Here is a 57,671-nt window from a genome sequence, read left to right as displayed (position 1 = left end):
TAATTTAGAACATTTAGTGTAAAAAACACGAAATGTATCAGAGTTTACATAGAAAAGGAAAATAAAGGAGAAAAATTCTATTATTAGAATTTTTTAATAATAAATCAAATAAAATATAATGAGATTATGTATAAAATAAAGTATTTTAAAGTAAAATAAGATTAAACTAAGCTAATATCAAATAATACCGAAAATAAGACTTGACCTATCCTTAGAACTTTATTATAATAATTATTGCTTGATTGAAAAACGCCTCTTCTTAGGGGAGTAGCTCAACTGGCAGAGTAGTGGACTCCAAATCCATTGGTTGCAGGTTCAATTCCTGTCTCCCCTGCCATTTTAAATTTATAATATGCTGATGTAGCTCAATTGGTAGAGCAGCTCACTTGTAATGAGCAGGTTACCAGTTCAAGTCTGGTCATCAGCTCCATTGAATTTAAGAAAGTCACTTTTGGCTTTCTTTTTTTTTGCCAAATAAATTTAAACTCAAATAAAGGTGATAGGCTAAATTAAGAGAAGTTATCGCCTGTATTTGCAGCATTAATCTATCAATGTTATAATTAACTGAGGATGTGATCAAATGGCTAATAAGTACAGGCATAATAAGATCAAACAGGAACATACAATTATTGAAGATATATTACCTTTATTAGAGGATATTGCACTTTCTAAATTGATTAAAAGTATAATACCTGGTCGAATTAGTAGAAGAAAGGGTAGTGGAACACCCGCTTATATTAGATTAAAGTATAATACTCAGAGTGGGATTAAATTAATTGCTAAAAACAGTTCCTCCCTGCAGGAGATCTTTGTGGTAACTGATTATCCTGATAAAACAATGGAATATTTAAAAAAGCTGGATTATATTAAATAAAGAAGTTTAAAGTTATTTGACAAAAAGACTTAATTTATATATAATATTTCTTGTTGATAACGGGCTATGGCGCAGCTTGGTAGCGCGCTACACTGGGGGTGTAGAGGTCTCCGGTTCAAATCCGGATAGCCCGACCATTTTGTAATAAAGCCCTGAAAGGGCTTTTTTGTAGTTATAGAGAAAAAAATTGGAATTTAATGATTTTGTTTTTAAATTATGACAATATAAAGGAGTAAAAATGATAAAATATTCTTTAATGACCTTAGGCTGTCCTAAAAACGAAGTAGACAGTCAGCATATGAACGGTTTTTTAAGAGGAGAAAAAGATTTTAAATATATTGATGATTTCAAAGAAGCAGAAGTTATTATAATTAACACCTGTGGTTTTATTCAGGACGCTAAAGAGGAATCAATTGAAACAATTTTAACAGCACTTTCATATAAGGAAAGGTATAACTGCAAATCAGTAATTGTTACTGGTTGTTTAACCCAACGCTATAGCGAAGAATTAAAAAAAGATATTCCAGAAATTGATGCAATATTAGGAATTTCAAACTTTGATGAGATAGCATCTGTTATCAAAGAAAGTCTAGAGGGAAAAGAAACTGGTGGGATAGAAGAAGCTGGATTTAATTATAGTTCAACCCTACCCAGAGAACTTGATAATGAGGTTTATGCTTATCTAAAAATTGCTGAAGGCTGTAATAATAACTGCACTTACTGCAGTATCCCTCAAATCAGGGGTAGAGTTAAAAGTAGGTCAATCGCAGATGTTAAAGCTGAAGCAGAAAAAATTGCTGAATCGGGGATTAAGGAGCTAATTATTATTGCTCAGGACACAACTCAATATGGAGTTGATATTTATGGTCGTTCTGCTCTGGCACCACTTTTAAAACAGCTGGCAGAGATTGAAGATATTAAATGGATAAGGGTTTTATATAGTTATCCTGAATTTATCACAGAAGAATTAATTGAAGTTTTTGCTAAAAAAGATAAAATATGTAATTATTTTGATTTACCGATCCAGCATTCTTCAGAAAAAATAAGAAAATTAATGAATCGTAAAGGAAATGAAAAAGATATCGCTAATATTATAAATAAGATTAGAAATAAAATTCCTGATGCTAAACTTAGAACTTCTTTAATCACAGGTTTTCCTGGAGAGAGTGAAGAGGATTTTGAACAGCTCAAATCATTTGTAAAAAAACATAAATTTGACAGACTCGGTGTATTCGAATTTTCTAGAGAAGAAGGAACAGCAGCCTACAATTTTGAGCCGAGGGTACTGGAAAATATTAAATCCGAAAGAAAAGAAGAGATTATGCAGCTGCAGCAAGAAATTTCCTTAGCTAAAAACAAAGAGCTGGTTGGTAAAACAATTGAAGTGATCATAGAAGATCAGGATCAGGATAATTATTTAGCTCGGTCTCGTTATGATTCACCAGAGATAGATAATCAAATTTATATTCCAATTGAAGGTAAGGAACTTCAGATTGGAGAGATTTATCAGGCTGTAATAAAAGAGGCCTTCCATTATGATTTAATAGGAGAGATTAAAGATGAACATGCCTAATAAATTATCGACTTTAAGAATTTTACTGGTTCCAATAATCATTTATCTGCTGCTGCTTAATAATTTGACATCAAGCATTGCAGCTCTGGTTGTATTTGTTCTAGCAGCTTTGACCGATAAATATGACGGCTATTATGCTAGAAAATATGACTTAATAACTACTTTAGGAAAAATTCTTGACCCCCTGGCAGACAAAATGTTAATTATCGGTGTTTTTACTGCTTTTGTTGAAATTGGAGTTCTTTCAACCTGGCCTTTATTGATTATCGTGGCAAGAGAACTAGCAGTTACAGGTTTAAGAGTAGTTGCGGCTGATCAGGGTTCAGTTATTCCAGCAAATATCTGGGGTAAAACTAAAACCACTATTCAGATGATAACAGCTATTGCTTTAATTATTAATCCTAAAATATTTAATTTACCCTTTATTTTAACTGAAGGATTAGTTTGGTTAACAGTATTAATTACAATCTATTCTGGTTACACTTATTTTGCCGGAGCCAAGGTTGATTATTCTTAAGGGAGGAATTTATGCTAAAAAAAATAAATCATTTTCTAGCAACCGGTTTTTATAGCGGTCATCTTCCTTATGCACCTGGGACCTGGGGTTCACTTTTAATGGTTGTGCTTGTTTTTGCTTTTCCAATTTTGAATAACATCTATTTAATATCTGCTCTTTCACTCGGGGGAGTTGCAGTTGCTAATTTTGAAGAAAGACAGACAGGAATCAAAGATGACAGTAAAATTGTAATTGATGAAATGGCCGGACAATTATTAGCTTATTACACTTTGCCCTTAACCACACCAGTTTTAATTGGAGCTTTTGTTTTATTTAGAATTTTCGATATAACTAAACCCTGGTTAATAGATAAAGTCCAGACTCTGCCGTCAGGTTGGGGTGTCATGTTGGATGATATATTAGCCGGTTTAACTACATTAATCATTTTGAAAATAATTTTGTTTTTAATTTAATTATTTTAATCTGATTCTAATTCAATCGATCTTTAGAGGGTCGATTTTTTTTGTCTAAAATGGTATAATTAATAAGAGGTGGAAATATTGAGAACAGCAATAGTAGCAACTGGATCAGAATTGATTAGTGGACTTGTACAAGACAGCAACTCAAAATTCTTAGCTAAAAATTTAAATGATTTAGGTTTTAAAATAGAAAATATTTGTGTTTGTGGTGATGAAAAAGAAAAAATTAAGCAGACTATTGAAAAGGCTGCAAAAAATGCAGATTTGATTTTTATTACAGGTGGGCTGGGACCTACTAAAGATGATCAAACTAAAGAAGCTTTTGCAGAAGCAATGAATTTAGAACTTCATTATTCTGAAGAAATTGAAAACCGGTTGAAAGATATTTTTTGTAATTATCAATCTGATATGACTTCAAATAATCTATCTCAGGCATATTTTCCAACCGGGGCGGAGATTATTGAAAATAACAGGGGTACAGCTCCTGCCTTAAAAATAGAAATTGATAATAAAAGATTTTATTTATTACCAGGAGTTCCATCTGAACTAAAGTATTTATTTAAAAATAAAATTAAATCTCAGCTGGTAAATCTGACCAAAAACAGTTTATTAATTAAAGAATTCAATTTTATTGGCATTGGAGAATCAACACTTGCAGCAGAAATAGAAAAATTAGAACTTAATTCAGCTTTAGAAATTAGTTATCAGGCCGGCAGAGCAGAGGTTAAGCTGAGACTTAAAATTGACAGCAGCAAAATAAATGATCAAAACTTAAAAAGAGAAATCATCAACGAAGCTTCCAAAAAAATCAAAAGTAATTTTGAAAATCATATTTATGGAGAAGATGGAGAAGATATTTTATCTAAAGTTCATAAAATATTAATTTCTAAAAATTTAAGTATTGCTACTGCTGAATCTTTTACTGGAGGTTTGATTGCTGAGCGGTTAACAGAAAAAGGAGGCAGTTCCCAATATTTTTGGGGCTCTATAGTTGCCTATAATAAAAAAATAAAAGAGAACTTATTAAATATTGATTCCGAATTTTTAAAGAAATATGGTGTTGTTAGTGAAGAATGTGCAATCAAAATGGCAGAAAATGCAGCAGAAATCTTTAAAACTGATTTTGTTCTTGCCTCAACAGGAGCAGCTGGTCCCTCAGATCATAATGGCAAAAATGCCGGAACAATGTATTTAGCTCTTTATTATCAAGGTGAAATAAAAACTTTTAAAATTTTAAAGAATTATGGTAGAAAAATGAATCGTTTTTATACATCTCAAATTGCCCTTTTGGAAATTTATAAACTCATTAGAGAAAGAGAGGAAAATAATGTTTAAAAAACTTATTAATATAACATTAATTCTAGTACTGCTAATTTCATTTGCAGGTCCTATTTTAGCTCAGGAGGAAGCAGTAGAAGCAGAGCCGACAGCTTCAGAAATTTTTACAGAAGCTTTAAATGATTACAATCAGGGTAATTATGCTCTGGCAGAAGAAAAATTTAATAATTTAATTGAGAACAAAAAGCTGGATGAAGGTTTAAAATTTAGTGTCTTATATTATTCAACGATGACAGCTGTTAATAGGAATCAGTCTGTTAAAGCTGTTAACTATTTAAAAAGAATGAATGAGCTGGGTTATCAAAGTGGAAAATTAAATTGGCGGGTTGGAGAACTTTATTTAAATAAGAACAATCAATTTGATAGTGCAGATTTTGAGGAAGCTTTAAAGTATTTAAAAACTGCAGAAGAACTTGGAGTTCAAGATATTCAGTTTAAACGTGATTTAGCTTATGTTTATCTGGAAAATAATGATTTGAATAAAGCCAAAGAATTATACCAGAAAATAATTAATAATAAACCAACTGCAGTTGATTATTTAAATCTTGCTAGAATTGAAGAAGAAAATGAGAACTTAAATCAAGCTGTAAAATATTATGAATCTGCCTTAGAATTAAACGGATCTCAATCTTCATTATATTTGAATCTGGGTAATTTATATCAAAAAATTGAGAATTATAATTCAGCAGTATCTATTTTTAAACAGGGAATTAAAATGAGAGATGATTTTGCACCATATTATATTGGTTTAGGTGAGAGTTATCTAAAATTAGGAAACTATGATGAGGCAGAATCTGCTTTAAAAAAGGCTGTTAAAATTAATTCTAATTCTTATTATGGTTATTATTTGTTAGGACAGATTGAAAAAAAACGAGGCAATTTTGATCAGGCTCTAAATTATTACAGTCAATCACTTAAATATAATAATAATTATGTTCAGGCCTATTTAGCAGAAGGTAGAATTCATCTTGAAAGAGAAGAAAATTATAGAGCCATTTCTCGATTTTCACTTGCAGTTGAAAAAAATCTTGAGTATACAGAAAGTCGTTATTATTTAGGCTTAGCTTATTATCGAGCAGATATGTTAGAAGCTGCCAGGGCTGAGTTAAGAAAAGCTCTGCATATTAATGATAATTATCAGGATGCAAGGAAATTATTAGATGAGGTTGAAACTGAATTGGGTATTAATAATTAAAGGGTGTCAGATATGCGACTTTTTATAGCGGTTGATATCAACAGTAGAAGTAAAAATTTAATTGATAAAAAACTTGATTTAATAAAAACTGACTTAAAATCTCATTTTAAATGGGTTAATAAAGATCAATGGCATTTAACTCTGAAATTTATTGGTGAGAGCTCAGAAGCTGAAAAAAATAAGCTAATTGAAGCCTTAAAAAACATTGAATTTATAAGCAAAAATAGATATATTAATTTTAATAAAATTGATGCTTTTCCAGATTTGGAAAGAGCAAAGGTTCTATATTTAGCTGTTGATGAAGGTGAAGATTTTTTAAAAAATCTTCATCAAAATTTAGAAGCTGAATTAAAAAAGTATGGTTTTGCTAAAAGTGATAGAAATTTCATTCCCCATTTAACTTTGGGTAGATCAAAAAATGGACCTTTAAAAATCAATGATAAATTTAGAGACCCTAATTTTATTAATATTTTTGCAGAAATTAAGGCTGTTACCCTTTACCAGAGCAACTTGAAGCCAGAGGGTTCGGAATATATTAAATTAATTTCCATTTAATAGAAATTAAAGCTTGCATTCATTAAACATTTGTTCTATAATATATTTAAAGACAAAAATTGCAGTTAAAATAAATTTGGGGAGGAAGATAAACTTGGCAACTAGTGATAAAGAAAAAGCGCTTGATAAGGCGATTAATCGAATAGAAAAACAATTTGGTAAAGGCTCAATTATGAGATTGGGAGATTCACAGAAATTAAATGTAGAAGCGATTCCTACAGGAGCTTTACCGCTAGACTTAGCGCTAGGCATAGGTGGTATTCCAAAAGGAAGAATAATTGAATTATATGGTAACGAATCATCAGGTAAAACAACTTTAGCTTTGCATATTATAGCCGAAGCTCAGAAACTGGATGGGATAGCTGCTTTTATTGATGCCGAACATGCCCTTGATCCAAAATATGCAAAAAATTTGGGAGTTAATATTGATAATCTTTTAATTTCACAGCCCGATAGTGGGGAAGAAGCTTTAGAAATTGGAGAAGCCCTTGTCCGCAGTAATGCAGTTGATTTGGTTGTTATTGACTCAGTTGCTGCTCTAGTGCCAAAAGCAGAATTAGAAGGTGATATGGGAGATTCTCATATGGGTCTACAGGCAAGATTAATGTCACAGGCTATGCGTAAATTATCAGGGGCTATCAGTAAGTCAAAAGCAGCTGTAGTTTTTATTAATCAGATTCGAGAAAAAATTGGAGTAATGTTTGGTAATCCAGAAACAACTCCAGGTGGTCGTGCACTTAAATTTTATTCTTCTGTTAGAATAGAAATGAGAAGGTCACAGACTATTAAAGATGGAGATAAATTGATTGGTAGTACAGCTAAGGTTAAGGTTGTAAAAAATAAGGTTGCTGCTCCTTTCAGAAATTGTCAGTTTGATATTATGTATGGTACAGGTATTTCTCAATCGGGATGTATTCTTGATATGGCTGAAGAGACAGGTATTGTAGATAGAGCGGGCTCCTGGTATTCATATGGAGATGTCCGACTTGGTCAGGGTAGAGAAAATTCAAAAGAGTTTCTGCGTGATAATCCCGAAGTCATGGAAGAAATAGATAATAAGATCAGGGTTAAAGTTGGCCTGGTTGAAGGCGAAGATGTAGAAGAAAGTGAAGATAAGAAAGAAAAGGAAGAGGAATAATTTTAAATGGATCAAATAGACAAAGAAAAATTTTCTCAGGCCCGAAATAAAGCATTCAAACTGCTGAGCTATCGTGAAAGAACAATCAAAGAAATTGAAGATCGATTAAGGAAAAAAGATTTTGAAGAAGAAATTATAAAAGCAGTAGTTGATTTTCTTTTAGAAAAAGACTATCTAAATGAAGAACGCTTTGCTGAAATGTGGATTCGATCCCGCAAAAAACATCATCCACGCGGCCGCAAGTTGATCTATAAAGAATTAAAAAATAAAGGTTTAAACCAGAGAATTATAAATAATGCACTGAATCAATATCTCAGCAATCAGGAAGAATTAGAGATGGCTGAATATCTTAAAGATAAATGGCTGCGGCGGAGAACTGAAGAAGATAGCTCCAGCTATAAATTAAAAAATTATTTGGCAAATAAAGGATTTAGCTATGATTTAATTTACCAAGTAACAGATAAATAAATTTTTAACAGAAGCCTGTATCTGCAGGCTTTTTCCTTTTTATTCCAGAATGCACTATTTTCTTGACATAAGCCAATAAAAAAGTTAAAATATTATTAGAAAATGTAAATAAAAAATTAAAAAAACTGAATATAGACAGGGGGTGAATATTATTAATGGAGGTGTGTTTTATTTTATAATTGCCCTACCTCTCGGGATTGTAATTGGGTATTTAATTCGAAAATATATTGCGAAAGCACGTATGCAGTCTGCAGAACAAGAAGCAGAGAAGATTATCCAAGATGCAGAAAGAGATGCAAAGGCGAAAAAGAAGGAAATTACTCTTGAAGCTAAAGAAGAAGCTCATCAAATTCGAGAAGAAGCAAATAAAGAAAGTCAAAAAAGAAGAGATGAACTGCAGAAGTTAGAAAATAGACTGATGCACAAAGAAGAAAATCTTGATCGCAAATCTGAAAATTTAGAACGAAAAGAACAGAGTATTAAAGATCGAGATAAGAATTTGACTAAGGCTGAAGGGGAAATTGAAGAAATAAAGAAGGAACAGAAAGAGAAATTAGAAAGAATATCTAGCTTCTCAGAAAATGAGGCCAGAGAATATCTTTTAAATAAAGTAGAATCTGAACTTGATCATGAATATGCTAAGCTGATTAAAGAAAAAGAAGCTCAGGCTAAAGAAGAATCTGAGAAAAAAGCTAGAGAGATAATATCTCTTGCAATACAGAGATCTGCGGCTGATCATGTAACAGAATCAACTGTGTCTGTTGTTAATCTTCCAAATGATGATATGAAAGGTAGAATCATAGGTCGTGAAGGAAGAAACATCAGGACTTTAGAAAGCTTAACAGGGATTGATTTAATTATCGATGATACCCCTGAAGCAGTTGTTATTTCTGGTTTTGATCCTATCAGACGCGAAATTGCAAGAATTGCTTTAGAAAAGCTAATTGTTGATGGTCGAATTCATCCAGCTCGTATAGAGGAAATGGTTGAAAAAGCTGAGAAAGAATTAGATCAGCATATTAAAGAAATTGGTGAACAGGCAACCTTCGATACAGGAGTTCATGGTTTAAATCCTGAATTAGTTAAGTTATTAGGAAGATTGAAGTTTAGAACAAGTTATGGACAAAATGTATTACAACACGCAATTGAAGTGTCCTATTTGGCAAGCATTATGGCTGCTGAGTTAGGAGCTGATGTTGCACTTGCAAGACGTGGAGGTTTACTCCATGACATCGGTAAAGCAATAGATCATGATATGGAAGGTACTCATGTTGAACTTGGTGTAGAAACTGCAAGGAAACATGGTGAAAGTGAAAAGGTAATTCATACAATTGAAGCTCATCATAATGATGTTGAGTTCAAATCAGTAGAAGCTGTTTTAGTAGCTGCTGCTGACGCGATTTCAGCTGCAAGACCTGGAGCTAGAAAAGAAACATTAGAGTCTTATATTAAGAGACTTGAAGAGTTAGAAGAAATTGGTGAGTCCTTTGAAGGTGTAGAAAAAGCATATGCAATACAGGCAGGACGTGAAATTAGAGTAATTGTTGAGCCTGATAAGATCAATGATATTGCAAGCACAAAAATGGTTAGAGATATTACTAAAAAGATTGAAAAAAATCTCGACTACCCTGGACAGATCAAAGTTGTTATAATTCGTGAAACCAGAGTGGTAGATTATGCTAAATAAAAATAACTAATTCTGAAATTAATAGGCTCCTCTTTGAGGAGCCTTTTATAAATTTTACAATAAATTTAAGTGGGAGAGTTAAAATGAATATTTTATTTGTTGGAGATATAGTTGGAAGAGCTGGAAGACGTGCTGTTAGATTTTTTTTAGAAAAATTAAAAAAAGAACATAAACTAGACTTTATAATTGCAAATGGTGAAAATTCAGCCGGTGGTTTTGGAATGACTAAAAAGGTAGCTGAAGAACTGTATGGCTATGGGATAGATTTTTTTACTATGGGAAATCATACCTGGGATAATAGAGATATCTTTAAATTTATTGATCAGGATCCTAATTTAATTAGACCTTTAAATTTTCCTGATAATAATCCTGGCAGAGGTTGGCAGACAGTAGAAATTAATAATAAAAAAATTACTGTTGTAAATTTAATCGGACAGGTATATATGGGTAACAATGATTCTCCCTATCATAAATTTATTGAGCTGTATCCCAAAATCAAAGATTCTGATATCATTTTAGTTGATTTTCATGCAGAAGCCACGGGAGAAAAAATGGCATTTGCCCGGGCTGTAGATGGAATGGCTTCGGCTGTAATTGGAACTCATACCCATGTTCAGACAAATGATGCTCAAATTTTTCCTGAAGGGACTGCTTATATCACTGATGCAGGTTTAACTGGAGCTGTAGATTCAATCTTAGGTATGAAGCCGGACAAAATGGTTGAGAAAATGAAGACATCGCTGCCGGTTAGCTATGAGGTAGGCAAAGGCAAGGTGAAAATAGAAGCAGTTTTATTAAAAATAGATGATCAAAATAATCAGATGAAGCAAATCATGGAAATAAAGAAAAATAATTTATAATTTTTTATAAAAAAGCAGGAATTTATTTAATTTATGGATAATATATTATATAGAAGGAGATAATATATTAGCAAATCAAGGAGGTAATAGACGAAGATGGAAATATTAAAAGTATCATCTAATTCTAGTCCTAACAAAGTTGCTGGAGCTCTAGCCGGTGTTTTAAGAGAACAAGGGAATGCCGAACTACAGGCTATTGGTGCGGGAGCTCTTAATCAAGGTGTAAAGGCAGTAGCAATTGCAAGAGGCTTTGTAGCTCCAAGTGGTATTGATTTGATCTGTATTCCTGCTTTCACAGATATAGAAATTGACGGAGAAGAAAGAACAGCGATAAAATTAATTGTAGAACCAAGATAAATCAATTATCTGTCTGCCATTTTGGTGGGCAGATTTTTCTTTTTTAATCTTATTTTAACTTGTATTCTATGGGGTTTAAGTTATATAATAGATAATAGCTAGGGATTTTCATTTGTTTTAAATATCAAGAATCTTTTGGGGTGTCAAAATGGAAAAAATATTAGTTGTAGAAGATGAAGCTAAAATCAGAAAAATTATAAAAAGCTATCTTAAAGATGATTATTCTATTTTAGAAGCAGAAGATGGCGAAAAAGCCCTGAATATTTTTAAAAATAATGAAATTGATTTAATTATTTTAGATCTAATGCTGCCTAAAGTCAGTGGGGAGGAAGTCTGTCAGAAAATTAGACAAATTTCTGATGTTGCAATAATTATGCTGACAGCTAAAAGCAGTGAAGAAGATAAAATTGATGGATTCAATTATGGAGCAGACGATTATTTAAGTAAACCATTTAGCCCCCGCGAACTATTAATGAGAGTTAAAGCCATTTTAAGGCGCAGCCAGAATAAAGAGAGGGCAGATATAATCAGCTTAAATAATGGGGAATATAAAATTTATCCAGAAGAAATGATAGTCAGAAAAAATAATAATGATTGCGAGTTAACAAATACAGAGTTTAAAATATTAATGACTTTGATTAACAATTCCGAGCAGGTTTTAAGCAGAGAACAGCTGGCAGATAAAGTTATGGGGCTAGAATTCAGTGGTTTTGATAGAACCATTGATGTTCACATTAAAAATATTAGAAAAAAATTAGATCTTGAAAAAGATCAATATATTGTCACTGTTTATGGAGCCGGATATAAATTTATAGGTGATATTTAATGTCAAAGCTTGGGAAAAAGTTATTTATAATATTTTTGATTCTGGTAATTTTTTCTCTTTTATTAGTTGGTATTTTTATAAATTTTTCTATCGGAGAAAGATTTGATAATTTTATTAATCTGCAGCGGGAAGAAAACATCAGTGAACTTGCAGAAATGATTGGGGAAAATTTTAATAACAATAATTTCAGCAGTATTAGATCTTTAGTTGAAAATTTCAGCCGTACAAATAGAATTCCAATTTGGGTTGAGGATAGTAAGGGAGAATTTATATATTTTCCAGCTCAGAATAATCAGATGTTTAATATGATGAGAAGAATGGGCATGAACAATGAAAGCCGAATGCATCATATGAATATGATGCGGCAGCTTCCGGATGATTTTCCCGGCCAAAACAAAGAAAAGGATATTATTGTAGATGGAGAAAAAGTATTAACCCTACACTGGAAAGAAGTCAGTGGAGAAAATCAGCTTGATTCAGAGTTATACAGTTATTTTAAAAACAATATTTATCGAGCAATAATTTTTAGTGCGTTTTTTGTTACTATTTTAATAATAGGTCTTTCTTTTATTTTATCAAAAAAGATTACAAGTCCCTTAATCAAAGTTAAAAATGCAGCTCTGGCAGTTGCGCAAGGGAATTATCAGCAGAATATTGAAGGCAAAGGAGATGACGAATTAGCAGAACTAATAGATGCTTTTAATTTAATGAGCAGAAAACTGCATAAATTAGAAAAAATAAGAAAAGAATCTACTTCTGATTTAGCTCACGAATTAAGAACTCCTTTAACAACGATTAAGGGTTATCTTGAAGCAATAGAAGATGGAAAAATGGAAGCTGATCAGGAAACCATCAAAGAAATGCAGGAAGAAAGTCAGCGAATGACTATTTTAATTGAAAAATTAAATGAATTTGCTAATGCTCAGAATAAAATATTTAATTTGACTGAGGAAAAAGTAAATTTAAATACAATTATCAAAAAGGTAATTAAACAGCACCATAATTTTTTAAATAAAAAAAATATTAAACTGAAATTGAAATTGGATGCAAACTTGTATATTAAAGGTGATAAAGATAGTTTATTTCAAATTTTTAATAATATTATAGAAAATGCAATTAAATATAATGTTGTTAACGGAAAAATTGAAGTTGAAAGTTCAGCTGATCAAGAGAAATTAACTATAGCTATTAGAGACAGTGGAGTTGGAATTAGCGACAAGGATCTACCTTATATTTTCGAAAGATTTTACAGGGCAGATAAATCAAGAAATTCGAGTAATCAGGGTACCGGTATTGGACTCGCAGTAGTCAAAGAGTTAATGGATGCTCATCAAGGAAAAATTGTAGTTGAAAATGAAGCTGGCGGAACAGTCTTTAAACTCATTTTTCCAGCTGCCTAGATTAAATTAAAGGAAAAATATTATTTATATTGAATAAAAAAATTAGCAGAGAATTAATCATAAGATTAATTATTATATTATTGATTTAAGAGGAGTGATAGGATTGGATTTTAACCGTATTTGGAATTTATTAACACTTGGTGGACCAATGACTATACCGCTTTTGATTGCATCGGTATTCAGTCTAGCTGTAATAATTGAAAAAGCAATTTTCTTTTATAGAAACAATGATAATAATGTGAGGTTAATTAAAAGAATAGAGATTTTAGTTGAAGAAGGGGATATTTTAAGTGCTTTAAATGAATTAAAAGGTAAAAAAGGAACAAACGCTAAATTGTTGTCAGCTGCTTTGGCTCATAACAGTGAAAACCCCTCTCGTTTAAGAGAAGTTTTACAAGCTGTTGGAGAAGATGAAATCAAAAAAATGGAAAGACATCTACCTATTTTAGATGTTATTGCAATGATTTCACCACTGCTTGGTCTGTTAGGTACAGTTATAGGAATAATAAGCAGTTTCAATATTCTTGGTACAGCAGCAGGAGCAGCAAATCCAGCTCAGATTAGTTCTGGTATTGCTGCAGCTTTAATAAGTACTGCTCTTGGATTAATTATTGCCATTCCGACTGCTATATTCTACTCTTATTTTGCCCATAAGGTAGAAAGAAGAGCCCATCAAATGAACTTAAACATGGTAGAAATTGTTGATGTGGTAGGCAGTAATAGAGGTGAAAGTGATGTTCAAAACTACTCTTAAGAAAAAAAGTTCAATTAATATAATTCCAATGATTGATGTTATATTTTTTCTTTTAGTATTTTTTATGCTTTTCACTACTTTTAGAACTACTCCTGAAGGTATTGAAATGCAGCTGCCAAAAGCTGTGACTGCTACTGAACAAAGCAGTCAAAACTTTATAGTTCAAATTGATGAAGAAGGTAATTATTATTATGAAGATCAATCTTTAGCCTTAAATCAAATTATTTCGGAAGCAGAAGTTGCAAATAATGAAAACAATAACTTAACTATTGTAATTAGTGCTGATAAAAATACTCGTTATGAAAATGTAGTTTCGCTGATGGATGGTATGCGGAATGTTGGCATAACAAGATTGGCATTAGCAGCAGAAAAAGAAGGTAGTTAATGGGATGGTGAATTTATGCCTAATAATAATGACGACAGAAAATTACTGCTTTATATAAGTATTTCAATTGTTTTACATCTTTTAGTTATCTATTTTCTCCCTATTGGTTTTCTGCACGGTAGTGCTCAAAGTGAGAGCGAATTAAATGATTACGGTTATGTTCAGATGGTTGATTATCAACCCTCTCCTATTGAAACAGAAAATGCAGTGGAAGAGGCAGAATTAACTGAAGATCCAGATGAAGAAGAGTTGGAAGAGATTGAAGAAGTTGAAGAACCAGAAAAAGAGCCAATTCCAGAAGAACCAGTAGAAGAAATTACTGAACCAGAACCAGAACCTGAGCCAGAAATTGTTGAAGAGAAAATAGAAGAAATTGAAGCAGCTGAAGAATCTGAGCCAAAACCAGAAGTTATCGAAGAACCTGAGCCAGCTTCTGAGCCAGAACCTGAAGTAAAAAAACCTGAGGAAGAAGTTATAGCCAGTGAGGAAAGCGAAAGTGAAGTTGAGGTAGTTCAGCAAGAAATTTCAGAATCAGAATCAGAATCAGAAAATGAAGCTGTAGAAGAAAATATTGATTCTGCTGCAGTACAAGAGGAAGAATCTGCACCTCCACCACCACCCCCACCAACCTCAGGTGACTTAATTGGACTGATAGAACCTCCAACATTTCCTAAGGATTTAGTTGGTAGTCGTTCTGAAGGTACTGTTAGTTTAATGGTTAGAATCTCACCAGGAGGTAATGTGGAAGATATTGAAATTGTAGAATCTTCAGGTTATGATTCTATGGATAGAGTAGCCCAGCTGACCTTAGAACACGGCTGGAAGTTCAAGGAATACCAACAAGCTTATAAGATTCCTGTTTCAGTAAGATATTATATTGACCAATCTGATAACAGTCAGGTAGAAGTAGATATTGGTCAGGTTGATTTTATTGCCGGAGGTGAGTAATTGTTAATGAAAAAATATAGATATATAAATATAGCTTTTATTTCACTGCTGTTAATTTTAACTCTAAGCTTTAATGCAGCAGCACAGAATAATTTTTTTAAAAATGAAGATGAGCATAATAATCTTCGTTTTGGTAATGAATATATAGTAATTGTTGTTAATCAAAACAAAAATTCTCAGGGGAGATTTGCCGTTGAAACTACTGGCGGTGCTCCTGCTAGAGAAAATGATGATAATAAACCCTTAATTTATGGTCGTCCTAATCCCTGGACTTCCTATACATCTCTCTGGATTAATGATCAAAAATATGTATTTGGCGGCTCAACTGAAAGAAGGGCCGGTAAAAATGCTAGATACGGTGAAGTCATTCAGGAGCCAACAGTTGAGGGTAATCGAATAGTTACTAAGACCAGATTTAATAACATTGTTGTTGAACAAATTTTAACTATAGTCAAAAGTTCAACAACCGGCCTTGCCGATAGTGCTCAAATACAATATAGGGTTATTAATGAGGGGGAAGAATCTGAAAAAGTTGGTTTAAGAATAATGCTCGATACAATGTTAGGTGAAAATGATGGTGCTCCATTTAGATTGGGTGAAGCCACAATTTCACAAGATAAATTATATTATGATAAACAGCTGGATGATTTTTGGCAGGCATTTGATAGTGTATCAAATCCACAGGTAACTTCTCAGGGATCATTTATTGGCGCTGATGTCAGTACACCTGATCGAGTTTATTTTTCAGATTGGGGAAGTTTAGCAGATGGTGTCTGGGATTTTGATTTTAATCCCGGTCAGGAATTTATACGTAAAGGTGAGTATGAGATTGATAGTGCAATTGCTATGTATTGGGTCCCAGAAATAATCGAGCCAGGAGACAGTAAAACATATATTACTAAATATGGACTTGGTGGAATTACTATAGTGCCTGGTATTTTATCTTTAGGTGTAACCTCACCGGCTGAAGTCACTTTAGACAACAATAATCAGAGCTTCCCGGTAGTAGCTTATTTGGAAAATACATCTGAAATTAATGCCCGCAATGTTTCTTTGAAAATTGAATTACCTAATAATTTTAAGGCTGATGAGGTAAGCAGAAACCTTGGCGATATGGAACCAGGTGATATCTCACAAACAACTTGGAATATTAGTGTAGATAATATAAATAATTTACCTGAAAATATGACTTATAGAGTAATAGTTGGTGCAGATAATACTGATTCAAATGAAGTTGAAAGAAGAGTAAGATTTTTAGGACCACCTGAGTTGAATGCAAGTATTACTTTAATGGAAGATGTTCAATCTGTTGACGGTAGACTGGAGCCTAATCCATTTAGAATTCAGGCTGAAATTAATAATTCTGGAGAAACATCTCTGTATGGTGTTGAAGCAGAACTGATCTTACCTCCTGGCTTAGTGACAGCCAGTCAGGAAAAAAGCAAAAAACATCTAGGCATGTTAAGAGATGGAGAAAATATTAATATTAATTGGGCTATTGAGGCTTTAAGAGTAGATGGTACCTTACCATTTGCTTTAAAAGTGACTGGTATCAATAACTATCAAAAAACAATAGTTGAAGAAATTAGTTTACCAGAATTAAAACCCTTGATTTTACTTAAAGAAACTATGGGCCAGCAGGATAAAGATTATTATGCTGTTGATATTTTGGCTGCAAATATTTCAGAAGTAGAAAATTTGTCATTTGAGCTTAATTATAACAGCAACAATCTGCTGCTAACTCATATTTCTAGAGGTGATTTCTTTGTTAGAGACAATAACTTATTACCATTTAACAGACCTGATAAATCAGAGCCTGGTAAGGTTATCTTTGACCAAGAATTTCCTTTTAACAAAGCTAATGGGGTAATTGCGACTCTTCACTTTAAATTGAAAAATGAGAATCCTGGCAGTATTAGTATTAATAATTTAGAAGCAGTAACTGGAACTGGAGAACAATTTCAAATTGAACAGCGAAATATTATTGAGGAGGAAAATTAAATGTTTAACTACAAAAAAGTAATTTCTTTAACAGTGTTGTTTGTTTTAATTTTTAGTATTGGTGTTTATGCACAGCAATTTGATGATGTTCCTCGTGATCACTGGGCTTATGATAGTGTTCAGACTTTAGCCGAACGGGGATATTTAAGCCTTTACTCTGGCGAAGATTTTAATGGTGAGAAACCACTAACCAGATATGAAATGGCAGAGATAATAGCAAATATTTTAGAAAACACAGTTGGAGGAGCAGCAGGCTCTCAAGACTTAAGCGAAGAAGATGTTGATGTTATTAGAGAGTTATCTCTAGAGTTTAGAGATGAGCTGGTTACTGTTGCTGAAAGACAGAAAAACTTTGAAGAAAGATTAAATAATTTAGAAGATACAAATCAGATTCAGAATGAGGATATTGCTAATTTAAATGTAGAAATAGCAGAAATGAACGAAGATGTGCAAAAAGTACCTAATTTAGAAGCAAGTGTTAAAAAAATAGACGGTCAAATTGCAGCTTTAGAAAAAGAATTAGCCGCTTTAAAAGCCGAAGGCCTTTCTGGTCAAAAACTGCAGGAGCTTGAAGACAATCAGAGTGTAAATATGACTAGAATTGAAGAGCTTGAAAATAGAATAGCAGTTTTAGAAGGAGAAAAAGCAGCTAAAGCAGAAGCTGATGGTGGTTCTCTTAATACTGGTTATATTATTGGTGGTTTAGCATTATTAGCACTGCTGCTGTAAAGACATAAAAAATATAATTAGTTAAAATCAATTCTTAAATATACAAGTTAAATTAGATAAAGGAGAATGTATATGGAGAAGCGTCATTTAAAAAAGGTTATAGTTTTGTTAACTTTAATTATAATATTGAATACAATATTTATACCATTTATAATGCCTTCTGCTGCTGAAGTTAAAGCTTCTTCAATTGAGAAAGAAGATATCTATACCGGTCTAGGTATTATGTTTTTAATGGTTGTTTTGGGAAGTGGTAATGATAACAAGCAGGCAGCTGCTCAGGATAACTTTTATGGTTATAAGAGCTTCAGTGCTGATGAAATGGAGATACTGGCTAGTATAATTAATGCAGAGGCAAGAGGAGAAAGCTATGAGGGGAAGGTTGCAGTAGGAGCTGTAATAATCAATAGAGTCTACCATCCTTCATTTCCAAATTCAATTGAGGGGGTTGTTTATCAGTCAGGACAATTTACTCCTGTAGAAAATGGGATGATCAATCTATCTCCAAGCAGTGATGCTTTTAAAGCTGCTTATGATGCAGCTGGTGGTATGGATCCAAGTCAGGGAAGTTTATATTTCTATAATCCTAAAAAATCCAGAAATCCCGATTTTTTTGCCGGCAGAACAAAGATGGTTACAATTGATAATCATGTCTTTTTAAAATAAAAGAGATTTTTTTCATAAAAAGAAACCTTCAGCCTGGTAATATTAAACTAAGCTGAAGGTTTCTTTTTTTATTTATTTTATTTCAATGATTTTTTCAACAGCCATAATTTTTTCAAACTCTAAATTTTGAGTTACTTGATACATATTTCCACCTGGAGAAGTTTCTGGTATATCCTTAACATTTATTTCATTGATTTCTCCGTTTTTGGCAGCTATTAATATTTTATCAGTTTGAGCTGCTTTTACAGCACCTGCTAACTTATATTTTGTATTGGAAAAAATTCTGATTCCCTTACCGTTCCTTTTCTGGGCTCTAAAATTACTTAATTTAATTTTATTAGCTCGACCATCTTCAGAAATAGATACCAAATAATGATCGGCAGCAAAGGTATTAAAGTAGATAACTTTATCATTCTTAGCTAAATTAATTGCCCTGCTTCCAAGAGTATTACGTCCAGTAGTTGAGAAACTGTCACCACTAAAGCGAATAATATATCCATTTTTACTAACCACAAATAGGTCCTGCTGCTCATCTGTTTTTTCAACATTTAAAACCTGATCATCATCCAATTTAATCGCTCTTATATGACTATAATTAGTTCTATATTCATCTACAATACTCCTTTTAATCAAACCTTTTTCGGTAACAAAAGTGTAAAACTCATCGCTGCTTTCTAGCTCCTCTTTAGCCAAAATACTGAATGAAATTATATTTTCTTTAATCGGTATTTGAACATATTTACTTAGATTATCTCCGGTAGCCAGGCCGTGATGTTCCTCAATGTCATGGACCTGTAAATTGTAGACTTCTCCATGATCACTGAAAAAGAGGAGCTGATCAAGTGAAGATCCTTCAATAGTTGAAATCAAATAGTCATTTTTAGCTGCCCGCAGGTTCTTATATTCTTCATTTCTTTTAATAATACCTCGATAGGAAAGAGATAGAACAGCATTTTTTTCTTTTATCAAATCATCTTTGGTAATTTCTGCTTTACTGTCATCACTTATAATTTCTGTTCTTCTTGCATCACCAAAACGCTTTTTGATATCTTTTAATTCATCTCTGAGAACAGTATTTAAAACATCTTGATTATTTAAGATATTTTTATAATACTTAATTTTTTCAGCTAAGTCTTTACGCTCAGCCTCTAATTTTTCAAATTCCATTCCTACCAAACGCTGCAGCTGCATTTCTAAAATAGATTGTGCCTGCTTTTCAGAGATATCAAGCTCCTGCATCAATTTTTCTTTTGCTTCTTGTTTGGATTCAGAATTTCGAATAACCTGAATTACTACATCAAGTTCATCAATTGCTCTTTTAAGGCCTTCTAAAATATGGTAACGATTTTCTGATTTATCTAAATTATATTTAGTATGTTTTCTAATTACCTCTTTTCGGAAGTTTAAAAAGTGATCTAAAATTTCTAAAAGACCCATAACTACTGGTTTTTTGTTATTTAAAGCCAGCAAATTAATTCTAAAATTATTCTGTAGTGAAGTATATTTATATAACCTATTTAAAATTAATTCGGTATCAGCATTACTTTTCAATTCAATTACTATTCTAATTCCTTCTTTATCAGATTCATCTCTTAAATCAGAGACTTCACTTATTTTACCCTTATTAACCAGTTCTGCTATTTCTTCAATAAGTTTAGCTTTATTGACCTGATAAGGAATTTCAGTGATAATTAATTTTTTATATCGACTTTCTTTTTCAATTTTACTTTTAGCTCTTAAAGTTATTTTCCCTTTACCAGTTTCATAAGCTGATTTGATTCCATCATCACCGACAATCATTGCTCCGGTTGGAAAATCAGGACCTGGGAGATGATTTTTTATTATTGTATCCAGTTTGGCATTAGGATAGTCCAGAAGGTGGATTAAAGCATCTATAACTTCATTTAAATTGTGGGGAGGAATAGATGTGCTCATCCCAACTGCAATCCCACTGGAGCCATTTACTAAGAGATTAGGTATTTTCGAAGGTAAAACCTCAGGCTCCTGCAGACTCCCGTCAAAATTATCAATAAAATTAACGGTTTTTTCGTCTATATTATCTAAGAGAGCTTCTGCAATTTCTGTCAGTTTAGTTTCTGTATAACGCATTGCAGCAGCACTATCACCATCAATTGAGCCATAGTTACCCTGGCCATCAATTAGCTGATAACGCTGATTGAAATCCTGAGCCATCCTCACCATTGCCTCATAAACAGCACTATCTCCATGGGGGTGAAATTTACCTAAAACCTCACCAACCAAACGAGCTGATTTTTTATGGGGTCTATTGTGAAGCAAACCTAATTCTCTGGCTGCAAAAAGTATACGTCTATGGACAGGTTTTAAACCATCCCTAACATCTGGTAAAGCTCTACCAATGATTACACTTAGTGAATAATTCAAATATGCATCTTTCATTTTATCTTCTATTGCGATTGGATAAATTTCTTCTTTCATTATCTATCTCCTCTCAAATTTAATCTTATTCTGCTAATTTATAATATCATTCTTATCATAGAATTTGCAAATTTAAAAGCCTAAAGACTGGCATTCTCAAGATCTCTTTGTTATAATAAGGAAATGGAGGATGGTGAAGAATCATGGATACACTTTTTAATAATGTAGATTATAACGCTGATCAGATACAGGTATTAAAAGGTCTTGAAGCAGTTCGTAAAAGACCGGGGATGTATATTGGTAGTACAGGAATTAGAGGTTTACATCATCTTGTCTGGGAAGTAGTAGATAACAGTATAGATGAATTTTTGGCTGGAAATGGTGACCAAATCAAGGTTACTATTCATGAAGGTGAAGAAATTAGTGTTGAGGACTTTGGCCGGGGTATTCCAGCTGATATTCACAAAGATACTGGTTTACCTGCAGTAGAAGTTGTTTTAACTACTCTTCATGCTGGTGGTAAGTTTAATAATAATAGTTATAAAGTTTCTGGAGGACTTCATGGTGTTGGTGTCTCAGTAGTAAATGCACTTTCTTCAAAATTAACTATCACCACCCACTGGAAGGGAAATAAATATCAGCAGCATTATCAAAAAGGAAAACCTGTTGATAAATTAAAGAAAATTGGAAGTAGTGACCGTACTGGTACGATAATTCGTTTTAAACCAGATCCCGAGATTTTTACAGCTGAGGAGTTTAAATATGAAAATCTAGCTCACCGGCTGCAGGAATCTGCTTATTTAAATAAAGAGCTAACTCTTATTTTAAGAGATGAGCGGGGAAAAGAGGTTGTAGAAGAAGAATTTCAATATGATGGTGGAATTAAAGCTTTTGTTGAATTTTTAAATAAAGATCGAAATGTACTCAACGATGATATTATTTATTTTGACTCAAAACATGATGATTATGAAGTGGAAATTGCAGTTCAATATAATGATGGGTATAATGAACGTATTTTCTCTTATGCCAATAATATTAATACTATTGATGGTGGTTATCACCTAACAGGTTTTAAAACTGCTTTGACCAGAGCAATAAATACTTTTGCTAAAAATAATAACCAGCTTCCTGCTAAAATTTCTTCTTTAAATGGCAAAGATGTTCGCGAAGGAATTACCGCAATCATTAATGTAAAACTACCTGAGCCTCAGTTTGAAGGCCAGACTAAAACTAAACTGGGTAATAGTGAGATACGCAGTATAGTAGAAAGCGAAGTCTATGAATATTTAAGTTTGTATTTTGATACAAATCCTGAACTTGCTAAGAAAATCATCGATAAAGCAGTCCAGGCTGTGAGGGCACGTAAAGCTTCCAAAAAAGCGAGAGAACTTACTAAAAGAAAAACTGCTCTTTCTTCTAATTCACTGCCTGGTAAACTAGCTGACTGCAGCAGTAAAGAGGCTGAAAAAAGTGAATTGTTCATAGTTGAAGGGGATTCTGCTGGTGGTTCAGCTAAACAGGGAAGAGAAAGAAAATTTCAAGCTATTTTACCCCTAAAGGGTAAGATTTTAAATGTAGAACGGGCCAGACTTGATAAAATTTTAAATAATAATGAGGTCGCTTCAATTATAACAGCTTTAGGAGCTGGAATTGGAGAAGATTTTGATTTAAAAAGGTTGCGTTATCATAAAATAATTATTATGACTGATGCCGATGTTGATGGTGCTCATATTGCAACCTTAATCTTAACCTTGTTTTATCGCTACATGCCGAAATTAATTGAAAATGGTCATATCTATCTGGCTAAACCGCCTTTATATAAGGTGACTAAAAGAGGTAAAAGTCATTATTTATACAGTGATCAGGAATTAGAAAATTTTAGAGCAGAAAATAAGGGCAGCAGTTTTTCACTGCAGAGATATAAGGGACTTGGGGAGATGAATCCAGATCAGCTCTGGAAAACAACCATGGACCCTGAAAATAGAGTCCTGCAGAAAGTAGAAATTGATGACGATATTGAGGCAGACGATATTTTTACCCGCTTAATGGGTTCCAATGCTTCTCTCAGAAAAGAATTTATCTTTAATAATGCAGAACTTGCTCAAACTATCGATGTTTAAGAATCAACCGGTTGAATAAGGTGGTGGTAAATTGTCAGTTAAGAGAATTTTTAATAACCGATACATAAAGTTATTTTTAGCTTTTTTAATTGGTATTATTGTCGGTTTAATAGCATTATTGTATAATAATATTTTAGACTATTTTACTTTTTCTTTGATTGACATTGGAATGGAGCTGACAATTTTTCACCGTTTAAGTCTTGTCTTCGTGCCAGCCCTGGGAGGTCTAATTGTAGGCTTTATCATTAAATATGGGAGTATGTCAGCAAAGGGGCATGGAATTCCAGCTATTTTAAGTTCAATTGAAACTAAAGAACGGCATCTTACTTACCGAGATCTGCTAACAGAGGGTTTTGCTTCTGCAATTACTATCTCTTCCGGTGGTTCTGGAGGGCGTATTGGTCCAATTGTTGAAATTGGAGCTGGAATAGGAGATTTAATTGCTTATAAGTTAGATTTAGACCTTTTTGACTACCAAACTTTTTTAGGTTGTGGTGCTGCAGCTGGTATTGCCGGTTTATTTCATGCACCTTTGGGTGGGATAATGTTTGTCACTGAAATTTTATTTAATAAAGTCGACAAAAACCGTTTAATAATGGTAGCAGTTAGTGCGATTTCAGCTGATATGGTTATCCGCTGGAGTGGGCAAGAATTATTTTTAGCCCATCTTAATTTAGGTCAGGTGGAAAATGTCTATAATTTCATTACTGCAGCTTTGATTGGAATTTTTGCAGCCGTTTTTGCAGTGGCTTTTGTTTATACACTGCGTAAATTATCAGATATATTTGATAATTTAAAGCTGAATATTGTTTTAAAACCTGCTCTAGGTGGACTGTTATTAGGAATGATAGCATTTAAACTACCTGAAATTATGGGTTCAGGTAATCGAATAATTGTTGAGCTATTTAATCAAAGTGAGTATGATCTCAAATTTTTATTTATACTTTTAGTTTTAAAAATTATAGCAACAGCTTTAACCTTAGGTTCTGGTGGCTCAGGAGGTATTTTTTCACCTTCACTTTTAATTGGCAGTTTAACCGGGATTATTATAGGGGGATTATCACATCAAATTTTACCTTTTTTAACTGGTTCTTCTTCTTTATATGCTTTAATTGGGATGGCTGCGGTAATCAGTGCTGTTATTCGTGCACCTTTAACGGCAACCTTTATAATTTTAGAATTTACCCATAATTACAGCCTGACTGTTCCACTGCTAATATCTTCTTTAATTGCCGAGAGAGCAGCCAGCAAAAGCGGTTTGAAGTCTGCTTATTCACCTGATTATTTCGAGCGGCTGTAAATAGTAAAAACTTGACATTTCAGCTATATATGTTTTATAATTAAGTAGATAAATTTATTATTTTATTAATATTTAAATGAGAAAGGAGAGACTTAATATGCAGAAGTATCAGTGCACAGTTTGTATGTACATTTATGATCCAGAAGAAGGAGATCCTGTAGGTGGAATTGAGCCAGGAACATCTTTTGAAGATCTTCCAGATGACTGGACCTGTCCAGAATGTGGTGTGGGTAAAGATATGTTCGAACCATATGATGGCTAATATTACTTATATTTAAATATTTTTCAAAAGCTGGGGGCTTATCCCCAGTTTTTATTTTACAATCAATTTTAATTATAGTATAATTACTTCGAATAGAAATAAGGACGGTTAATTATGAATTTAAAGAAAAAGAATTTAACACCAGCTCAATATTTAGTGAGCGGCTATTTTGTAATTATTATGCTAGGATCGCTGCTTTTAATGCTGCCAGCTGCAACAAATGACGGTCAGGGTTTAGGGGCTATAGATGCGGTTTTTACTGCTACTTCAGCTACCTGTGTAACCGGTCTAATTGTAGTAAATACAAAGGAAGCCTTTACTATTTTCGGCTCAACTGTAATTATGCTTTTAATCCAGATTGGTGGACTCGGGATTATGTCGATGTGATGGCTATAAAAAGGGGAGAAAATTTAAATGTTTCTCCTGGAGCTGGTGACAAAGTTCTTGAAGGAGATAGATTAGTAGTAATAGGTAAAAACGAGAGTTTAGAGTCTTTAAAAGATTATGATGATAAAAAACAATAAAGCTAATTATTTTTAAGTATATTTAGGAGTGAAATAATGAGTGAAAATAAGTATTATAATATAATAACTTACGGCTGCCAAATGAACGAACATGATTCAGAAAGGCTGGCCGGTATGCTGGAGGAAATGGGATATCAGCATACAGATGAACTAGAAAAGGCAGATATAATTTTGTTAAACACCTGTATTATAAGAGAGAATGCAGAGCTTAAAGTATTTGGGAAATTAGGTGAATTAAAAAGATATAAAAGAGAAAATCCTGATCTAATAATCGGTATTGGCGGCTGTATGATGCAGCAGGATGAACCAGTTGATGAAGTTTATAAAAAGTACAGACATGTTGATTTAATTTTTGGTACCCATAATATTCATCATTTACCTAATTTGATAGAAAAAATTGAAGAGACCAAAGATAGAGTTGTTGAAGTTTGGGATGAAGAGGAAGGCTTAATTCCTGATCTCCCATCACAGCGTGAATCAGAACATTCAGCCTGGATTTCAATTATTCAGGGTTGTGATAATTTCTGTACTTATTGTATAGTTCCCTATGTAAGAGGTAGAGAGCGCAGTCGACCTGTCACTTCTATTGTAGAAGAAGCCGCAAGACTGGCAGCAGATGGGGTTAAAGAAATAACACTTTTAGGACAGAATGTTAATTCATACGGTAATGATTTGGAAAAAAAGAGTACCTTTTCAAGACTGTTGGAAGAATTAAACGAAGTTGATAATCTTAAAAGAATTCGATTTATGACCTCACATCCAAGAGATTTTTCTGATGAGCTATTAGAAAAAATTAAAAATCTAGATAAAGTAGCAAACCATATTCACTTACCTGTACAATCAGGGAGCAACAAAGTATTAAAAGAAATGAACCGTGGTTATACCCGTGAATATTATATTGATCGAGTTAAAAATATACAGGCAGAAATCCCTGGAGCTTCAGTTTCAACAGATTTTATAGTGGGTTTTCCCGGTGAAAGCGAAGAAGATTTTAAAAAAACCATTGAGCTGGTTAAAGAACTTAAATTCGATATGGCTTATACATTTATTTATTCTCCCCGCAGTGGTACACCGGCTGCCCGCAGAGATGATAAGATAGAGGATAAAGTTAAAAAAGAGCGTTTAAATCGATTAATGGAATTACAGAACAGAATTAGTTATGAAAAAAATCAAAAACTAATCGGAACTACTCAAGAAATATTAGTCATCGGCCCCAGCAATAATGACCCTGAAGTTTATGAAGGTAGAACCTCAACAAATAAAATTTGTTTTATCGATAAGCGTGAGGATTTGGTGGGAAAATTAGTAGAAGTTAAAGTGAAATCTGCTAAAAGTTGGACTTTAGAAGGTAGTTTAATTGAATAAAATTTATTGACAGTTGAGATAAAATTTATTCTTAACAGCTGTAGAAGAAATAATTTTGATAGAAACCTGGAGGATAATTAAATAGATCTTTCAGGTTTTATCTTATTTATTTCAGTTTAAATAGATGAAAATTAATACTTAAAAATCATTAGATTTGGAGGGATAAATTTGGCAGAGTTGACACCAATGATGAGGCAGTATCATGATTTAAAAAACAAATATCAGGATGCAGTGCTATTTTTTAGGCTTGGAGATTTTTATGAAATGTTTGGTGAAGATGCAAAAAGAGCTGCTAAAATACTGGATATTGCATTAACTTCTCGGAATAAAGGTGGAGGAGAAAAGATTCCAATGGCAGGAGTTCCCTATCATTCTGCCGCTTCATATATAGAAAAATTAATTAAAAAGGGAATCAAAGTTGCAATTTGTGAACAACTAGAAGATCCATCAGAAAGCAGTGGAATTGTAGAAAGGGATGTTATTCGTGTTGTAACTCCCGGAACTGTCATTGAAAATGAAATTTTATCAGAAAATGAAAACAATTATTTAGCAGCAGTTTTTAAATACGGTGATTATTATGGTTTCTCTTATACAGATATTTCAACCGGAGAATTTTATTTAACAGAATTTTCGGCTGAAAAGACAAATAAATTAAAAGATGAGATCAATAGAATTTCACCTCGCGAGCTGCTTTTAGATGAACAGACAGCTTCTTCAAAATTAATAAATGAACTGCACAATCAATATAATTTCACTTTAAATATTTTAGGCCAGAAAAAATTTGAGCGTCTATATCAGGGCTTGTTAGACCATTTTAAGCTAAAATCTCTTGAAGGTTTTGGCTGTGAAGAAATGAAAGCTGCAGTCTATGCAGCCGGACAGGTTTTAAGCTATTTGTCTGAAACTCAAAAAAGGACTATAAATCAAATAACAAACTTAAAAGCATATCATTTAGAAGATTACATGGTCTTAGACTCAGCCAGCAGAAGAAATTTAGAACTTTCTTCTACTATTAGAGATAATCAGCGATCTGGCTCTTTACTTTCGATTTTAGATCAGACCGTTACTTCTATGGGAGCTAGAGAAATTAAAAAATGGATTAATCAGCCTTTAGTTCAAAAAAATGAGATTACAAAAAGACATGATGCTCTTGCAGAAATAATAGATAATTATATGATTCTAGAAAAATTAAGAGCTGAACTATCAGAAATTTATGATTTAGAAAGAATAATGAGTAAAATCACCTACCAATCAGCTAATGCCAGGGATTTGGTTGCTTTAAGAAATTCACTGGCTAAACTGCCGGCTGTTAAGAAACTAATGGTGGAACTTCAAAGTGATTTATTATCCGAAATGCAGGCAGATTTCGATCTTTTAGAGGATATTTATAATTTAATAGATAATTCAATAAAAAATGAACCACCTACAACAATAACTGAAGGTGGTATTATTAAAGATGGTTATGATTCTAAGTTAGATGAATTAAGAAGCTTAGTCAGCAGTGGTAAAGATTGGATCTCAGCTCTGCAGAAAGAAGAAAGAGAAAAAACAGGGATCAATACTCTAAAAGTAGGTTTTAATAAAGTATTTGGTTATTATTTAGAAGTTACTAATTCGCATACTGATAAAGTTCCGGAGCGCTATGAGAGAAAGCAAACCTTAAGCAACAGTGAGCGCTATATTATTCAAGAGTTAAAAGAAAAGGAATCTGAAGTTTTAGGAGCAGAAGAAAAAATAAATGATCTAGAATATAAATTATTTGTAGAAATTAGAGATGAAATAGCAGCTGAGGTAGAAAGAATTAATAAAACTGCTGCAGTTATAGCTAAAATAGATGTCTTATTGTCATTTTCATACTTAGCAATAGAAAATAATTATAATCGACCAAAGATTAATAATGGGGCAGAAATAAAGATTAAAGATGGACGCCATCCTGTTGTCGAAAAAATGTTTGAAGAACAATTTGTGCCAAATGACTGTTATTTAAATCAGAGCGACCAGAGATTTATTATTATCACAGGACCAAATATGTCAGGTAAATCGACTTATATGAGGCAGGTAGCCTTAATAGTTTTAATGGCTCAAATAGGCTCCTATGTTCCTGCAGCTGAAGCGGTAATTGGTTTAACAGATAGAATTTTTACTCGAGTTGGAGCAAGTGATGATTTAACAACAGGTCAGAGTACTTTTATGGTGGAAATGAATGAAGTTGCTAATATAGTTAATAACAGTACTGAAAAAAGCTTAATTATATTGGATGAGGTTGGCCGAGGTACCAGCACTTATGATGGTGTCTCTATTGCCTGGTCTGTCAGTGAATATTTAAACAATCCAGAACGTATTGGTGCTAGAACATTGTTTGCAACACACTATCATGAATTAACCCGCTTAGAAGATGAGTATCAAGGTATAAAAAATTATAATGTATTGGTTGAAGAAGATAGTGATGGGGTACATTTTCTGCACCGTATTGTTCCAGGTAGAGCAAATGATAGCTATGGTATTGAAGTTGCTAGATTGGCAGGCCTGCCTGAGGAAATTATTATCAGTGCTCAAAAAATATTAGAGCGGCTTGAAGAAAATAATAAGATGCCGGTTCGAAAATTGGAAAAAACAATTGCTGATGATAAACATCAACAACTGCCCTTATTTAATACGGAAAAAAGTCCAATTTTAAAAAAAATAGATGAGCAGGATATTTTAGAGATGACACCAATGGATGCTATGAACTTTTTATACAATTTAAAAAAGGACTTAAAAGAAAAGGAGAATTAAAATGGGTGTTATAAAACAGCTTCCTCAAAATGTTGCTAATCAGATTTCAGCAGGAGAGGTTATAGAAAGACCAGCCTCAATTGTTAAGGAATTAATTGAAAATTCTATAGATGCTGGTGCCAAAAATATTGAAATACGAATTGAAGATGGTGGAAGAGAATTAATTAAAGTTAAAGATGACGGACATGGTATTTTAGCAGATGATATCGAATCAGCTTTTAACCGTTATGCTACAAGTAAAATTGAAGATATTGATGATTTATATTCCCTCTATAGTTTAGGCTTTAGAGGCGAGGCTTTAGCCAGTATTGTTTCTGTGGCTGAAATTGAGATGATCAGTCGTCATCAGGATAGTGATCAGGCAGTTAAAATTAAACTCAAGGGTGGAGAAATTATTGACAAAAAGCCTGTTGGCTCAACAATAGGAACAGAAATAACAGTCAGAGATTTATTTTACAACACTCCTGCCCGTTATAAATATTTAAAGACTACAACTACCGAATTTTCTCATATCAGCAAGATTGTAAGTGCTGAAGCAACCGCTAATAGTGATTTGAGCTTTAAACTTTTTCATGATAGCCGGCAAATTCTTTCAACCCCTGGCAATGGTAAGCTTAAGGATACAATATACGCTGTTTTTGGTGGAGATATAGCTGAAAATCTAATTCCAATCGATATTGAAGATAGATACATTAAACTAAGCGGTTATCTCTGCCGACCGGAATTAACCCGCTCCAGCAGAAGCCATGAACTATTTTTTGTTAACGGCAGACCTATTTATAATAATCTAACTGCTAAGGCTGTTGAAACTGCCTATAGCAAATTAATCAACCCAGGTAGAAAACCAATTGTATTTCTATTTATAAAAGTTAATCCAATTTTGGTAGATGTTAATGTCCATCCTGCCAAAAAAGAGGTTAAATTTTCACGCAGTCAAATTATTTTTGATGTTATTAAAAAAGCTGTTAGAAATACTCTCAAAGAAAATGATCCAACAACCAGAATAAAAATAAAAAAAGATCACAGTTTGGAGGCTGATAGAGATCAGACTGAAGAAAATATTGAAAGAGATCAGCTGTTTAATCAAAATAAAAAAAGCAGCTATAATTCAGCTAAGCAAAACAATTATTCTAAAACTGGTTCGTATAAGCAGAGTAAAGATAATTATCAAAAAAATATTAATTATGAAGACGATAAAAGTTATAATCCAGATCTCAAAAGCTCGGAAAACAAAAAAGATTTTAGACAGCTTATTCGAGAAAACGAAAATCAAGAATATTCACTGGAGAATGTTGAAGCAGAAGAAAGCTATTTTAAATTTCTAGGCCAGATTTTTAATAGTTATCTGCTGATTGAAACTGATCAGGGTTTAAAGATTGTTGATCAGCACAATGCTCAAGAGAGAATCTTATATGAGAGATTTTATGCTGAATACAATAAAAAGGACAAAGCTTCACAATCACTGCTGATGCCGGTTAAAATAGAACTTTCAGCTGAAGAAAGAGAAATTGTGCATCAATATGAGGCTGAGATTAAAAAAATTGGAATTGATTTTAGTGATTTTGGTAATAATACTATTTTAATTCAGGAAGTTCCTGTTTTACTGAAAAATATGTCTACTAGAAATATTATTGAAGAGCTGATAGCAGAATTGGCTGAGGCAGGCAAAGCAAAATCTGCAGCTGAAGTTCAAGCAAATATGCTGGAATATTTAGCCTGTCGCTCATCCATTAAGGCTGGTCAACCTCTTACTAAAAATGAGAGCATCCAGCTGATTAAAGATTTATATAAGACTGAAAACCCTTATCGCTGTCCTCACAGCAGACCGGTTATGATTAATATCAGCCGTGAAGAAATAGAAAAAGGACTTGGTAGAAAATGAAAGATATAATTGTTTTGACAGGTGCTACAGCAGTTGGGAAAACTGAGTTATCACTTGATTTAGCTGCACAAATTAATGCAGAGATTATTTCAGTTGATTCTATGCAGATTTATCAGGAAATGAATATTGGTACCGCCAAAGCTTCTGAATCAGAGAGAGCAAAAATAAACCACCATTTAATTGATTTTGTAAGTCCGGAAGCAGATTATTCTGTATCACAATTTCAGGAAGAGTGTGATCGATTAATTTTTGAAATTAAAGCAGAGGGGAAAATGCCTTTGCTTGTAGGTGGTACTCACCTTTATTTGAGAGCTGTTTTAGAGGGTTTTATGCTGCCTGAAATTGAACCAGATTATGAACTGCGTCATAGATTAGAAAAATTAGCTGAGTCTAAAGGAACAGAAGCAGTTCATAAGATTCTAGCCGCAAAAGATGCAGCAGCTGCTAAAAAACTTCATCCTAATGATCTACGTCGGGTAATTAGAGCAATCGAAATTTATAAGCAAACCGGAAAAAGCAAAAGTTTTTATAAAAAGAAACAAAAAGAACGTTCTCCACGCTATTCTGCCTTTAAATTTGCTTTAATTAGAAGTAGAGAAAATTTATATCAAAGAATTAATAAACGGGTTGATTTGATGATGGAGCAGGGACTATTAGATGAAGTTGAAAGTCTTTTAGATAAATATGAATCTCTAAGTGACACTGCTCATCAGGCATTAGGTTATAAAGAATTAATATCACATTTAAAAGGTAAGATTAGTTTAGAAGAAGCAGTGCATGAAATAAAAAAGCGGAGCAGACATTTTGCCAAAAGACAGCTTACCTGGTTAAGAAAAGAAGATGATTTAATAGTTTTTAATATTGAAAAGGAAGATAAAAGTGAAATTTTAAATACAATGATTCAGTTAATAAAAGGAGAAAAAAATTATGAACAAGAATACCAAAAAAGAAAAGAAATTGATTTCTAGTGGAGATGAGTTTGATAAGTTATTAGAAGAAAAAGATGCATTTTTTGTTCTTTTTTCTAACGATGATTGTGGTTACTGTCAGTTAGCAGAGAAAAACATAAATCAGGTTATCGATTCTTTTCCTGAATTAAAGCTCTATCAATTAAAATTAACTGATGCTCCTGAAATATTTAAACGCTATGATATTAATTCTGTTCCAGTCTCTAAAGTTTTTAAAGAGGGTAAAGCTGTTTATACAGGTTTTGGAGTCCGCTCTCCTAATGATATATATTATCAACTTAAATCATATTTTGGTAGTAGTAATTCATATTTTCAAGAATTAGATGAAGAAAATAATTAATAATTTTATTATTTGTACTTCTTTGCAGGAATTTTCTAAATAATATTGAATTTATAAATAGAGAGCTTTAAAAATATAAAAGGGGGCTGCAGAAGAGATGAATAATAATAACATTAATTATCAGGACCACATTTTAAAACATGTTCATGAGAAAGATATTGAAGTCATTGTCTATTTTGTTAATGGTTATCAATTAAAGGGAAAAATTACAGCCTATGATAACTTCACAGTTATTTTGAGAAGTGATGAGCGAGATCAGATGATTTATAAGCATGCTATTTCTACTATTGCTCCGGTTGAAAAAATTAGCGGTCTTCTTGATTTAGGTGAATAACAAAATTATTTTAATTAAGGTATAACAATTTAGTCAAAGAAAGTTGGTTTATTCTTGAAAAATAAGTTTTTGATTTTCTTTACAATTATAATTATTATAACAGTTTTTCCCATCAATACAGCAGCTGAATCAAAGTATAATTGGGAAGAATTAATTGAAACTACTAGAGTTCAGCTTCAACAGGATAAAAGTAACATTATTTTAAATTATACTCTGGCAGTAGCATATGCTAATATAGGAGATATTGAGAATGCATATAAAATTATAGATGTTTTCGGCAGCAGTGTGAGTCGAAAGGAATTTAACGCTGCTGTTTCTCCGTATTTAGAAGATTGGCAAAATTATAGTGATCATGATAATTTGTTGCTGTTAAATTATGCTGCTTTTAAAGAGGTAATAAATAAAAACTATCAATCTGCTGTTTCATTATTTGAATATATTTTTGAAATAGATAGTAATAATTTCTGGGCTTTAAACCATGCAGCTGCTGCTTTGGTAGAAATAAAAGAATATGATAAGGCGCTAGATTATGCTAATCAGGCGCTGTCAATGCAGGAGAATGAGTATTCTCATTTAATTAAAGGCTATGCATTTTACGAAAATGGGAATTATGTTAGAGCAGTTTTAGAAGCAGCTAGTGCTAGAAATTTATTCAAGGCATTGGCAGATGATGAATATCAAGATTTTATAGAATAAAAATCCAGAATATTGTGCTTTGTTCTAAGTGGGAGGAATTTAATGCTATTTGATCAGGATGGTAATTTTAAAATTCAGCAGTTATTTTCTTATCCCAATGATAATTACGAGAGATTAAAAAAAGAAGCCTTAAAATGTAGGCGATGTCAGCTTCGTGAAAATGCTAATGGAGTTGTGATGGGAGAAGGAAATTTAAAAAATAAAATTATGCTAATTGGTGAAGGACCAGGTGCTAACGAAGATCGTTTGGGAAGGCCTTTTGTAGGACGCGCTGGTAAATTGATGGATAAGATTCTTGCCTCTGTCAATTTAAAAAGAAAAGAACTGTATATTACAAATGTTATTAAGTGTAGGCCGTCTGGAAATCGGGCTCCGCGCCAGAATGAGTTTGAAGCCTGTGTATCAATTTTGAGCTCAGAAATTGAATTAATTCAGCCCAAAGTAATTGTTACCCTTGGTTCGACAGCCACTAAATATTTAATTAACCCTGAAGAATCAATTACTAATGTTCGTGGTAAATGGTTTAAAAGGGGAGATTTATACATTCTGCCAACTTTTCATCCTGCTTATTTATTGAGAAACGAAAAGATGAAAAAATACAGCTGGCATGATTTTAAATTAATAAAAAAAGCCGCTGATCGAATAAAAGAATTATCCAACAGCGGAGAATTTTAATTTAAAGATTTGATTATGTTTTTGAAAATAAAAATATAATAAAATATCATTTTATTTAGCTAAGCATTAATTTGCTTAGCTTTTTTTGGTTTTTAGTATAGTTTGGTTTTTATCAAGATAAATGTAGTCAAGCAAATATTATTTTATTTTAATCAAATTTTCTAAAAAGACCAATGACTTTACCGAGAATCATAACATTTTTAGAAATAATTGGTTCATAGGCAGAATTTTGTGGCTGTAATCTAATATGATCTTCTTCTTTAAAAAAGAGCTTTACAGTTGCTTCATCATCTAGAAGAGCAATAACAATATCATTGTTTTGAGCATAACTCTGTTTTTCTGCGATTACATAATCACCATCGTGTATACCGGCTTCAATCATGCTATCACCACTTACTTTAAGCATAAATAAGTCATTATTACCTACCTTTAAATAGCTTAAAGGAAGAGGGAAATAATCCTCAATATTTTCTTCTGCAAGAATAGGAGCTCCTGCAGTTACCTTGCCAACTATCGGAATATTAATTATTTCTTTATCAGTTTTATTTTCTTGATCATTATTATATATAACCTCAATAGCCCTTGGTTTAGAAGGATCCCTGCGTAAGTAATCAAGTTTTTCTAGAGTTTTTAAATGACTGTGAACAGAAGCAGGAGACTTTAATCCAACTGCTTTTCCAATTTCACGCACAGAAGGTGGATATCCTTTAGATTTTATTTCATCTATAATAAATTGTAAAATACTTTGTTGTCTTTTAGATAGATCTTCCATAATGATTCCTCCATTCTTATTTTCTTCTATTATAACATAAATTTTAATAATAGACAAACAATCGTTCAAATAATCCTTGACAATGAACATACGTACTGCTATAATATAAATACAAACAGTTGTTTAGTACAGGTGTTTCATTAAAAATAAATGGGAGGGATTATTTATGAATGGTTTAAATTCTTATATTATAAATTATCAGGGAGTTAAGACAAAAGATAGAGTTGGAAAATCGGTCTTTTTTAAAATTCTAGCAGTTTTAATTGCTATTTTAGTTTTAATCATTATTTTAATATCAGTGTTTTCACTAATTAGTTCTGGTGAAAACAGCAGTAATTTTATTAATCATGAGATAAAAAATGGAGAATCTCTCTGGTCAATCGCCTCACAATATTATAATAAAAGTGATGTTGATTTAAGAAAAGTAATTTATAAAATCAAAAAAATTAATAACATAGATTCAGCTGTAATTAATCCAGGGCGAGAATTAATTATCCCTTTAAATTACTAAATATAAAAATTTATATATTAATGATTGTGAGACAGAAATTTTTTTACTGTTTTGCAATCATTTTTGCTTTTGTTATAATTAAATAATGCTGCAAAATATTTAATACACCAGCCAAACAGAAAGGTTGATAATTATGAAAAAAACTATTATTTATACTCGAGTCAGCACTCAAAAGGAAAGTCAGAGTACAAGTTTAAAAAGACAAAAAGAAGAACTTTTAAGTTATGCTTTGGAAAATGAACTAAAAGTAATAAAGACTGTAGAAGAAAAAGAAAGCGGCTTCAATGAGAGCAGGCCGGGAATTATAGAAGTTTTAAACTTAATTAAAAAGAAAAAAGTTGGAATACTATTGGTTCAGGACAGCAGCCGTTTAGGTCGGGGTAATGCTAAAATGGCTTTAATTCATCAGGTAGAAAAAATGGGAGCTGAAATACATACCTTAGCTGATCAAGGTGCTATTGCCTTAAATGATTTAGAAAAGATGATTTTAGAGATATTGGGAGTAGTTGAAAATTATCAGCAAGAATTAAGAAATCAAAACATAAGTCGGGCCATGAAGAAAAAAATAGCTGAAGATAAATTTAATCCTGCCGCTAATTTAAGTAATATTGATCAGGGAGGCAGAGATCGGAAGGAAGTTCCTTTGGAGGAAATTATTCGATTAAGAAAATTAGATTTAACTTTTAAGGATATAGCTGCAACTCTCAGAGGTTTGGGGTATGATGTTTCTAAATCAACCGTCCATAGAAGATATCAAGAATATAAAAAGAATAATGAAATCGTACTATAATTCTGGATATGTCTATAAGGAAAGGTACTAATAAATTTTTCTTGGCTTAATCATAAATCCTTTTTAATGTAAAGTATTTTACTTTTATTCTTGATAAAAATGCTATACTTAATATTGAGAAATAAAGAATTTTATATAAATGAGTTAGACTATACTTTAATGAGGTGATATAAGATGAATAATAAGATAAATCCTAATAAGATCGCCGTCATTGGAGCTGGAGGAGTTGGTGCAACAACTGCTTATGCTTTAATGGTTCAGGGTGTAGGTTCAGAAATAGTTTTAATTGATCTTGATCAGGATAAGGCTGAGGGAGAAGCAATGGATTTAAGGCATGGTGCTTCCTTTGTAAATCCAGTTGATATTTATGCAGGTGATTATAAGGACTTAGCAGATGCTAAGTTAATAATAATTACAGCTGGTGCAGCGCAAAAACCAGGAGAAACTAGGTTGGACTTAATTAAGAAAAATACTGGTATTTTCAAGAATATTATACCTTCAATTACTAAGTATAATCAGGAAGGAATACTGTTAGTTGTCACTAATCCGGTTGATATTTTAACTTATTTAACTTATAAAATATCAAGATTTCCAGCTAACAGAGTTCTGGGATCAGGAACAGTATTAGACAGTTCTCGCTTTAGATCATTGTTAAGCAAAAACTGTGGAGTTGCTGCAAGTAATGTTCACGGTTATATTATTGGTGAACATGGTGATAGTGAAGTTCCGGTCTGGAGTTTAACCAATATTGCAGGAACTCAAATAGATAATTATTGTCCTATTTGTAAAAAGGGATGTGCAGATAATGATCTTAAAGAAATAAGTGATCAGGTAAAAAATGCTGGTTATGAAATTATTGAGAAAAAGGGATCTACATTTTATGCAGTTGCTTTAGCAGTTTCTAGAATAGCCAGAGCTATTTTAAGAGATGAGAATGCAGTCTTAACAGTTTCATCATTAATGGAAGGTTATTATGGAGTTGAAGATATGAGTTTAAGTTTACCAACTTTAATAAATTCTAATGGAATTAAAAAAGTTTTAGAACTGCCGCTGTCCGAAGATGAAGAAAAAGCTTTTAAAGAATCAGCAGAGCATTTGAAAGAAAACATTAAAGAAATCAACATTTAAATTTTAGCACAGATAAATTTTTAGTACCGAGTACTTATTAAAAATTATAAGTACTCGGTATTTAATTTTTTGAAATCCCAATATCTTAAGTTAACTTAAGATATGAGATATAAAAAGAATAAATTTAGGATAGCTAATTTAAAGTAAATAAGATAAATATAATTAGACACTTAATAACACTTAATAAAACTTCGTAAAATAATAATTTTACGAAGTTTTTACTTAAAAAGTTAGTTTTCACTGAAATGAGTTAAAATCAGCAAATTTTATCTTTTAGGAGCACTTTTGATAAAGCCTCATAAATTAAAAAGCTGATCAAATCCCCATCTTAGCGAAAACTTTTTACTTCTAGAGCCTCTGCTTTTATTTCATTTTATTTAAAATTGCAGCTGAGCTAACTTTTAACTCTTCTAATAAATATACTTAAATTATTATTCTCTATAAACTGCAGCGACTTCTCCGTAATAAAATGTGTGCATGTCTTTATCAGGATACATCTTTTCTAAAACATCTTGATCCAAGTTTTCTTTTAACATATCCTGCTGATATTTAATTTTACAGATAAAGTGCAGATCGTTTCCTTTGATGATTGGAACTTCAGATTCTTCAACCTCTGCTAGTTCTAGATTCAACTCTTCAATTTTATTATAGTCTCTGCCGGACTTAGTTCCACAAAACTGAAGTTCTTTTTTCAGCTGACCATTTAGTGGTACACTGACTGTGAAATATTTGCTGTTTTCGATTAGCTTATGTGTATGGCGTGATTTTCTAACAGGTGCCATTAAAATATTTTTGTTCCAGATAAAACCAGCAGTTCCCCAGCCCATTGTCATTGTATTTATTTCTCCATTATTTTTAGTTGTTAAAAATACTCCTTTGGGCAGTACTTCATTATAATTATTTAAAACTTGATTAAAATCTACTTTTTCCATTTATTAACACCTCTATTTAAATTTTTATTTTATTAAATTTAATATAAAAAAGCTGAATATCACTATCAAGAAATATTCAGCCTTATTAAAATTCATTATTGTTTTATAGTTTCAATGATTCATCATAAATAGTATAATGAAATTCATATTTTAGTTATTTTAAATTGCCATTCTCGTGTAAATCTTTGATTTGAACTACATCTTTATCTCCGCGTCCAGAAAGATTAATAATTACAATTTGATCTTTATCTAATTCGGCAGCTACTTTCATTCCACCTGCTACAGCATGAGCACTTTCTAAGGCGGGAATAATTCCTTCTTTTTCTGATAATAAATGGAAAGCATCCAGAGCTTCCTGGTCATTTGCTGTTGTGTAATTAGCTCTACCTGAATTTTTAAGATAACTATGTTCTGGACCAACTCCAGGATAATCTAGACCGGCAGCTATAGAATGAGTATGAGAAACAACATCACCATCATCATATAAGACATAACTTTTAAAACCGTGAAGTTCGCCTGGTTTACCATAGGTTAATGGTGCTGCATTTTCTCCAGGCTTAGCACCTTTACCGCCCGGCTCAATACCTAGAATATTTACTTCTTCATCATCAACAAAAGGAGCAAATAGCCCAATTGCATTACTTCCTCCACCTACACAGGCAACTATATAATCAGGTAACTTATCTTCTTTTTCAAGAATTTGTTTTCTAGCTTCTTTACCTATAATTGACTGAAATTCTTTGACCATAGTTGGATAAGGATCTGGTCCAACTGCAGAACCCAGCATATAGAAAGTATCATCAGCGTTTTCAACAAAATCTTTTAATGCTTCATCAACTGCATCTTTCAATGTTGCATCTCCAGCTGTTACTGGACGTACTTCAGCTCCTAAAAGTTTCATTCTAAAGACATTTAATTCCTGGCGTTTAATGTCAACTTCTCCCATATAGACAATACAATCCATATCAAACAAAGCACAGGCTGTTGCAGTTGCTACACCATGCTGTCCGGCACCAGTTTCGGCAATAATTCTTTTTTTACCCATCTTACGAGCGAGTAAAGCCTGACCAATACAGTTGTTAATTTTATGAGCCCCAGTGTGGTTTAAATCCTCTCTTTTTAAATATATTTTTGCACCTCCAACTTCTTCAGTTAGACTCTTAGCAAAATATAAGGGACTGGGTCTACCAACATAGTCTTTAAATAGATAAGCTAGTTCATCTCTAAATTCTTTTTCATCTTTAATTTCAAAAAAAGCTTCTTTTAAATCTTTTAAAACCTCTGATAACTCAGGTGGAACTATACTACCTCCAAAATCACCAAAAAACCCATCTCTCTTCTCATCTCGACTCTTCTTATTCATTCTCTCAGCCTCCATCTCAAATTTTTAGAATTTAATAAAAGTTTAGCAGAAATACTGCCGGCTGTCAACTTAAGAAAAGATTTTAAATTCAAAAAGCTACCTCTCTAGTCTCATTGATAGTTAACATTCGATCCCAGATCATAAGTTCATCCATACTGATGAGATCCCTGATCAATCAAATTTCCATCTAAAGGGTAATAAGCATAAATTTTTTTCTTCAGTTCACGATCTTGAAATATATTTATTATTTTTGATAAAAAAGCGCCATTTTTTATCTTTATATTCTTCAGCATAGTCAATATTTATTCTGGGAGAGTTTTCAATCTCAAATTCTTCTGTTTCAGTATCAATTATATATAGGAAATCACTTTCAATTAAATTACAGCCATTTAAATTCTTATTAATTTTGAGGGCTTGAGATAATTTTCCCGGTCCATTTGTTAAATTTTCAATTTTGCTGCTTTTAATCTGCCGATTTTCTTTAATATAATTTAGTCCTTTTAGAGGCTCAACTGCTCTGATTAAAACCGCATGAGGGTTATTTTCAGCTGCTGTTACCACATTTAAACAGTAATACATTCCGTAAATCAAATAAATATAGGAATGGCCCCCTTTTTTAAACATAGGAGCTGTGCGTTTGGTTTTCTTATTATTGTGAGCATGAGAAGCTTTGTCCTCTGCTCCACAGTAGGCTTCAGTTTCCACAATTTTAACCTTTATAGTTTTATCATTATATTTTCTAACAATTACTTTGCCCAGCAGATCTTTTGCTGCCTGTACTGCATCTTTTTGATAAAATCCCTGTTTTAAACGCAAAATATCACCCCTATTTCTGTATAAATAATTTTATTAAGCAATTATTTATAGAAATGAAGTTAAAATTTTTATTATATTTTATAACTCTTAAACTGAAACTTTCCCCTTAATTGTGGGATGAGGATCATAACCAATCAGTTCTATATCTTCAAAGTCAATCTCAAAAATATCATCAGTATCTTTATTAATTTTAATCTTTGGTAAAGGTCTTGGTTCCCGACTCAGCTGTTTTTTAATTTGATCAAAATGGTTTTGATAAATATGTACATCACCACCAGTCCAGACAAAATCACCTAGTTCTAGATCGACAACATGTGCAATCATATGAGTTAATAAGCTGTAGCTGGCAATATTGAAAGGAACTCCTAAAAAGGTATCACAGGACCTCTGATATAATTGACAGGATAACTTACCCTCTGCTACATAAAATTGAAATAAGAGATGACAGGGAGGGAGGGCCATCTTATCTAGATCACCAACATTCCAGGCATTTACTATTAATCTTCTGGAATAAGGATTTTCTTTAATCTGTTCAATTACCTCAGAAATTTGATCTATTGTGCCATCTCTGCCTTCCCAACTGCGCCACTGATGACCGTATACATTACCTAAATCACCATTTTCATCAGCCCATTCATCCCAGATATGAACATCATTATCATTCAAATATTGAATATTAGTATCTCCCTTTAAAAACCAAAGCAGTTCGTGGACAACAGCTTTCCAGTAAATTTTTTTAGTTGTCATTAAAGGAAAACCCTGCTGCAGATCAAACCTTAACTGATGACCGAAAATACTTCTTGTACCTGTACCTGTCCGATCTGGTTTATCTACTCCATTATCTAAAATATGCTGACACATTTCAAGATATTGTTTCATTTAAATCACTCCTGGAAATTTTATTTTTTCGCTTATAAATCTGATATGAATATAAATATGGATTATTTTTATCTGTCTTACCTTTTTCCTCTGATACTTTTTCCCAATTTTGCCAATTAATATCTGGAAAATAAGTGTCTCCAAAAAATTCATTCTCGATCATTGTTAAATATAACTTATTACTATAGGGTAAAAAGAGTTTGTAAATTTCTTCTCCGCCTATAATAAACGCCTCTTTTTCTTTTTTGTTTAAAAATTTCTTTAATATTTCTATTGCTGAATGAACGATTAAACATCCCTCAGCAGAATAATCTTTATTTTTTGTCATAATTATATTGGTTCGACCAGGTAATGGTTGGGCCAGAGACTCGAACGTTTTTCTGCCCATTATTATTGGTGATCCCATAGTAATCTGTTTAAAATGCTGTAAATCTGACGGTAACCTCCAGGGCATATCTCCCTGATTACCAATTAATTGATTTTCATCCATTGCTGCGATAATTGATAAACTCATTCCTACACCTCATTTAGCTTAATTAAAAATAACTCTATTTATACTTTATCATAAGTTTTCTCATTTTAAAATATTAAACCTAATTTAGAGTGATATTCATTTAATCAGCCCAGTCTTGAACCAAGTTTAACTTCCTGTTCAGGCTCAATTAAAACTACTCCTTTTTCACTGTAAATACCTAAAACCAATACCTCTGACATAAAATCAGCAATTTGTTTAGGTGGAAAGTTAATAACTGCAAGAACCTGTTTTCCAATTAAATCTTTTGTTCTATATAAATCAGTAATTTGAGCACTTGATTTTTTTTGGCCAATATCCTCACCGAAATCAAGCCTAAGTTTGTAAGCGGAGTCATTAGCTTTTTCAAAGTTTTCTGCTTCAATAATTTTTCCCACTCTAATATCTAATTTCATAAAATCTTTAAATTCTGCCATTAAAATAAACCCTCCCTTAATCTTAATAGAATAGTTAGAAGTCATTTAAGGGCTGTATATATACAGCCCTTAAGTAGATAATATTATTGAATTTTATTAATTTAGATTGTGTGTTTGCCTCTATCCCAATCCATATGTGTCTTAATTAATCTAAATTCTCGATTATCTTTATTGTAGCTTAAAAAATAATCATTATTTAATTTAATTCCTAATAAGCCTTTGTACCGATGGCCGTCAAGGTTGTTATCTACTTTAGCTTGTTTTATAGAATCACAACCAGTTACAACACCGATCGGATAACCGTCTTCTTCAATTAAAGCGTCAATTCCTAATGGACATTCTTGATCAGTATCATAATCAACCATATACTCTTCTTCTACATATTTTTCTGGTAATTGAATCCAGGTGATTTGTTTTTTCTCATTTTTAATATAATTTAGATACTGGTTTTTTATCTCTATTAGTTCATCTATGACCAACCATTCTCCAGCAGCATCAAAATCTCTTTCAGTTTTTTTAAAATAATTATCGGAAGGTACTTCAATTTTCTTTTGAGAATTTTCTTCTAGATCTTTTTTGTTTAATACCTGACAATTGTTATCCAACTCAAAGAAACTAATAATATTCATAAAAACACTCCTTTCATTTAATTGTCTTAGTATATATATTAGATGAATAATGAAAATATCCTGCATGCTTCTTTATTATAAATATCACAGTATTTAATTATCTTTTAATTAATATACCCTTTTAAGATATTCCATTCTGGAACTCATATTTTTAAGCAGCAGATCGACTAATGTTAAGGCAGCCATGGCTTCTACCACAACAACAGCTCTGGGTACAATGACTGGATCATGCCTCCCCTTAATACTAAGTTCAATATTTTCTCCTGATTTGTTAACTGCCTGCTGTGTCTTTTCTATAGAGGGAGTTGGCTTAACTGCAGCTTTTAATAAAATATCACTGCCTTCGGTAATCCCACCTAAAGTTCCACCAGCATTATTTGTTAGTTTATTAATTCCCCCTGCTTGATACCTATAAAAATCATTATGCTCATAACCTGTCATTTCAGCAGCATCAAAGCCGCTGCCTATTTCTACTCCCTTAACCGCTCCGATAGACATAACCGCTCTTGCTAATAGGGCATCACATTTATCAAATACCGGATCACCCAAGCCGCTGGGTATGTTTTTAACAATACACTCAATTGTTCCACCTGAGGAATTATTTTTTTCAATCAGCTCATTTAAATAGTCTTCAGCTTTCTTAACTGCATCAGAATCAGGCATATATAGAAAGTTATCCATAATATAATCTTCATTAAAATTTTTAGGATCAGCTTTAACCGGGCCGATTGAAGCAGTATAAGCTAATATTTTAACATCTAAAGCTGCTAATACTTTCTTTGCAACAGCACCGGCAGCTGCTCTAGCAGCAGTTTCTCTGCCGGAAGCACGTCCACTACCTCTGTGATCTCTAAAGCCGTATTTTAAGTCGTAACTCAAATCAGATTGGGCAGGGCGATAAATATCTTTAAGGGCTGAGTAATCCTTAGATTTTTGATTTTTATTAAAAATAATTAAAGAAATAGGTGTTCCTGTTGTTTTTCCTTCAAATATTCCTGATAAAATTTCAACTTTATCTCCCTCTTTTCTGGGAGTTGCAAAGGGAGACTGGCCCGGTTTCCTTCTATCTAAATCTCTTTGAATATCCGCTGCAGAAATTTCAAGTCCGGCTGGACAACCATCTATTACAACTCCCAGAGCTTTACCATGTGACTCACCCCAGGTTGAAATTTTAAACATATCTCCTAATATTGAACCAGACATTTTTAACCACCTCATTTTTCCTCTTTTCTGGAATATATTCTAAATAAAATAGTTGCATTAAGTTACTTTAAACCCATGCTCTTTTTGACTTCATTCATTGTATTTTCTGCAGTTTCGGCTGCCCTTTCTTTTCCATCATTTAATATCTGATCTAAATAAGAATTATCATTGATTATTCTATTATATTTTTGCTGAATAGGTTTTAAAGTTTCAATAACAACTTCTGCTAGTTCTTTTTTTAATTTTCCATATTTACCATCAGAAAAATGTTCTTCAATTTCTTTACGGCTTTGTTTGGTTAATGCTTGATAAAGAGTTAACATATTTTTAATACCGGGAGATGCATGTTCAAATCTAGTTTCACGGTTGGAGTCAGTAGTTGCACTCATTATAGTATCTCTGATCTCATCAGGTGAATCAAGTAGACCAACAGCATGTTTATTTTTCATTTCATCAGCACTCTTACTCATTTTAGCTTCTGGATCATCAAAGCCCATTATTCTGGCTCCGCTTTTTCGAATTAATTCTTCTGGTATTTTAAGAACATTACCGTATAAATTATTAAATCGTTGGGCAATATCCCTTGTAATTTCTATATGCTGTTTTTGATCTTCACCTACAGGGACTAAATCTGTTTTATAAAGCAAAATATCTGAGGCCATCAATACTGGATAATCAAATAAGCCGGTTCCAACTGAATTAAGTTTTTTAGATTTGGATTTAAACTGAGTCATTCTTTCTAACCAGCCAATAGGAGTTACACAATTTAAAAGCCAGGTTAATTCGCTGTGCTGTGGGATATCAGATTGAATAAATATTGTAGACTTATCTGGATCAATTCCACAGGCAAGGTATAAGGCGGCAACTTCTCTAACTTTTTTTCTCAGATACTGTGGTTCAATACTTTCCGGAATTGTAAGTGCATGCAGATCGACAATACAAAAAATGTTATCATATTTACTCTGGTTTTCTACCCATAAACTTAAGGCTCCAATATAATTTCCAATATGCAGTTGACCTGTTGGCTGAACACCAGAGAAAACTCGCTTCTTATTATTCATTTAATTAAACCTCCAAAATATTATGATAGAATTTATCAAAATTTCTTTAATTCTAGTTTAGTATAGTTAACTTAACTAAATTATACATGAAACTGACTTAAATATAAATTATATTGATAATAGAGTAGGACCAGCCTTTCAGCTGGGACCCCTCGTCAAACTGCACGTACGGTTCTCCCGTATACAGCTTTCCGTCAGTCGTTGCCCGTCTCAAGGAATAAGTCTTCGTCACTGTGTTACCACAGCTGTATATTTTAGTCCTCTAGGACAATCTAGTAAGTAGTGAAACGAGTCCCTTCTTCCTGAAAAAGGAATTGGGGATTCTTTTGTTTTGATTCATAACTGCTTTCTTTTTCTCTATATATGACCTTAACCACATTCGTATCCATTCATCCAAACTCCGGAAAAGAATTTTCACATCCTGTATTATCTTCAACTTCGACTGCGCTGGCTGTCCTTTGCTAAACTGGCTTTATCCTCCTGCAGGTCACCCTGTTATCTAAGGACCAGTCATCATAGCTACTATTGACGCCATCTGAACATGGTTGTTATGCCGGCATTGAGCTTTTTCGATTTTTTGGCGAATCGCCATTTACAGATGCCACCTCTGGTTCACATAATGTTTTGGACTAACAGCACGTCTCAGACTCTTCAGATTTCACCTCACGGTGAACACCCTGTCATTGTTGACTTTTACATGATACATGCCACAACATAGATAGGACTTTCACCTACTATCAGAATAATTTACGGAGCACACAAAAAATAAACAGTGCTAAATTTTCAGCACTGCATTTTTTAATCTTAAATATCAATCAGTTGATAAAAGCTTGATTTCTTTTTCTCCCATAATACCATCGGGTTTATAGATCATAACTATTATTAAAAATACTGCCAGCAGTACCTGAGTTAAACCAAACATTCTTGGTATTTCAAATCCAAAAAGGTTTATTCCCTCCTACAGAGGCTGAAGAATTTCTAGGATTGCAGTTATGATAGCTGCTCCAAGTATGGAGCCACTTATACTTGAGACTCCACCAATAACAAGCATCATAATAATTTGGAAAACAACAAGCAGATCAAAAGAAGAAGGACTTATTGTAAGAATCAGGTGGGTCCAGAGTGCTCCACCAACCCCGGTGAAAAAACTGCTTATCATAAAGGCATAAGCCTTGTATTTAGCACTGTTGACTCCCATAGCCTCTGCCAATCCCTGATCTTTACCAATAGCTTTAATTGCTCTACCAAATCTAGCAGTAAGCAGGGTCCAAATTAGATAAATCAAGAAAATAGCTATCCCAAAAATCCACCAAATATTTGTATAAGGAGGTGCTCCTCTAAGGCCGGTTGCACCATTAGTTATTGGTCTAACATTTTCGGCAATATTAATCATAATTATATTTATTCCGAGTGAGGCAAGAATAAAGTAATGACCTTTTAATCTAAAAGCAGGTAAAAGTATAGTTAAACCAACAATCATTGCAACAATTCCTGCTAAAATAATTGAAAATATAAAAGGAACCTGTGCCTGTTCTAACCAGAGCGGGAGACTTAGAGTATTAGCTTTAAATTCTACTGGTAGAGTTAATAAAGCAGTGGTGTATCCACCAGCAAGCATTAAACCTCCATGTCCTAATGAAAATATATTTGCATAACCATTTGTTATATTTAAACTAAGAGTTAAAATAACATTAATCCCGAATAAAAGCAAAATTCTATAATAATATCCGCTCAACGAATTTGATAAGATGAAAAGCAGTATAAAAAAAATAAAAAGAATGACTAATGTATATTTTTTTCTATTTTTAAAAAAATTATCACTGTGATTTTCGGTTAATTTCATAATTATCTACTCCCATTTAATATTAGATCTGAAAAGTCCGGTTGGCTTATAGAACAGAATAATAAATAGAACTATCCAGACAAAAAGCGGACGAAAGCCTGAGTAGACAGATGGTAAAAATGCTACAAATAATACCTGTCCGACTCCTAATAAGAATCCACTTATTGCGGCTCCTGAAATATTACCAATCCCTCCAAGTACTGCAGCGATAAATCCACTGATGCCGGGGTGATAACCCATTGCCGGTCTTACATTTCCATATTGAAGTCCCCAGGCAACACCAGCTACTGCAGCCAGTGCAGAACCAATAACAAAAGTAGCTACTATAATTGAGGTGCTGTTAATCCCCATTGCTTCAGCTGTTTGTTTATTATATGAAACACCTCGCATTGCAATCCCCAATTTAGTATTTTTAATAAAAAAGCTTAAAATTAAAGTTATTATTACTGTAAAAACAAAAATAATTAAATTCAAATCTGTGATTAAAATATCTCCCCAAAAACGAATACCCTGTAAATATTTAGGCATTGGAAACTGCATTGAACGGCTTCCAAATAACATAACAAATAAACTTCTGATGCCGATTGAGGCGGCAAGCGAAGTAATAAATAATGTTATATCTCCAGAACCCTGAACCGGCCGATAGCAGAATCTTTCCAGTAAAACTCCAGCTAAAACTGAAGCAATAATAGCTAAGATAAGTGCTATTGGAAGTGGAAAGCCTAAGCCTGTAATCGCATACATAGCTGTAAAGGCTCCAATCATAAAAACTTCACCATGGGCAAAATTTATTAATCCTAGAACCCCGTATATCATAGTATAGCCAACAGCCAAAAGTGCCAGCATGCTGCCTAAACTTAAAGCATTTAAAACCTGTTGAAAAATATATGTTAAATCCATAAAATACTCCCTTCTCGCTAATCAATATACATTAAGCAATACCCATATATGTTTTTTTAACATAGTCATTTTGTGCTAATATTGAAGCTTTTTCGTCTAATACAAATTTTCCTTTTTCCATAACATAGGCGTGATCTGAAAGATGTAAAGCAAGATTCACATTTTGCTCAATTAGTAAAATAGTTGTGCCCATCTGATTAATTTCTGCTAATCTATTAAAAATTTCTTCGGCTATTATAGGAGCTAATCCTAATGATGGTTCATCCAGTATCAGCAAATCAGGATCCTGCATTAAAGCACGGGCAATTGCGAGCATCTGCTGTTCTCCTCCAGATAGAGAACTTGCTTCCTGATTTTTTCTTTCTTTAAGTCTTGGAAAAAGCTGATAAACCTCTTCTAATCTTTTTGTAAAATCATCTTTGCTGACAGTATAGGCTCCAATTCTAAGGTTCTCATATACATTTAAATTTCCAAAAACTTCTCTTCCTTCTGGTGAATAGCCAATTCCTTTTGCAATAATTTTATAAGTTTCTAAGCTGTTTATGAGTTCATTTTTAAATTTTATTTGACCACTACTGGGTTTAATTAAACCTAGAATGGTTTTGATAGTTGTTGATTTTCCAACTCCATTTGCTCCGACTATAGTTACAATCTGTCCTTCTTTGATTTTAAGTGAGACATTGTGCAAAACCTTAACTTTACCATAGCCTGATTCTATATTCTCTAAAGTTAATAAATTTTTGTTATTTGAATCTTTAGCCATTAGTCTACTCCCTTCTCAAAACTTTCTTAAATCTCTGCTTTTATACCTGATAGCTTTTACCTAAATAAGCTTCAATAACTTTTTTATCAGCTTGAACATTTTCTGGACTTCCTTCTGCAATAATATCTCCATTTTCCATTACTATAATTCTAGAACAGATATTCATAATTACCCTCATATCATGTTCTACAAGAATTGTTGATATCTTTAAATCTTTATTTATCCACTTTATTATCTCAACAAGCTCATCAGTTTCTGAAGGATTCATACCCGCAGTTGGTTCATCCAGCAGTATTAAATCTGGTTTAAGTAAAATTGCTCTAGTAATATCAGCTTTGCGTTGGATTCCAGGTGGAAGATCATCGACTTTATCATTTTTATAATCAAGTATATTAAAATGTTTTAAAGTTTCATTTATTTCTTCTAAATATTTTTTTTCTTTAATCTTAAATTTTTTTGTTCTAAAAATTGTGTCTAAAATATTATAATCATTCCAAATATGAAATGCTAACTGCATATTTTCTAAGACAGTCATCCCTGACATAAGCCTAATATTTTGGAAAGTTCTAGCAATGCCTATATCTGCAACCTGATCTGGTCTTAAATCTGTAATATCGTTGTTCTGGTAAATGATATTACCTGAGCTTACAGCTAAATTTCCACTTATCAGATTGAATGTAGTAGTTTTGCCAGCCCCATTAGGACCAATTAAGCCTAAGAGTTCTCCTTTATTTAGTGTCATTGAAAAATCCTTGACAGCTGTTAAACCACCGAATTTTTTGGTTAGTTTAACTAATTTTAATATTTCTTCACTCATTATAACTCCTTTCTGATAAGTTAAAAGATGAGGTGAACAAAAATTGTTCACCTCAATAATAGTCTTTTACTTTTCAAAGTCTTCTGGCCACATTGTTTTAATAAATACTCTTTCTCCATTTTTAATTTGCTTGATTACAACTGGTTTAGTAGGAGGAAGATTGGGCTCATATTTGATAGGAACGATTAAGTTATTAAATTCATTATTAATTAGTGATTGTTGAACAGCTACTCTTTGTTCTGCTAAATTCATTGACTTCCATTCTTCAGCATCAATTTTTCTAATTGCTTCTAAAATGATCTGGGCTGAATCAAAACCAAGGCCTTCAAAGCCACCCGGTGTATATCCGTGTTCTGCTTCAAATTTTTCAACAAATTCATTTGCTATATCTGTCATTGCTTCTTCGACAGCAAAGTGTGAAGAAATATAAGCTCCTTCTACAGAATCTCCACCAATGTCTATTACTTCATCGAAATCTCCAGCATCCGGATAAATTATTGGTACATTTATACCAAAGCGTCTTGCCTGGTTTGCAATAACGGGAGCATCTTGAGGTAATGGCGGAATAATAAATAAAGCGTCGATATCTTTAAATTGTCTAATTCTTGTCATTTGAGCTGTATAATCCTGGTCACCAGTTTGGTAATTTTCTTCCACAGCGATTGGATTTTCTTTGCCTGTGAATTCTTTAAAAGCTTCAATAAAATGTTCTGCCAGAGTAATACTGTAATCAGCATTTACATCTTTAATAATGGCAATATTATCGAAACCTAAATCTTCAGCAACATATTTTGCCAGTGCTCTTGCCTGAGCATCATCCCCAAAAGGAGTCATAAAAATATAATCTCCCATTTCAGCTATGCTTGGAGTTGTAGCGGTAGGGTCCATCAAAACGGTTTTATTATTTTCAAATATTGGTGCTGCAGCTGATAAATAATTAATATCTACCGGACCAATACCAGCAATTACATTTTCTTCTTCAATTAATCGAATTGCAGCATTAGAAATAACTGTTTGATTACTTTGACCATCAATATTAGTGTAATCGATTTCCTGTCCGTGAATTCCACCTTTTTCATTTGCCATATCAACAGCCAGCTGGGCACCTCTCAATACCATTTCTCCAATTGACCCTAAAATACCAACCATACTCGAAGTACCACCTATTGTTATTGGATCAGCTGCCAGAGTAAATATGGAAAACTGTGCCACTAACAAAAAGGTTATAAATAAAATACTAAATGCTCGCTTCTTCATATGCTTTCCTCCTAATATTTTATCTTACTTAAAATTGGATATTATATTCAGCTAAAGCTTTTTTATCAACACGCATTCTTGCAGTTTTTTCTGGATCTACTACCTGAGATACCTGAAGATCACAAATAACACTCATCAGCATCGCCAATTCGTTATTTTCTAAGTCTAATCTCTGTTTTAGAAATGTGAACATATTGTCAGCTGCTTTTTTGGCTGCTGCATCAAGTGTTGGCCCAGACGCAATTGTATAAAAAGCATCATTTCTTTCTACCATCGGATCGGTAATTTCTTTTCCTTTGATAACATCAACTTTAACAGTTACTTCACCTGCAATTTCTACTCCACTAATAACTACTTCTCCATCCCCCATTGCTGCATGTAGATCTCCCATTGCCAGCATTGCACCAGAAACTTTAACCGGGAAATATAATGTAGAACCTTCTGTGATAACTTTTGTGTCCATATTACCGCCATGAGAGGCGGGGGTTCCACAAGGCACAGCTTCTTCATCTTTGCCCGGTGAACAACCAATTACTCCAATCATAGGATTTAAATCAATTTTTATTTTATCACTGAATACAGCCTTATTTTGTTCAATTGGAATTATTTTTGTTTCTGATTCTTCAATAAAATTATTTAAAAATCCCATTTCTGGTACTGCTACCATGACACCGTGATCATTTAAATCCATCTTTTTTATTTCAACCTTAAGTGTATCACCGGGTTCTGCCCCTTCAATTTCTAGAGGTCCAGTAGCAGGATTAACTGTATCCCAGTCTGTTGTCTCAAATAATACATCCTCTGTTTGGATTTGATTACTGAAGCAGTCTTGAGTTTCAAAGACAACGGTTTCACCAGGTTTGCAGGAAGCTGCAGGTTTATTCTCTGCTGACATGCTGTAAACCACATTTTTGGAACCTATTCGCATAAAAACACCCCCTTTTTTAATGCTTTAGTTATCTAAAGTTGATACATTATACCATATTGAAAAATTAATTGTAAAGATTATGACCTGGGATAATATTTAGAAAATTGAGCAAAAATATGATTGAGATATTCAGCTTTTAATTTCACTAATATTTCTACCTTCTGGATGCCTATGGCAGGGTGATTGACCCTCCTCGGGGCAAGCCCTCAAGGTTTGCAAGCAGACTTTCACTCTATCACAAGATAAGTACCAGCTCTATATTTAGTATAAATGTCCTTCTCATTTTTCATTTTAAACCCTAGCATATAATTTTCAAAATAGTGACTTAAATCAATAAATTTATCTACTTAATACCCTGAGTGGTAACCACAATAATATATCTGTTGTTTTAGTTCTTGTGGAGGAACATTAATAATATAATTATTTTAATAGAAAAAAATACCTGCATAAAAATTAAAAACATTATACATGCATTAGTGTTAAGTGATATTATATAAATAGAAGCTCCTGAGGTAGTATTAAATTTTTTGGACAAGATTGATGAAAATATATCACAGTTAAAAGATTTTCCTTACAAAGGGAAAAAGCCAGACGATGAAAATTTAAATTCTAAAGGATACCAGATACTTGTTATAGGAAGTTATCTTGTGTTTTATGTAATATTTCAAAGAGAAAAAATTGTTGAAATTAAAAGAATCATACGTGGTTTTCCCAATTCAGGAGATTTTTTAATTTTATTAAGCGTACTTTTAAGTCTTGGTTTAACACTTCCATCTAAATTATCAATATGATTTTTAACTTCAGAATAAAATTTAAGCTTCATCAATTTAAGCCTCCTAAAATCTATTCTTTATCTAATAACTCCATTATTTCTTTTTTACTTTACTGCATCTTTAAGATCAAAGTTTTCTTTTCTTTTTGCTATAACCTCTTCCATATGGGCATCTTCTAATTGGTCTTCCAGAAATTCTATTTTTTCTAGTAACATTTCATATTCCTCAATATCCATCATAATATCTTCAATATCATTATTCCTGGTAATAAAAAGCGGGGACTCTTTTGTTTTATCTAACATTTTACTAAAATTACAAACAATTTCAGAAGATGAAACCATGTGCTCTCTATCAATTCTTAAAGTAACCACTATCAAGTTTATGAAGTTTAGGGCGACCGCCATTACCGAACAAATTTGCAATGGAGAGCAGCGGAATCTTTAATCCCATGTTAAATCCCATGTTATATGAAGTCTTGGTTATCAAATTGATCTCTATTACGTGTTATGGTATAATTGATTACGTAAAGAGGTGATACTAATGAAAAAGAAACTGACTTTAAGTATTAATGATGATCTTATTGAATTTGCCCATAATTTTTCAAAAGAAACTCATCAATCTATTTCACATATTGTTGAAGAATATCTTATTGAACTAAAAAAGAACAAGGAACAAAATTTTGAAGAACAAAAATTGCAAAAAAGAATAGAAAAACTTTATGGTGCTTTTGAAAGTAAACCTATTCCTGATAAAAAAGATTTAAGGAGAGCTTTTCATGAAAAAAATTACAATTGATATAAATATTCTCCTTGATTTTTTAAACAAACGTAATAAGCATAAACAAGCTGCTCAAATAATTGAATTGTGTAATGTAAATAAAATTCAGGGATATTTATGTGCTCATGAGATTACAACCTTGGCTTATTTTTTAATGAAAAACTATAATGATTCACAAAAAGTAAAATTTGTATTAAATGAGTTCTTAGACATGTTTAAATTAATTCCTATAACTGAAACTATATTAAGAAGATCTTTAAATTCAGAAATAAATGATTTTGAAGATGCTGTTATAGATGTTAGTTCTTATGAGAATGAAATTGACTATATAATAACCAGAAATCTTGATGATTTTAAAAAAGGTAATGTAAAATCTTTAAGTCCAACGGAATTTTTAGCTATTTTTTCAAAAGACAACTAGGGATTTCATATAACGTTACTGGGATTTAAGAAGTTCGTGAGGTTTAGGGCGACTGCCCTTACCGAACGAATTCGCAATAGAGCGCAGCGGAATCTTCAATCCCATGTTATGTGATCATTGAGCGATTGTCTTTTTATTTTAAAAAAGTCATTATAATAAATTTAAAGCTAAAGAAAATAATTCCTGCAAATTATTAATTTTTTATCTATTTATCATTATATTATGTATTTATTATCATAATTATGATATAATATTGATATAAAATAAGAAAGGTGATGATCTTATGCCAATTATTAGACCCGTTTCTGATTTGCGAAATAATTTTAAAGAAATATCTGATGTTTGTCATGAAAATGGAGAACCTGTCTTTTTAACTAAAAATGGTCGTGGAGATATGGTTGTTATGAGTATTGCTCAATTTGAAAAGCAGCAAGCTCTTTTAGAACTCTATAAAAAATTAGGAGAAGCAGAAAAAGAAAGTGAAAATAATGCTCCTACTACTCCTCATGATGATTTAATGCACCAAATGAGGAAGAAATTAAATGAATAGTAATCAAAAATATGAAGTTATCTATCTTCCAGCTGCCAAAAAGGATCTTAATGAAATTATTTCATATATACAAACAGATGCTTGTTATAGGAAACTATCTTGTGTTTTATGTAGTATTTGAAAATAAAAAAATAGTAGAAATCAGAAGAATTTTACATGGCAAGCGAAAATATAATTTTTTATTATAAAATAATATTTTCAGTGAGCTCAATGTCACATAACGTCCCTGGGGTTTTGAGCTCGTGCCTGATTCCGTCAGGAACTGGCGTAAAGCTTGCTTTTTCATATTCGTGATTGGTTAGCCTGCAAGCTTTATGACAGAAAGCATGACGCCAATCACATGTTATATGATCGTTTGCTTCTTTTGACCTTCTCTTTATATAATTATTTATTCTTTTTCTTTTACCTGCTTTCTTTTTAGTAATACAAATGTTATAATATAGTTGAGGTGATAAACCATGAAAACTATAAAATTAAGAAAAGTTGGTAACAGCTACGGCTTTACTATTCCTAAAGAGCTTAAAGAAAAATATAATCTTAAAGAAGGGGAAGAACTTCATATCATTGAAAATGAAGATGGTTTTACAGTAACCCCTTTTAATCCAGAATTTGAAGAATGGGCTAAAGCTTTTGATAAGACTAACCAAAAATATAAAAATACTCTTAAGGAATTAGCTAAATGAATGATATTAAATTTATACCTAAAGACATAATTCTTTTTTTCCATGAACAACTTGTTAAAATTTATGGTGGTAGTTTTGGTATTAGAGATGAAAATTTATTAGATTCAGCTCTTGAACAGCCTAAAGCAACTTACCAGGGTGAATATTTACACGATTCACTGCTAAAAATGGCAGCAGCTTATTGCTATCATCTCTGTAATAACCATCCATTTATTGATGGAAATAAACGAATTGCTTTTGTAGCTATGGATACTTTTTTACAAAAAAATAATCTAGAAATTACAGCTTCCGAGAAAGATGCCTATAAAATGATGATTCAGGTAGCTTCTGGCCAGTTATCGAAAAAAGAACTAACGTTATTGCTTGAAAATAATACAAATTCAATAGAATGATAAACCTTCTGAGTTCATTAATCAGGAGGTTTTTTGTTTCTCAATCTACTAATCGGCAAATGTCAGATAAAGTCCCTTGGATTTTGCGCTCGTGCCTGATTCCGCAGGAACTGGCGTAAAGCTTGCTTTTTCGTATCAGTAATCAGTTAACCTGCAAGCTTTATGACAGAAGTCATGACGCCAATCCCATGTTATGTGACGTATCATGGTTTTTATCTTAATAAATCGAGTAAATTATAATAATAATATTTTCTATTTCTCTTTTTATTATCTGAAAATATTACCTTCTCTTCCTCAAGAGTATTAAGATATCTTCTACAAGTTGTATCAGGTATCCCTGTTAAAGAACTAATTGTTTTCACATTGAATATCGGCTTTTGAAACATTGCTTTAATTAGATCTACTAGATTAGTACTATTTATTAAATTCATTGCATTTTCTAAATCTAGTTCATACAGATTATCAATTTCTTCAATTAGATCAATATTTTTGAGTACTTGTTTATTTACGCTTTGCAAGAAGAATTTAATCCATTCATCCCAACCATTCCCCTCTTTTCTTGTTCCATTCAGCAATCTATAGTATTTATGTTTATCTTTTTCTAATACTTTACTGATAAATAAATTGGGAGAATTTATGAGATTTACATCATATAAATACAGCGGGATTAATATACGACCAATTCTACCATTACCATCTAAAAATGGATGAATGGTTTCAAATTGAGCATGTATTATTGCTATCCTGACTAAAGATTGTAAATTATCATTGGGATTATTAATATAATTTTCTAGGTTAGACATATAGGAATCGACTAATTGTGGCTGAGGTGGCACAAAAGTAGCTGTTTTTAAAGTACATCCTTCTGGGCCTATGAAATTTTGAATAGAACGATATTCTCCAGGAGCTCTATTTTGACCTATAACACCATTACTCATTAAAATTTCATGTAATTTTTTGAATAGACGTGTTGATATAGGATATTTTTCTAAAGCATTCTCACCATAGTTTAATGCATCATAATAATTCAAAACTTCCTGAGCATCATTGTTTTTTTCATTTTTATCAATATCAAATTCTAAAACTTCATCAAAAGTTACTTGTGTACCTTCGATTTTGCTGGACTGTACAGCTTCCTGTAAACTAAAGGGAGTAATAAGAAAATACTCATTAACTTTAGATTTTTTTAACATAACCTGATATTTACCTACATTTGTACTTGCATTAATTAGTTCATTATAAAATTCCATAGGATTTATTTGTTCTTCTATTGGTAATTCAAATGGTTTAAAAGGTTTCATTTAGATCATCCTCTCTTTTATTTTCATTTTATACATTTTATTATAATATAATTCGCTTTATATTGCAATTATCTTCAAATTATTATTTTATGAAAATAAAAAAGAGTTTATTTGATTTATGATATGTCACATAACGTCCCGCAGGTTTACAAAGTCCATCAACCCTTAGATAGCTCCTATCTTGGGTTGATGGATTTGGGTGCAGCGTAGCGGAACCGTAAACCTTGTTGTTATGTGATGTATGCTGCCAAGTAGAAGAGATTGGGAGGTCCGAGTAGGGACCCGATCTGTTCTGCGCTTTTCCACATAATTATTTCTTTATTTTTTTTATATTTTTTCAAGATTGCAACTCAATTTTATAATAAGTTATAGTCTATTTTTTAAAGCATCAGGCATTACAGAACTCTAGCGAAATAATAGGAAGTTCACAGTCTATTCATCTTCATAACTCAAGTTAATTTCATTCGGAAACAAAATTCTAAGATAGTCTCTTCCAGCATATAGAATACAATATATAGATACATATTCATCATCAGTTCGGTAAAAGATAATATAATTGCCTGACACCAAGTATCTAAAGTCAGTTTTTATATTTACTTTAACTGACAAATCTGCTCCCATCATAGGAAATTCTTTTAATTTCTCATAACTCTCTATTATTTTACTTACCACTTTTATTGCTGCTGCAGGGCTTTCTAACTCTTTTGTAATATAATCTCTAATCTCTATCAAGTCTTCTGTTGCTAAGGGATTAATTCGTAATTTAGGCATTATACACCACTTTACAACTTTTTATCATGCAGCATCCCTGAATGAAATAAAGCTGTGCAAACAATCCTTTAAATTCCCATAAATTTTGGTATTTTCGAA

62 protein-coding genes, 3 tRNA genes and 2 pseudogenes are annotated in these 57,671 nt (G+C 32.3%); 46 read left to right on the top strand and 21 right to left on the bottom strand.

What is annotated here, in order from left to right; genetic code table 11:
• The first annotated feature begins 261 nt into the window (after positions 1-261).
• The 23 genes from C7954_RS01950 to C7954_RS01840 all read left to right on the top strand — a co-directional run bounded on the left by C7954_RS01950 (position 262) and on the right by C7954_RS01840 (position 18,726).
• Positions 262-337: transfer RNA gene (locus tag C7954_RS01950), tRNA-Trp, on the top strand.
• 17 nt (positions 338-354) lie between these two features.
• Positions 355-430: transfer RNA gene (locus C7954_RS01945), tRNA-Thr, on the top strand.
• A 150-nt stretch (positions 431-580) separates the two neighbouring features.
• Entirely contained in the window at positions 581-874 is a 294-nt protein-coding gene (locus tag C7954_RS01940; protein ID WP_073155479.1) for a DUF2103 domain-containing protein, read from the top strand.
• 60 nt (positions 875-934) lie between these two features.
• Positions 935-1,011 (top strand) — tRNA-Pro (locus C7954_RS01935).
• 101 nt (positions 1,012-1,112) lie between these two features.
• Positions 1,113-2,447, top strand: coding sequence for a 30S ribosomal protein S12 methylthiotransferase RimO (gene rimO / locus C7954_RS01930; RefSeq protein WP_073155476.1), 1,335 nt, complete (start codon positions 1,113-1,115; stop codon positions 2,445-2,447).
• The gene (gene pgsA, locus C7954_RS01925; RefSeq protein ID WP_089722739.1) at positions 2,434-2,964 is read left to right on the top strand and encodes a CDP-diacylglycerol--glycerol-3-phosphate 3-phosphatidyltransferase; all 531 of its coding nucleotides are present in this window, start codon (positions 2,434-2,436) and stop codon (positions 2,962-2,964) included. The genes rimO and pgsA overlap by 14 nt, the downstream gene beginning before the upstream one ends.
• Before the next feature lie 11 nt (positions 2,965-2,975).
• A complete protein-coding gene (locus C7954_RS01920; protein ID WP_089716601.1) occupies positions 2,976-3,416 on the top strand; it encodes a phosphatidylglycerophosphatase A family protein in 441 nt (146 codons plus the stop codon).
• Positions 3,417-3,503: 87 nt separating this feature from the next.
• Complete coding sequence (locus C7954_RS01915; protein WP_134058574.1) at positions 3,504-4,757, top strand: competence/damage-inducible protein A; 1,254 nt, start codon at positions 3,504-3,506, stop codon at positions 4,755-4,757.
• Complete coding sequence (locus tag C7954_RS01910) at positions 4,750-5,955, top strand: tetratricopeptide repeat protein (protein ID WP_073155464.1); 1,206 nt, start codon at positions 4,750-4,752, stop codon at positions 5,953-5,955. The genes C7954_RS01915 and C7954_RS01910 overlap by 8 nt, the downstream gene beginning before the upstream one ends.
• Before the next feature lie 12 nt (positions 5,956-5,967).
• On the top strand, positions 5,968-6,510 hold the full coding sequence (gene thpR, locus C7954_RS01905) for an RNA 2',3'-cyclic phosphodiesterase (RefSeq protein WP_073155461.1): 543 nt from the start codon (positions 5,968-5,970) through the stop codon (positions 6,508-6,510).
• A 94-nt stretch (positions 6,511-6,604) separates the two neighbouring features.
• On the top strand, positions 6,605-7,648 hold the full coding sequence (gene recA / locus C7954_RS01900) for a recombinase RecA (protein ID WP_073155458.1): 1,044 nt from the start codon (positions 6,605-6,607) through the stop codon (positions 7,646-7,648).
• A 6-nt stretch (positions 7,649-7,654) separates the two neighbouring features.
• The gene (locus tag C7954_RS01895) at positions 7,655-8,116 is read left to right on the top strand and encodes a regulatory protein RecX (protein WP_073155455.1); all 462 of its coding nucleotides are present in this window, start codon (positions 7,655-7,657) and stop codon (positions 8,114-8,116) included.
• Between the two features lie 142 nt (positions 8,117-8,258).
• Positions 8,259-9,803 carry a ribonuclease Y gene (gene rny / locus C7954_RS01890; RefSeq protein ID WP_073155453.1) on the top strand — a complete coding sequence of 515 codons (1,545 nt, stop codon included), beginning with the start codon at positions 8,259-8,261 and terminating at the stop codon, positions 9,801-9,803.
• A gap of 83 nt (positions 9,804-9,886) precedes the next feature.
• Entirely contained in the window at positions 9,887-10,663 is a 777-nt protein-coding gene (locus C7954_RS01885) for a TIGR00282 family metallophosphoesterase (RefSeq protein ID WP_073155450.1), read from the top strand.
• 96 nt (positions 10,664-10,759) lie between these two features.
• Positions 10,760-11,020, top strand: coding sequence for a stage V sporulation protein S (locus C7954_RS01880; RefSeq protein ID WP_073155447.1), 261 nt, complete (start codon positions 10,760-10,762; stop codon positions 11,018-11,020).
• Positions 11,021-11,168: 148 nt separating this feature from the next.
• A complete protein-coding gene (locus C7954_RS01875; RefSeq protein WP_073155445.1) occupies positions 11,169-11,846 on the top strand; it encodes a response regulator transcription factor in 678 nt (225 codons plus the stop codon).
• A complete protein-coding gene (locus C7954_RS01870; protein ID WP_073155442.1) occupies positions 11,846-13,246 on the top strand; it encodes a sensor histidine kinase in 1,401 nt (466 codons plus the stop codon). Before C7954_RS01875 ends, C7954_RS01870 begins: the two co-directional genes overlap by 1 nt.
• Before the next feature lie 94 nt (positions 13,247-13,340).
• Positions 13,341-14,000: a MotA/TolQ/ExbB proton channel family protein gene (locus C7954_RS01865; RefSeq protein ID WP_223174529.1), complete on the top strand. Its 660-nt coding sequence runs from the start codon at positions 13,341-13,343 to the stop codon at positions 13,998-14,000.
• Entirely contained in the window at positions 13,981-14,385 is a 405-nt protein-coding gene (locus C7954_RS01860) for an ExbD/TolR family protein (RefSeq protein ID WP_073155435.1), read from the top strand. Before C7954_RS01865 ends, C7954_RS01860 begins: the two co-directional genes overlap by 20 nt.
• A 15-nt stretch (positions 14,386-14,400) precedes the next feature.
• Positions 14,401-15,333 (top strand): energy transducer TonB, encoded by a 933-nt coding sequence (locus C7954_RS01855; RefSeq protein ID WP_134058571.1) that lies wholly within the window; start codon positions 14,401-14,403, stop codon positions 15,331-15,333.
• 6 nt (positions 15,334-15,339) lie between these two features.
• On the top strand, positions 15,340-17,334 hold the full coding sequence (locus C7954_RS01850; protein ID WP_089722761.1) for a COG1361 family protein: 1,995 nt from the start codon (positions 15,340-15,342) through the stop codon (positions 17,332-17,334).
• Positions 17,335-18,063, top strand: coding sequence for an S-layer homology domain-containing protein (locus C7954_RS01845; RefSeq protein WP_073155432.1), 729 nt, complete (start codon positions 17,335-17,337; stop codon positions 18,061-18,063).
• 72 nt (positions 18,064-18,135) lie between these two features.
• Positions 18,136-18,726 (top strand): cell wall hydrolase, encoded by a 591-nt coding sequence (locus C7954_RS01840; RefSeq protein WP_073155429.1) that lies wholly within the window; start codon positions 18,136-18,138, stop codon positions 18,724-18,726.
• 72 nt (positions 18,727-18,798) lie between these two features.
• Here C7954_RS01840 and gyrA read toward each other — a convergent pair whose 3' ends face one another.
• A complete protein-coding gene (gene gyrA / locus C7954_RS01835) occupies positions 18,799-21,183 on the bottom strand; it encodes a DNA gyrase subunit A (protein ID WP_134058568.1) in 2,385 nt (794 codons plus the stop codon).
• Between the two features lie 143 nt (positions 21,184-21,326).
• Here gyrA and gyrB point away from each other — a divergent pair, with 143 nt between their 5' ends.
• The 13 genes and pseudogenes from gyrB to C7954_RS01770 all read left to right on the top strand — a co-directional run bounded on the left by gyrB (position 21,327) and on the right by C7954_RS01770 (position 34,364).
• Complete coding sequence (gene gyrB, locus C7954_RS01830; RefSeq protein ID WP_089716597.1) at positions 21,327-23,243, top strand: DNA topoisomerase (ATP-hydrolyzing) subunit B; 1,917 nt, start codon at positions 21,327-21,329, stop codon at positions 23,241-23,243.
• A 31-nt stretch (positions 23,244-23,274) separates the two neighbouring features.
• Positions 23,275-24,543 carry a chloride channel protein gene (locus tag C7954_RS01825; protein WP_089655102.1) on the top strand — a complete coding sequence of 423 codons (1,269 nt, stop codon included), beginning with the start codon at positions 23,275-23,277 and terminating at the stop codon, positions 24,541-24,543.
• 97 nt (positions 24,544-24,640) lie between these two features.
• Positions 24,641-24,805: a rubredoxin gene (gene rd / locus C7954_RS01820; protein ID WP_005488503.1), complete on the top strand. Its 165-nt coding sequence runs from the start codon at positions 24,641-24,643 to the stop codon at positions 24,803-24,805.
• A gap of 114 nt (positions 24,806-24,919) precedes the next feature.
• Positions 24,920-25,189, top strand: a pseudogene (locus tag C7954_RS01815) (Trk family potassium uptake protein); the annotation flags it as partial.
• A 2-nt stretch (positions 25,190-25,191) separates the two neighbouring features.
• Positions 25,192-25,329 (top strand): TrkA C-terminal domain-containing protein, encoded by a 138-nt coding sequence (locus C7954_RS01810; protein ID WP_338068530.1) that lies wholly within the window; start codon positions 25,192-25,194, stop codon positions 25,327-25,329.
• Between the two features lie 36 nt (positions 25,330-25,365).
• Complete coding sequence (gene miaB, locus C7954_RS01805) at positions 25,366-26,694, top strand: tRNA (N6-isopentenyl adenosine(37)-C2)-methylthiotransferase MiaB (protein ID WP_081374460.1); 1,329 nt, start codon at positions 25,366-25,368, stop codon at positions 26,692-26,694.
• A gap of 168 nt (positions 26,695-26,862) precedes the next feature.
• On the top strand, positions 26,863-29,469 hold the full coding sequence (gene mutS, locus C7954_RS01800; RefSeq protein WP_134058565.1) for a DNA mismatch repair protein MutS: 2,607 nt from the start codon (positions 26,863-26,865) through the stop codon (positions 29,467-29,469).
• Position 29,470: 1 nt separating this feature from the next.
• Complete coding sequence (gene mutL, locus C7954_RS01795) at positions 29,471-31,351, top strand: DNA mismatch repair endonuclease MutL (protein WP_134058562.1); 1,881 nt, start codon at positions 29,471-29,473, stop codon at positions 31,349-31,351.
• Positions 31,348-32,319 (top strand): tRNA (adenosine(37)-N6)-dimethylallyltransferase MiaA, encoded by a 972-nt coding sequence (gene miaA, locus C7954_RS01790; RefSeq protein WP_089722752.1) that lies wholly within the window; start codon positions 31,348-31,350, stop codon positions 32,317-32,319. Before mutL ends, miaA begins: the two co-directional genes overlap by 4 nt.
• Positions 32,279-32,659: a thioredoxin family protein gene (locus C7954_RS01785; RefSeq protein WP_089716593.1), complete on the top strand. Its 381-nt coding sequence runs from the start codon at positions 32,279-32,281 to the stop codon at positions 32,657-32,659. Before miaA ends, C7954_RS01785 begins: the two co-directional genes overlap by 41 nt.
• A 97-nt stretch (positions 32,660-32,756) precedes the next feature.
• The gene (hfq, locus tag C7954_RS01780; protein WP_073155398.1) at positions 32,757-32,993 is read left to right on the top strand and encodes an RNA chaperone Hfq; all 237 of its coding nucleotides are present in this window, start codon (positions 32,757-32,759) and stop codon (positions 32,991-32,993) included.
• A gap of 54 nt (positions 32,994-33,047) precedes the next feature.
• Positions 33,048-33,689, top strand: a complete 642-nt coding sequence (locus C7954_RS01775; RefSeq protein WP_073155395.1) for a tetratricopeptide repeat protein — start codon at positions 33,048-33,050, stop codon at positions 33,687-33,689.
• A 42-nt stretch (positions 33,690-33,731) separates the two neighbouring features.
• A complete protein-coding gene (locus C7954_RS01770; protein WP_089716591.1) occupies positions 33,732-34,364 on the top strand; it encodes a uracil-DNA glycosylase in 633 nt (210 codons plus the stop codon).
• A gap of 148 nt (positions 34,365-34,512) precedes the next feature.
• Here C7954_RS01770 and lexA read toward each other — a convergent pair whose 3' ends face one another.
• A complete protein-coding gene (gene lexA, locus C7954_RS01765) occupies positions 34,513-35,136 on the bottom strand; it encodes a transcriptional repressor LexA (RefSeq protein WP_073155392.1) in 624 nt (207 codons plus the stop codon).
• A 166-nt stretch (positions 35,137-35,302) separates the two neighbouring features.
• On the opposite strand from lexA, the gene yneA reads away from it, so the two are divergent.
• The 3 genes from yneA to C7954_RS01750 all read left to right on the top strand — a co-directional run bounded on the left by yneA (position 35,303) and on the right by C7954_RS01750 (position 37,565).
• Positions 35,303-35,647, top strand: a complete 345-nt coding sequence (gene yneA / locus C7954_RS01760; RefSeq protein ID WP_073155389.1) for a cell division suppressor protein YneA — start codon at positions 35,303-35,305, stop codon at positions 35,645-35,647.
• A gap of 133 nt (positions 35,648-35,780) precedes the next feature.
• A complete protein-coding gene (locus C7954_RS01755; protein ID WP_073155386.1) occupies positions 35,781-36,437 on the top strand; it encodes a YneB family resolvase-like protein in 657 nt (218 codons plus the stop codon).
• A gap of 174 nt (positions 36,438-36,611) precedes the next feature.
• Positions 36,612-37,565, top strand: coding sequence for an L-lactate dehydrogenase (locus tag C7954_RS01750; protein ID WP_073155384.1), 954 nt, complete (start codon positions 36,612-36,614; stop codon positions 37,563-37,565).
• Between the two features lie 431 nt (positions 37,566-37,996).
• Here the strand turns inward: C7954_RS01750 and C7954_RS01745 are convergent, their stop codons facing one another.
• The 15 genes from C7954_RS01745 to C7954_RS01670 form a co-directional block, all read right to left on the bottom strand.
• Positions 37,997-38,497 (bottom strand): flavin reductase family protein, encoded by a 501-nt coding sequence (locus C7954_RS01745; protein ID WP_073155382.1) that lies wholly within the window; start codon positions 38,495-38,497, stop codon positions 37,997-37,999.
• 154 nt (positions 38,498-38,651) lie between these two features.
• Positions 38,652-39,860 carry a tryptophan synthase subunit beta gene (gene trpB, locus C7954_RS01740; protein WP_073155379.1) on the bottom strand — a complete coding sequence of 403 codons (1,209 nt, stop codon included), beginning with the start codon at positions 39,858-39,860 and terminating at the stop codon, positions 38,652-38,654.
• A gap of 222 nt (positions 39,861-40,082) precedes the next feature.
• Positions 40,083-40,676, bottom strand: a complete 594-nt coding sequence (locus C7954_RS01735; RefSeq protein WP_134058559.1) for a DNA-3-methyladenine glycosylase — start codon at positions 40,674-40,676, stop codon at positions 40,083-40,085.
• 87 nt (positions 40,677-40,763) lie between these two features.
• The gene (locus tag C7954_RS01730) at positions 40,764-41,555 is read right to left on the bottom strand and encodes a thymidylate synthase (RefSeq protein WP_089719119.1); all 792 of its coding nucleotides are present in this window, start codon (positions 41,553-41,555) and stop codon (positions 40,764-40,766) included.
• Positions 41,539-42,069 carry a dihydrofolate reductase gene (locus tag C7954_RS01725; RefSeq protein ID WP_073155370.1) on the bottom strand — a complete coding sequence of 177 codons (531 nt, stop codon included), beginning with the start codon at positions 42,067-42,069 and terminating at the stop codon, positions 41,539-41,541. The genes C7954_RS01730 and C7954_RS01725 overlap by 17 nt, the downstream gene beginning before the upstream one ends.
• Before the next feature lie 104 nt (positions 42,070-42,173).
• Positions 42,174-42,503 carry a tRNA-binding protein gene (locus tag C7954_RS01720; protein ID WP_073155368.1) on the bottom strand — a complete coding sequence of 110 codons (330 nt, stop codon included), beginning with the start codon at positions 42,501-42,503 and terminating at the stop codon, positions 42,174-42,176.
• A 101-nt stretch (positions 42,504-42,604) separates the two neighbouring features.
• On the bottom strand, positions 42,605-43,132 hold the full coding sequence (locus C7954_RS01715; protein ID WP_089719114.1) for a hypothetical protein: 528 nt from the start codon (positions 43,130-43,132) through the stop codon (positions 42,605-42,607).
• Positions 43,133-43,240: 108 nt separating this feature from the next.
• Complete coding sequence (aroC, locus tag C7954_RS01710) at positions 43,241-44,335, bottom strand: chorismate synthase (protein WP_110300757.1); 1,095 nt, start codon at positions 44,333-44,335, stop codon at positions 43,241-43,243.
• Positions 44,336-44,397: 62 nt separating this feature from the next.
• Entirely contained in the window at positions 44,398-45,396 is a 999-nt protein-coding gene (gene trpS / locus C7954_RS01705) for a tryptophan--tRNA ligase (RefSeq protein WP_073155356.1), read from the bottom strand.
• Positions 45,397-46,354: 958 nt separating this feature from the next.
• Positions 46,355-47,131, bottom strand: a complete 777-nt coding sequence (locus C7954_RS01695; RefSeq protein WP_208320664.1) for a branched-chain amino acid ABC transporter permease — start codon at positions 47,129-47,131, stop codon at positions 46,355-46,357.
• Positions 47,132-47,245: 114 nt separating this feature from the next.
• Entirely contained in the window at positions 47,246-48,139 is an 894-nt protein-coding gene (locus tag C7954_RS01690) for a branched-chain amino acid ABC transporter permease (protein ID WP_073155349.1), read from the bottom strand.
• A 31-nt stretch (positions 48,140-48,170) separates the two neighbouring features.
• Positions 48,171-48,902, bottom strand: coding sequence for an ABC transporter ATP-binding protein (locus C7954_RS01685; RefSeq protein WP_073155344.1), 732 nt, complete (start codon positions 48,900-48,902; stop codon positions 48,171-48,173).
• Between the two features lie 40 nt (positions 48,903-48,942).
• A complete protein-coding gene (locus C7954_RS01680; RefSeq protein ID WP_073155342.1) occupies positions 48,943-49,719 on the bottom strand; it encodes an ABC transporter ATP-binding protein in 777 nt (258 codons plus the stop codon).
• 66 nt (positions 49,720-49,785) lie between these two features.
• Positions 49,786-50,976: an ABC transporter substrate-binding protein gene (locus tag C7954_RS01675; protein ID WP_073155340.1), complete on the bottom strand. Its 1,191-nt coding sequence runs from the start codon at positions 50,974-50,976 to the stop codon at positions 49,786-49,788.
• Between the two features lie 28 nt (positions 50,977-51,004).
• The gene (locus tag C7954_RS01670) at positions 51,005-51,904 is read right to left on the bottom strand and encodes an acetamidase/formamidase family protein (protein WP_089722756.1); all 900 of its coding nucleotides are present in this window, start codon (positions 51,902-51,904) and stop codon (positions 51,005-51,007) included.
• A gap of 527 nt (positions 51,905-52,431) precedes the next feature.
• Here C7954_RS01670 and C7954_RS14140 point away from each other — a divergent pair.
• Positions 52,432-52,548: pseudogene (locus C7954_RS14140) on the top strand (type II toxin-antitoxin system RelE/ParE family toxin); the annotation flags it as partial.
• A 20-nt stretch (positions 52,549-52,568) separates the two neighbouring features.
• Here C7954_RS14140 and C7954_RS01660 read toward each other — a convergent pair.
• Both C7954_RS01660 and C7954_RS01655 read right to left on the bottom strand, forming a co-directional pair.
• On the bottom strand, positions 52,569-52,727 hold the full coding sequence (locus tag C7954_RS01660; protein WP_223174532.1) for a hypothetical protein: 159 nt from the start codon (positions 52,725-52,727) through the stop codon (positions 52,569-52,571).
• A gap of 54 nt (positions 52,728-52,781) precedes the next feature.
• Positions 52,782-53,048, bottom strand: coding sequence for a type II toxin-antitoxin system Phd/YefM family antitoxin (locus C7954_RS01655; RefSeq protein WP_234971169.1), 267 nt, complete (start codon positions 53,046-53,048; stop codon positions 52,782-52,784).
• Between the two features lie 169 nt (positions 53,049-53,217).
• On the opposite strand from C7954_RS01655, the gene C7954_RS01650 reads away from it, so the two are divergent.
• The 6 genes from C7954_RS01650 to C7954_RS01625 all read left to right on the top strand — a co-directional run bounded on the left by C7954_RS01650 (position 53,218) and on the right by C7954_RS01625 (position 55,500).
• Positions 53,218-53,472, top strand: a complete 255-nt coding sequence (locus C7954_RS01650; protein WP_073160970.1) for a DUF6364 family protein — start codon at positions 53,218-53,220, stop codon at positions 53,470-53,472.
• On the top strand, positions 53,453-53,875 hold the full coding sequence (locus C7954_RS01645; protein ID WP_089722757.1) for a type II toxin-antitoxin system VapC family toxin: 423 nt from the start codon (positions 53,453-53,455) through the stop codon (positions 53,873-53,875). Before C7954_RS01650 ends, C7954_RS01645 begins: the two co-directional genes overlap by 20 nt.
• Before the next feature lie 283 nt (positions 53,876-54,158).
• Complete coding sequence (locus C7954_RS01640) at positions 54,159-54,425, top strand: type II toxin-antitoxin system Phd/YefM family antitoxin (protein WP_089722758.1); 267 nt, start codon at positions 54,159-54,161, stop codon at positions 54,423-54,425.
• Positions 54,426-54,436: 11 nt separating this feature from the next.
• Complete coding sequence (locus C7954_RS14135) at positions 54,437-54,613, top strand: type II toxin-antitoxin system RelE/ParE family toxin (protein WP_208292418.1); 177 nt, start codon at positions 54,437-54,439, stop codon at positions 54,611-54,613.
• Between the two features lie 270 nt (positions 54,614-54,883).
• Entirely contained in the window at positions 54,884-55,108 is a 225-nt protein-coding gene (locus tag C7954_RS01630; protein ID WP_013405740.1) for an AbrB/MazE/SpoVT family DNA-binding domain-containing protein, read from the top strand.
• Positions 55,105-55,500 (top strand): type II toxin-antitoxin system death-on-curing family toxin, encoded by a 396-nt coding sequence (locus tag C7954_RS01625; RefSeq protein WP_089722759.1) that lies wholly within the window; start codon positions 55,105-55,107, stop codon positions 55,498-55,500. Before C7954_RS01630 ends, C7954_RS01625 begins: the two co-directional genes overlap by 4 nt.
• Positions 55,501-55,712: 212 nt before the next feature.
• Here the strand turns inward: C7954_RS01625 and C7954_RS01620 are convergent, their stop codons facing one another.
• Both C7954_RS01620 and C7954_RS01615 read right to left on the bottom strand, forming a co-directional pair.
• Positions 55,713-56,801: a Fic family protein gene (locus tag C7954_RS01620; RefSeq protein WP_133505759.1), complete on the bottom strand. Its 1,089-nt coding sequence runs from the start codon at positions 56,799-56,801 to the stop codon at positions 55,713-55,715.
• 432 nt (positions 56,802-57,233) lie between these two features.
• Positions 57,234-57,572, bottom strand: coding sequence for a type II toxin-antitoxin system RelE/ParE family toxin (locus tag C7954_RS01615; RefSeq protein ID WP_073160986.1), 339 nt, complete (start codon positions 57,570-57,572; stop codon positions 57,234-57,236).
• Positions 57,573-57,671 lie beyond the last annotated feature (99 nt).

The organism is Halanaerobium congolense (genome assembly GCF_004366375.1).
Taxonomy (GTDB): Bacteria; Bacillota; Halanaerobiia; order Halanaerobiales; family Halanaerobiaceae; genus Halanaerobium; species Halanaerobium congolense.
The sequence above is the reverse complement of the archived record's forward strand: the minus strand, read 5'-3'. Positions and strand labels throughout refer to the sequence as shown.

What these genes read in the sequence shown, in the direction of transcription:
- C7954_RS01940 (WP_073155479.1), top strand. Translation starts at nt 581, where the DNA reads ATGGCTAATAAGTACAGGCATAATAAGATCAAACAGGAACATACAATT.
- rimO (WP_073155476.1), top strand. Translation starts at nt 1,113, where the DNA reads ATGATAAAATATTCTTTAATGACCTTAGGCTGTCCTAAAAACGAAGTA.
- pgsA (WP_089722739.1), top strand. Translation starts at nt 2,434, where the DNA reads ATGAACATGCCTAATAAATTATCGACTTTAAGAATTTTACTGGTTCCA.
- C7954_RS01920 (WP_089716601.1), top strand. Translation starts at nt 2,976, where the DNA reads ATGCTAAAAAAAATAAATCATTTTCTAGCAACCGGTTTTTATAGCGGT.
- C7954_RS01910 (WP_073155464.1), top strand. Translation starts at nt 4,750, where the DNA reads ATGTTTAAAAAACTTATTAATATAACATTAATTCTAGTACTGCTAATT.
- thpR (WP_073155461.1), top strand. Translation starts at nt 5,968, where the DNA reads ATGCGACTTTTTATAGCGGTTGATATCAACAGTAGAAGTAAAAATTTA.
- C7954_RS01895 (WP_073155455.1), top strand. Translation starts at nt 7,655, where the DNA reads ATGGATCAAATAGACAAAGAAAAATTTTCTCAGGCCCGAAATAAAGCA.
- C7954_RS01885 (WP_073155450.1), top strand. Translation starts at nt 9,887, where the DNA reads ATGAATATTTTATTTGTTGGAGATATAGTTGGAAGAGCTGGAAGACGT.
- C7954_RS01880 (WP_073155447.1), top strand. Translation starts at nt 10,760, where the DNA reads ATGGAAATATTAAAAGTATCATCTAATTCTAGTCCTAACAAAGTTGCT.
- C7954_RS01875 (WP_073155445.1), top strand. Translation starts at nt 11,169, where the DNA reads ATGGAAAAAATATTAGTTGTAGAAGATGAAGCTAAAATCAGAAAAATT.
- C7954_RS01870 (WP_073155442.1), top strand. Translation starts at nt 11,846, where the DNA reads ATGTCAAAGCTTGGGAAAAAGTTATTTATAATATTTTTGATTCTGGTA.
- C7954_RS01860 (WP_073155435.1), top strand. Translation starts at nt 13,981, where the DNA reads ATGTTCAAAACTACTCTTAAGAAAAAAAGTTCAATTAATATAATTCCA.
- C7954_RS01855 (WP_134058571.1), top strand. Translation starts at nt 14,401, where the DNA reads ATGCCTAATAATAATGACGACAGAAAATTACTGCTTTATATAAGTATT.
- C7954_RS01850 (WP_089722761.1), top strand. Translation starts at nt 15,340, where the DNA reads ATGAAAAAATATAGATATATAAATATAGCTTTTATTTCACTGCTGTTA.
- C7954_RS01845 (WP_073155432.1), top strand. Translation starts at nt 17,335, where the DNA reads ATGTTTAACTACAAAAAAGTAATTTCTTTAACAGTGTTGTTTGTTTTA.
- C7954_RS01840 (WP_073155429.1), top strand. Translation starts at nt 18,136, where the DNA reads ATGGAGAAGCGTCATTTAAAAAAGGTTATAGTTTTGTTAACTTTAATT.
- gyrA (WP_134058568.1), bottom strand. Translation starts at nt 21,183, where the DNA reads ATGAAAGAAGAAATTTATCCAATCGCAATAGAAGATAAAATGAAAGAT.
- gyrB (WP_089716597.1), top strand. Translation starts at nt 21,327, where the DNA reads ATGGATACACTTTTTAATAATGTAGATTATAACGCTGATCAGATACAG.
- rd (WP_005488503.1), top strand. Translation starts at nt 24,641, where the DNA reads ATGCAGAAGTATCAGTGCACAGTTTGTATGTACATTTATGATCCAGAA.
- C7954_RS01810 (WP_338068530.1), top strand. Translation starts at nt 25,192, where the DNA reads ATGGCTATAAAAAGGGGAGAAAATTTAAATGTTTCTCCTGGAGCTGGT.
- miaB (WP_081374460.1), top strand. Translation starts at nt 25,366, where the DNA reads ATGAGTGAAAATAAGTATTATAATATAATAACTTACGGCTGCCAAATG.
- mutL (WP_134058562.1), top strand. Translation starts at nt 29,471, where the DNA reads ATGGGTGTTATAAAACAGCTTCCTCAAAATGTTGCTAATCAGATTTCA.
- miaA (WP_089722752.1), top strand. Translation starts at nt 31,348, where the DNA reads ATGAAAGATATAATTGTTTTGACAGGTGCTACAGCAGTTGGGAAAACT.
- C7954_RS01785 (WP_089716593.1), top strand. Translation starts at nt 32,279, where the DNA reads ATGAACAAGAATACCAAAAAAGAAAAGAAATTGATTTCTAGTGGAGAT.
- hfq (WP_073155398.1), top strand. Translation starts at nt 32,757, where the DNA reads ATGAATAATAATAACATTAATTATCAGGACCACATTTTAAAACATGTT.
- C7954_RS01770 (WP_089716591.1), top strand. Translation starts at nt 33,732, where the DNA reads ATGCTATTTGATCAGGATGGTAATTTTAAAATTCAGCAGTTATTTTCT.
- lexA (WP_073155392.1), bottom strand. Translation starts at nt 35,136, where the DNA reads ATGGAAGATCTATCTAAAAGACAACAAAGTATTTTACAATTTATTATA.
- yneA (WP_073155389.1), top strand. Translation starts at nt 35,303, where the DNA reads ATGAATGGTTTAAATTCTTATATTATAAATTATCAGGGAGTTAAGACA.
- C7954_RS01755 (WP_073155386.1), top strand. Translation starts at nt 35,781, where the DNA reads ATGAAAAAAACTATTATTTATACTCGAGTCAGCACTCAAAAGGAAAGT.
- C7954_RS01750 (WP_073155384.1), top strand. Translation starts at nt 36,612, where the DNA reads ATGAATAATAAGATAAATCCTAATAAGATCGCCGTCATTGGAGCTGGA.
- C7954_RS01745 (WP_073155382.1), bottom strand. Translation starts at nt 38,497, where the DNA reads ATGGAAAAAGTAGATTTTAATCAAGTTTTAAATAATTATAATGAAGTA.
- trpB (WP_073155379.1), bottom strand. Translation starts at nt 39,860, where the DNA reads ATGAATAAGAAGAGTCGAGATGAGAAGAGAGATGGGTTTTTTGGTGAT.
- C7954_RS01730 (WP_089719119.1), bottom strand. Translation starts at nt 41,555, where the DNA reads ATGAAACAATATCTTGAAATGTGTCAGCATATTTTAGATAATGGAGTA.
- C7954_RS01725 (WP_073155370.1), bottom strand. Translation starts at nt 42,069, where the DNA reads ATGAGTTTATCAATTATCGCAGCAATGGATGAAAATCAATTAATTGGT.
- C7954_RS01720 (WP_073155368.1), bottom strand. Translation starts at nt 42,503, where the DNA reads ATGGCAGAATTTAAAGATTTTATGAAATTAGATATTAGAGTGGGAAAA.
- C7954_RS01715 (WP_089719114.1), bottom strand. Translation starts at nt 43,132, where the DNA reads ATGAATATTATTAGTTTCTTTGAGTTGGATAACAATTGTCAGGTATTA.
- aroC (WP_110300757.1), bottom strand. Translation starts at nt 44,335, where the DNA reads ATGTCTGGTTCAATATTAGGAGATATGTTTAAAATTTCAACCTGGGGT.
- trpS (WP_073155356.1), bottom strand. Translation starts at nt 45,396, where the DNA reads ATGAATAATAAGAAGCGAGTTTTCTCTGGTGTTCAGCCAACAGGTCAA.
- C7954_RS01690 (WP_073155349.1), bottom strand. Translation starts at nt 48,139, where the DNA reads ATGGATTTAACATATATTTTTCAACAGGTTTTAAATGCTTTAAGTTTA.
- C7954_RS01685 (WP_073155344.1), bottom strand. Translation starts at nt 48,902, where the DNA reads ATGGCTAAAGATTCAAATAACAAAAATTTATTAACTTTAGAGAATATA.
- C7954_RS01680 (WP_073155342.1), bottom strand. Translation starts at nt 49,719, where the DNA reads ATGAGTGAAGAAATATTAAAATTAGTTAAACTAACCAAAAAATTCGGT.
- C7954_RS01675 (WP_073155340.1), bottom strand. Translation starts at nt 50,976, where the DNA reads ATGAAGAAGCGAGCATTTAGTATTTTATTTATAACCTTTTTGTTAGTG.
- C7954_RS01670 (WP_089722756.1), bottom strand. Translation starts at nt 51,904, where the DNA reads ATGCGAATAGGTTCCAAAAATGTGGTTTACAGCATGTCAGCAGAGAAT.
- C7954_RS01660 (WP_223174532.1), bottom strand. Translation starts at nt 52,727, where the DNA reads ATGAAGCTTAAATTTTATTCTGAAGTTAAAAATCATATTGATAATTTA.
- C7954_RS01650 (WP_073160970.1), top strand. Translation starts at nt 53,218, where the DNA reads ATGAAAAAGAAACTGACTTTAAGTATTAATGATGATCTTATTGAATTT.
- C7954_RS01645 (WP_089722757.1), top strand. Translation starts at nt 53,453, where the DNA reads ATGAAAAAAATTACAATTGATATAAATATTCTCCTTGATTTTTTAAAC.
- C7954_RS01640 (WP_089722758.1), top strand. Translation starts at nt 54,159, where the DNA reads ATGCCAATTATTAGACCCGTTTCTGATTTGCGAAATAATTTTAAAGAA.
- C7954_RS14135 (WP_208292418.1), top strand. Translation starts at nt 54,437, where the DNA reads ATGAAGTTATCTATCTTCCAGCTGCCAAAAAGGATCTTAATGAAATTA.
- C7954_RS01630 (WP_013405740.1), top strand. Translation starts at nt 54,884, where the DNA reads ATGAAAACTATAAAATTAAGAAAAGTTGGTAACAGCTACGGCTTTACT.
- C7954_RS01625 (WP_089722759.1), top strand. Translation starts at nt 55,105, where the DNA reads ATGAATGATATTAAATTTATACCTAAAGACATAATTCTTTTTTTCCAT.
- C7954_RS01620 (WP_133505759.1), bottom strand. Translation starts at nt 56,801, where the DNA reads ATGAAACCTTTTAAACCATTTGAATTACCAATAGAAGAACAAATAAAT.
- C7954_RS01615 (WP_073160986.1), bottom strand. Translation starts at nt 57,572, where the DNA reads ATGCCTAAATTACGAATTAATCCCTTAGCAACAGAAGACTTGATAGAG.